Origin of the sequence: Escherichia sp. MOD1-EC6162 (assembly GCF_002965125.1) — a bacterium.
In the GTDB taxonomy this organism is placed as follows: domain Bacteria; phylum Pseudomonadota; class Gammaproteobacteria; order Enterobacterales; family Enterobacteriaceae; genus Escherichia; species Escherichia marmotae.
Map to the genome: position 1 here is coordinate 1 of NZ_PTSB01000031.1, position 51651 is coordinate 51651.

Consider the following 51651-nt stretch of genomic DNA (forward strand, 5'->3'; position numbering starts at 1 on the left):
CCCCAGAGAAGTCAGTGGGTTACGCAGAGAATCGTAACGGGATACCAGATCAAGGGCCTGTCCAATGTGCATAAAAAAATCCGGAAACGAGTGAGCGTTTCCGGATTCTTACACAGCCACTGGATCGGTCAACTGATCCTTAACTGATCGGCATTAATCCCGTTGCTGGTGTATTTTTTTAAAAGCGTCTTCACGAGTCATTTGCTTGCCATCTGCCCCTTTTCCCCAATAAGCATTCGCCGCTTTCTGTGCCGCAACCATTTGCTTATCAAGCTCTTTCACTTCCTTTTCCAGCCCCGAAATCGAATTCATCTGCACATTCAGCGCTGACTCAAGCTGACTAAAGCGATAATTGAAATCTTCGCTATTCACAATCAGGTACTTATTATTCGTTTTGATATCATCAACAAACCGCCCACTATCGCTGGCTGCTGCCTGAAAAGAGTAAAAATTCACCGTCCAGCCAGACGCGGGCGTTCCTTTACTGGTTAACATCGCTGAGAATTTTACGGGTTTATCTTTCACCCAGGTCTGTTCCAGCAGTTGATAATCTGCCAACTGACCGATCCAGGTATAGAGATCATCGTTAGAAGAGACATCACCTTCCGCAGACCAGGTGGCCTGATTCCCCTTCGCATCAAGGTTTTTTAAATTGATGGCATCCAGTTTGAGAATGCCGTGATATTGCTTTTTGAATTGATCTTTTAAGACATTTTCAGTTGGCGGTTCACCATCGGCCCAGCCATAACCTGACATCAACACAAACAACGCCGTACCTACAATCCATTGTTTTTTCACAGTGAAAGTCTCGTGTGGAATAATTTATTCATGTGATTATCATCATGATAATCATGATTGACAATGGACGTGAGTCTGAAGTGAGAAAGCCCCGGCACGATACCGGGGCGAGGCGATTAGTACTGATTGAAAATCTGCTGGATCTGCTGTGGATCTTTAGTTTGCGTCAGCGCCAGTTGCAGCAGAACGCGCGCTTTTTGCGGGTTCAGCGTACCAGAGGCGACGAAACCGTATTTCGCATCATCCACTTCGGCATCCTGAGTGGTTGCGCCCGTCGGTACGCGAGAAGAACGCACTACCGCAGTGCCGTTTTTCGCCGCGGTTGCCAGGGTGTCGAATACGGTTTTATACAGGTTACCGTTACCCACACCGGCGCTAACGATGCCGTCATAGCCCGCATCTACCAGTGCTTTTGCCGGAAGATCGGATGCGTTAGCATAGTTATAAACGATACCAACTTTCGGCAGTTCATTCAGCTTAGAGACATCAAACGGCGTATCGCTGGTGTGCTTACGCGCCGGAGTACGCTGATAGTCGATTTTACCGTTGTGAATGTAACCCAGTGGACCGAAGTTAACAGACTTGAAGGTTGCTACATCGGTAGTGTTGGTTTTGGTCACGTCACGACCATCCAGCACGGTGTCGTTCATCACTACCAGCACGCCACGGTTAGCGGAGGCTTTATCTGCTGCGGTCACTACCGCGTTATACAGGTTGAATGGACCGTCTGCGCTCATGGAGGTGGACGGACGCATTGCGCCGACCATCACTACTGGCTTATCACATTTTACGGTCAGATCGAGGAAGTAAGCGGTTTCTTCCATCGTGTCTGTACCGTGAGTAATGACGAAGCCGTCAGTTTTATCGCAGTCGGTATTAATTTTTTTCGCCAGTGTCAGCCAGACATTATCATTCATGTCCTGGGAGCCGATGTTAACGACCTGCTCGCCTTTAACGTTCGCAATGTCCTTCAATTGCGGCACCGCATTGACCAGGTTTTCTACGCCAACTTTACCCGCTGTGTAGTTAGATTTGGTTGCGGAGTCACCACCACCGGCAATCGTCCCGCCGGTCGCTAAAATGGTGATATTCGGTAATGCTAATGCTGCACCACTAAAACCCATAACCAGTGCGGCAAGTGCCGTCTTTCTGAAAAACTCCATTTCATTCCTCCAGTTACGTGAACGCTACGTATTATCCCTTAGCTTTGTATAGGAAATTTGACGTTAAACAATTTACAACGTGAATGGATTTTGGAGATCTATAAAGTTAGAGGCAGGTAACAAAACGAAGAATTAAACGGCATAAAAAAGTATTATGCCGTCTTAAAATAGAGGATTATTTCAAATTCCCAACCAGGGCTTTGCGGCTATCTTCCAGGGTCACCACACGGCTACAGACATCTTTGCCAAACTGCTGGAAATCTTTTTCCTGCTTTTTCCACTCGGTTTGGATGGAGGATTGCAAACCGCCCAGGCTTCCCAGCACATTCTGTAACGGATTACCGCCGCTTTTCAGTACCGCTTTCGCGCCCATTTCATTAATGCTGTCCTGCAAAATTCCACCCATCGCCTGATTCACTAGTTGCTGGCCTTCGGCGCGAACCTGATCAATGGCTTTATAGTGGAACGTCAGGCCATCGCTGCGCGTTTCAATAATGCGATTCATCTGTTCTTTCAACTGCGCATCGAGCTTGGTCAGACGGCTGCGCATTTTACTGCTTTCACCCATCTCCTGAACGATAATTTTATCCAGTGCGACGCGGGCTTTCTCAACGCGGCTCTTAGTCCCTTCATCAATCCACGGCAACGTGCTGCGCAGTTCTGCCTGATAATCCTTCGCCTGCTCGCGCTGGGCGGCACTCAGAGAATATTGCTTGCCGTTGTACATCACATTGCCGTCTGGCGTGATCACCAGATTGCCGTTTTCGCCCTTCACCTGTACGGTTTGCGGGCTGACAATCACATCGTCACGCGGTGTGACGCTGCACTGGTAGTCGGCGTGAGCAGTCATTGCCGTTACTGAAAGTGCTGCCGCCAGCAGCATTTTGCGCATCATAATCTTCCCTCAAGAACAAATCAGGCCAGCATTTGCTGGCCCGGATTGATAACAAAGTGCGCATTGTCCATGCCGGATGCGGCGTAAATGCCTTATCCGGCCTACTCAATCGTGCAACCTCAATATATTGCATACCCATTGTAGGCCTGATAAGCGTAGCGCATCAGGCAGTTTTGCGTTTGTCATCGCCCGTATGCTTTCTTAGTCCCACCAAACGTCGAAAAGTTCGCTGGTGCGTACCTCATCCAGTTTGCGCTCTTCCAGCCACTTACGCACAATCGCCTGATGTTCTTCGGTACATTTGCCAATTTCCTGCATGCAGATCAGACCTTCCCAGGCCAGATAACCGCTGCCGTCAAAAGCCAGCTTGTTCGGTTCGACAACCTCGTTAATAAAGTCATCAACGGTTTTATCAATCTGTTCTTCCGATGTACCTTCCGGGAATCGCCATGCCACCGAAAATCCTAATTCCTGGAATTCGTCGATGTGCATTTTTTTACGCAGACGATGGCTACGGTTCTTTGCCATTATTTCACCCTCTCGAACATTAAGTCCCATACTCCGTGACCAAGACGATGACCACGTTGTTCAAATTTCGTCACCGGACGTGATTCCGGGCGCGGTACGTAATCGTTACTTTCTGACAGGTTTTTATAACCGTCAATGGAAGACATCACTTCGAGCATATGTTCCGCATAAGGTTCCCAGTCGGTCGCCATATGGAATACGCCCCCCAGTTGCAGTTTGCTTTTTACCAGTTCAGCAAACGGCACCTGAACGATACGGCGTTTATTATGACGTGCTTTGTGCCACGGGTCAGGGAAAAAGAGCTGAACCATGCTCAATGAATTGTCAGGAATCATTTTATGCAGCACTTCGACCGCGTCATGACACATCACGCGCAGATTGCTCAGCCCCTCTTCATGCGCGGAAGCCAGGCAAGCGCCAACGCCCGGCGAATGCACTTCAATGCCGAGGAAATCCTGCTCCGGACGCTCTTTCGCCATTGCCACCAGCGAAGCACCCATGCCAAAACCAATCTCAAGCGTCACCGGCGCTTCACGGCCAAACAGCGTCGGGAAATCCAGCATATCTTCGCTGAACTCAACGCCCATCACCGGCCAGTAGTTTTCCAGCGCATGTTCCTGGCCTTTGGTCAGTCGCCCCTGGCGGCGTACAAAACTACGGATACGGCGCAGAGGACGGCCGTTTTCATCAAATTCCGGTGAGATGACGTCGTTTTTCATAAAGATTTAGTCGCTTGTGAAAGTGTTCTGAAAACGGGCATTATCCAAAGTTAGTTGCCGGATGCAAGCATGATAAGGCCGTGGCTGCGGAAAGTTCCGGTTTACACCCTGTCGTCGCTGTGCTGCAATCTTGCCCCCAACAACTGTGAATTTGGTGACCATGCAAGCGTCGCAATTTTCAGCCCAGGTTCTGGACTGGTACGATAAATACGGGCGGAAAACCCTGCCCTGGCAAATTGACAAGACGCCCTACAAAGTATGGCTCTCAGAAGTGATGTTGCAACAAACTCAGGTTGCGACTGTTATCCCCTATTTTGAACGCTTTATGGCGCGCTTCCCGACGGTGACCGATCTCGCCAATGCGCCGCTGGATGAAGTTCTCCACTTGTGGACCGGGCTTGGCTATTACGCCCGCGCGCGCAATCTACATAAAGCGGCACAGCAAGTTGCCACCTTACACGGCGGAAAATTCCCGGAAACCTTTGAGGAAATCGCCGCACTACCGGGCGTCGGGCGTTCCACCGCGGGCGCGATCCTCTCACTTTCTCTGGGTAAGCACTTTCCGATTCTCGACGGTAACGTCAAACGCGTGCTGGCGCGCTGCTATGCTGTAAGCGGCTGGCCAGGGAAAAAAGAGGTCGAGAATAAACTGTGGAGTTTGAGCGAACAGGTGACGCCCGCCGTCGGTGTGGAGCGGTTTAATCAGGCGATGATGGATTTAGGCGCGATGATCTGCACGCGCTCGAAGCCAAAGTGTTCGCTCTGCCCGCTACAAAACGGCTGCATTGCCGCGGCCAATGATAGCTGGTCACTTTATCCAGGCAAAAAACCGAAACAGACGCTGCCGGAGCGCACCGGCTACTTTCTGCTGTTACAGCACGAAAATGAAGTATTTCTGGCGCAGCGTCCGCCAAGTGGATTGTGGGGCGGTTTATACTGCTTCCCGCAGTTTGCTGATGAAGAAAGTATGCGGCAATGGCTGGCGCAACGGCAGATCAACGCCGGTCACCTGACGCAACTCACCGCGTTTCGTCATACCTTCAGCCATTTCCATTTAGATATTGTGCCTATGTGGCTTCCCGTGTCGTCATTCACCGGTTGCATGGATGAAGGCAATGCGCTCTGGTATAACTTAGCGCAACCGCCGTCAGTTGGCCTGGCGGCTCCCGTGGAGCGTTTGTTACAGCAGTTACGCACTGGCGCGCCGGTTTAGCGCGTGAGTCGATAAGAGGATAATTTATGAGCAGAACGATTTTTTGTACTTTCCTGCAGCGTGAAGCAGAAGGTCAGGATTTTCAGCTATACCCCGGCGAACTGGGAAAACGCATCTACAACGAGATTTCCAAAGAAGCCTGGGCGCAGTGGCAGCACAAGCAAACCATGTTGATCAACGAAAAGAAACTTAACATGATGAATGCTGAGCACCGCAAGCTGCTGGAGCAGGAGATGGTCAATTTCCTGTTCGAAGGTAAAGAGGTACATATCGAAGGCTATACGCCGGAAGATAAAAAATAAAAAGACATTGCCGGAGCACGCCTCCGGCAACTTGCATAAAAACAAACACAACACGCACCCGGAATGATGAAAAAATATCTCGCGCTGGCTTTGATTGCGCCGTTGCTCATCTCCTGTTCGACGACCAAAAAAGGCGATACCTATAATGAAGCCTGGGTCAAAGATACCAACGGTTTTGATATTCTGATGGGGCAATTTGCCCACAATATTGAAAACATCTGGGGATTCAAAGAGGTGGTGATCGCCGGTCCTAAGGACTACGTGAAATACACCGATCAATATCAAACCCGCAGCCACATCAACTTTGATGATGGTACGATCACTATCGAAACCATCGCCGGGACGGAACCTGTCGCACACCTGCGCCGGGCAATTATCAAAACGTTACTGATGGGTGACGATCCGGGGTCGGTCGATCTCTATTCCGATGTTGATGATATTACGATATCAAAAGAACCTTTCCTTTATGGTCAGGTAGTAGACAACACCGGGCAGCCAATTCGTTGGGAAGGTCGCGCGAGCAATTTCGCGGATTATCTGCTGAAAAACCGCCTCAAAAGCCGCAGCAACGGGCTGCGTATTATCTACAGCGTAACCATTAATATGGTGCCGAACCACCTTGATAAACGTGCGCATAAATATCTCGGTATGGTTCGCCAGGCGTCACGAAAATATGGTGTCGATGAGTCATTAATTCTGGCGATTATGCAAACCGAATCCTCATTTAACCCGTATGCGGTCAGCCGTTCCGATGCGCTGGGATTAATGCAGGTAGTACAGCACACCGCCGGGAAAGACGTGTTCCGCTCACAGGGGAAATCCGGCATACCAGGCCGCAGTTTCTTGTTCGATCCTGCCAGCAACATTGATACCGGCACCGCATATCTGGCGATGCTGAATAATGTTTATCTCGGCGGCATTGATAACCCAACGTCGCGCCGTTATGCCGTCATCACCGCCTATAACGGCGGCGCAGGCAGCGTGTTACGTGTTTTCTCGAATGATAAAATTCAGGCAGCTAATATTATTAACACCATGACGCCAGGTGATGTTTATCAGACTTTGACGACCCGCCATCCTTCTGCGGAATCTCGCCGCTATCTCTATAAAGTGAACATGGCGCAGAAATCTTACCGCCGTCGATAATTTCACCTTTGCCTCTGACATTACTTCGAGGCAAAGTGTTACACGCTTCACAATTTCGCCTTGCAAATTGATATTATTTGCAATTATTTGCTACGGATAACAAAAAAACAGTCAGCGAAGTTGATAGAATCGCATCATCTTGCACGGTCAAATGTGCTTTTTAAAACACTCATCCGCATCACGATGTGAGGAAATTAACATGAATCTTAAGCTGCAGCTGAAAATCCTCTCTTTTCTGCAGTTCTGCCTGTGGGGAAGTTGGCTAACGACCCTCGGCTCATATATGTTCGTTACCCTGAAGTTCGACGGTGCTTCTATTGGCGCAGTTTATAGTTCACTGGGTATCGCCGCGGTCTTTATGCCTGCTTTGCTGGGGATTGTGGCCGACAAATGGTTAAGTGCGAAATGGGTATATGCCATTTGTCACACCATCGGCGCAATTACTCTCTTCATGGCGGCGCAAGTTACCACGCCGGAGGCGATGTTCCTCGTTATCCTGATTAACTCGTTTGCCTATATGCCAACACTTGGGTTAATCAACACCATCTCTTACTATCGCCTGCAAAACGCGGGGCTGGATATCGTTACTGATTTCCCGCCAATCCGTATCTGGGGCACCATCGGTTTTATTATGGCGATGTGGGTGGTGAGCCTGTCAGGCTTCGAACTAAGCCACATGCAACTGTATATTGGCGCAGCCCTTTCCGCCGTTCTGGTGCTGTTTACCTTTACGCTGCCGTATATTCCGGTTGCTAAACAGCAAGCGAATCAGAGCTGGACGACTTTGCTGGGGCTTGATGCATTCGCGCTGTTTAAAAACAAGCGTATGGCGATTTTCTTCATCTTCTCGATGCTGCTGGGCGCGGAACTGCAGATTACCAACATGTTCGGTAATACCTTCCTGCACAGCTTCGACAAAGATCCGATGTTCGCCAGCAGCTTTATCGTGCAACATGCGTCAATCATCATGTCGATTTCGCAAATCTCTGAAACGCTGTTCATTCTGACTATCCCGTTCTTCTTAAGCCGCTACGGTATTAAGAACGTAATGATGATCAGTATTGTGGCGTGGATACTGCGTTTTGCGCTGTTTGCCTACGGCGACCCGACTCCGTTCGGTACTGTACTGCTGGTGCTGTCAATGATTGTCTACGGCTGCGCATTCGACTTCTTCAACATCTCTGGTTCGGTGTTTGTGGAAAAAGAAGTTAGCCCGGCAATTCGCGCCAGTGCGCAGGGGATGTTCCTGATGATGACCAACGGCTTCGGCTGTATCCTCGGCGGTATTGTGAGCGGTAAAGTGGTTGAGATGTATACCCAAAACGGCATTACCGACTGGCAGACCGTATGGCTGATTTTCGCAGGTTACTCCGTGGTTCTGGCCTTCGCGTTCATGGCGATGTTCAAATACAAACACGTTCGTGTCCCGGCGGGCACACAGACGGTTAACCACTAATTACGCCAAGAAAAACGGGCTACCAGATGGTAGCCCGTTTTTTTGTTCTCACTTCAACACATAACCGTATAAACGTTTCATGCCGTCGGCATCGGTTTCGCTATAGACACCTTGTAGCTCCGGCGAAAACCCCGGCAACAAATTCACGCCTTCTTCCAGTGCGAGAAAATAACGCTGTACCGCGCCTCCCCATACCTCCCCCGGCACCACGCAAAGCACGCCAGGTGGATACGGCAGCGCGCCTTCCGCCGCAATCCGCCCTTCGGCATCACGAATACGCACTAACTCCACTTCACCACGAATATAGGCGCTATGCGCATCCTGGGGATTCATCACTACAGGCGGGAAACTCTGTTGGCGGAACATCGCTTTTTGCAGGTCTTTGACGTCGAAACTGACATACAGATCGTGCATCTCCTGACACAACTGGCGCAGGGTATAGTCGCGATAGCGCACCGGATATTTGTTATAAACGCTCGGCAACACCTCAGCCAGTGGCGAGTCATCCTCAATATGCTGTTCAAACTGTGCCAACATTGCGACCAGTTGTGCCAGCTTCTCGTGGCTCTCCGCCGGGGTTAATAAGAACAGAATAGAGTTGAGATCGCACTTTTCCGGCACAATGCCATTCTCACGCAGATAGTGCGCCAGAATCGTCGCAGGAATACCAAAGTCGCTATATTCACCGGTTTCGGCATCGATACCGGGCGTGGTCAGTAGCAGCTTGCACGGATCAACAAAATACTGATCTGCGGCATATCCCTCAAAGCCGTGCCAATTCGCCCCCGGTTCAAAACTGAAGAAGCGACGGTCGCTGGCCAATACTGACGTCGGATAATCCTGCCACAATTTGCCACCAACAACGGGCGGGATAAACGGGCGAAACAGCTTACAGCGTGCAAGAATCGCCTTGCGCGCTTCAATGCCCAACTCAACACACTCCGCCCACAGTCGACGACCGCTCTCCCCTTCATGGATTTTGGCGTTAACGTCCAGCGCAGCAAACAGCGGATAGAACGGACTGGTGGAGGCGTGGAGCATAAAGGCATTATTCAACCGCTTATGCGGGCAAAAGCGCGCCTGCCCGCGAATATGGTTATCTTTTTTGTGGATCTGCGAAGTCTGCGAGAATCCCGCCTGCTGTTTGTGCACCGACTGGGTAACAAAGATCCCCGGATCGTTTTCGTTAAGTTCTAACAGTAACGGCGAGCTATCTGCCATCATCGGAATAAACTGCTCATAACCGACCCACGCGGAATCAAACAGAATGTAATCGCACAAATGCCCAATGGTCTCGATCACCTGGCGAGCGTTATAGATAGTACCGTCATAAGTTCCTAACTGAATAATTGCCAGGCGAAACGGGCGCGGTAGTTCGGCTTTTTCTGGTGCCACTTCACGAATTTGCTGGCGCAAATAGTCTTCATTAAAACAATGCGCATCAATACCGCCGATAAAACCGAACGGGTTACGCGCGGCTTCCAGATACACCGGCGTCGCCCCAGCCTGAATCAATGCACCGTGATGATTCGACTTATGATTGTTACGATCGAACAGTACCAGATCGCCACGCGTTAACAGCGCATTGGTAACCACTTTGTTTGCTGCCGAAGTGCCGTTAAGCACAAAATAGGTTTTATCAGCATGAAACACTTTGGCCGCAAACTTCTGCGCATCCTTCGCTGAGCCTTCATGAATAAGCAGATCGCCCAGTTTCACATCGGCGTTGCACATATCGGCACGAAAAACGTTCTCACCGAAGAAATTGTAAAAATGACGCCCCGCAGGATGCTTTTTAAAGAACGCGCCATGTTGATGACCCGGGCAAGCAAAAGTGCTGTTGCCCATCTCAACATATTGCGTCAGCGTGTCATAAAACGGCGGCAACACGTTCTCTTCGTACTGGCAGGCTGCAGATTCCAGCTCCAGCCACTGCTGCTCGTTGCCATTGATTACCGCCGCGACGCCCGCAGGCAATTCAACAATCTGTTCGGAATACAAAAACACCGGTAGATGAAAACCAGTGCGTTTAAGTAACGCAAGAATGCCACTGCGGCTATCCGCAGCGGTAATGACGACTGCCGCGACGTCCGTAAAATCAGTATCTTCCAGCGCCACCACGCGACGATGGGTAGAAATTCGGGAAACCAGTTCACTACTGGCGGCAATACTCATTGATTTCATAAATGTAAAACCCGTTTCGGGGAGGTAAAAATACCGGGCAAGGTGTAAAAACCTGCCGCATGAGATGTGGGTCAAACTGGTCACCAGCTCCGACCGCCAGACATCAGTAAAAGCAGAATGGCTCTGATTTTACTGTTGTCCTACAGTGAGCGTGCGTTAACTTCACCGCATGAGCAGTAATATGGAAAGGGAAGCGTTTCGCGCAAAACGGCGATAAACAAGAGAATGTAAGGAGGTGGCGTGCATCGGGCAAACTCCGTACAACAAGGAGAAAATTCGCGCAATCATGGCACCTTTCACCAGAGCGTGCAAGCCAGGACTTTGCGGTCAGACAAGCAATCGGCGGGACAAAAAGTTCATAATAAAAACATCAAACAACACAATTAACAGGAACTCTTGTGGTCATCGGCCCTTTTATCAACGCTAGTGCAGTATTACTGGGTGGCGTCCTCGGCGCACTACTTAGTCAACGCTTACCGGAACGGATCCGTGTCTCTATGACATCCATTTTTGGTCTGGCATCGTTGGGAATTGGTATTTTACTGGTGGTGAAATGCGCCAACCTTCCGGCGATGGTTTTAGCGACGCTACTCGGTGCATTAATTGGTGAAATTTGTTTGTTGGAAAAAGGTGTTAATACCGCAGTCGCTAAAGCGCAAAATTTGTTTCGTCACTCGCGTAAAAAGCCAGCGCATGAATCTTTTATTCAGAATTTTGTCGCGATTATTGTCCTGTTTTGTGCCAGCGGCACCGGGATCTTCGGCGCGATGAATGAAGGGATGACCGGCGATCCGAGCATTTTAATCGCCAAGTCATTTCTGGATTTCTTTACCGCGATGATCTTCGCCTGTTCACTTGGCATTGCGGTATCGGTGATTAGTATTCCATTGCTGATCATCCAGTTAACGCTGGCCTGGGCTGCTGCGCTGATATTACCGCTGACAACACCATCGATGATGGCGGACTTCAGCGCCGTAGGTGGTTTGCTGCTGCTAGCAACCGGCTTACGCATCTGCGGCATTAAACTATTTCCGGTGGTCAACATGCTTCCAGCACTACTTCTGGCAATGCCTCTTTCCGCCGCCTGGAGCACCAGGTTTGTCTGATGATGCGTGTAGTAACGGCAAAGTGATGATAGATTGTGCAGTCTGCTATAAATTGAAGAAATTTAATTGACGAGACGAGGCGAATCAGGTTTAATGCGCCCCGTTGCCCGGATAGCTCAGTCGGTAGAGCAGGGGATTGAAAATCCCCGTGTCCTTGGTTCGATTCCGAGTCCGGGCACCAAATTCATATCAACGGACCTCCACGGAGGTCCGTTTTTCGTTTCAGAACACCATGATTTAAGTGTTCTTCCTCCAAATCAATTCTACCGAACTCAACCAAATTCTCCCCACATCAACCTCATTGTGTGGGTATAATTGCGGGTATACCCCAGTTCGACAGAATTTGTACCCTCTTTAACGCATTCAGAAGGCTGAACTATGGCACTGACTGACGCAAAAATCCGGGCTGCAAAGCCCACTGACAAGGCTTATAAACTCACTGACGGGGCCGGCATGTTCCTGCTGGTTCATCCTAATGGTTCCCGTTACTGGCGTCTCCGTTATCGTATTCTGGGTAAGGAGAAGACTCTGGCACTTGGCGTGTATCCAGAAGTTTCTCTCTCCGAAGCTCGTACAAAACGGGATGAGGCCCGAAAACTGATTTCGGAGGGGGTTGACCCTTGCGAACAGAAAAGAGCTAAAAAAGTAGTCCCTGATTTACAACTCTCTTTTGAACATATTGCACGACGCTGGCATGCCAGTAATAAACAATGGGCACAATCACACAGCGATAAAGTACTCAAAAGCCTCGAGACACACGTTTTCCCCTTTATCGGCAACCGGGATATCACAACACTCAGTACCCCGGACCTGCTTATCCCTGTTCGTGCTGCAGAAGCTAAACAAATTTATGAAATCGCCAGTCGTCTGCAGCAAAGAATATCTGCTGTAATGCGTTATGCCGTACAGTCTGGCATCATCAGATATAACCCGGCTCTGGATATGGCTGGTGCATTGACCACGGTAAAACGCCAGCATCGCCCTGCTCTGGATCTTTCACGCCTGCCTGAACTTCTGTCGCGTATTGACGGTTATAAAGGCCAGCCTGTCACCCGACTGGCAGTTATGCTGAATTTACTGGTTTTTATTCGTTCCAGTGAACTCAGATATGCCCGCTGGTCTGAAATTGATATTGACAATGCCATGTGGACTATTCCAGCCGAACGCGAACCTCTGCCAGGCGTAAAATTTTCACACCGGGGCTCCAAGATGCGAACACCACATCTTGTGCCACTCAGCCAACAGGCTGTAGCCATACTGGCAGAACTTCAGACATGGGCAGGTGAAAATGGTCTGATCTTTACGGGAGCACATGACCCACGTAAACCAATCAGTGAAAATACTGTAAATAAAGCCCTGAGGGTGATGGGATATGACACAACCCGGGAAGTCTGTGGCCATGGATTCCGGGCGATGGCATGCAGTGCATTGATTGAATCAGGTTTGTGGTCCCGCGATGCAGTGGAACGTCAGATGAGTCATCAGGAGCGTAATGGTGTACGTGCTGCGTATATCCATAAAGCAGAACATCTGGAAGAACGTCGACTGATGCTACAGTGGTGGGCAGATTTTCTGGATGCGAACAGAGAACAATGTATCAGCCCGTTTGAATATGCAAAGATTAACAATCCATTAAAATAGTAATCATCCCGGGCTGCCAGCCCGGGAATTATTTTCTGAATATTTTTCTTTGTGAGTAACTGGAAAAAGGATAGCGAAGTAAATTACTTTAATGAATTATTCCAGAGGCTCATTAAAGTTCTTTCGTAATACTTTGTAGTCAAACACGTTATGGCTGGCATCAAAAACCACGGATTTTCCCTGCCAGCGGGTAATCACCTCCTCCGGTGTTTTCGGTTGATCCGGTCTGGTTACGCCCATCCATGCATTAATCAGATAATCATTATACGCAGTGGAAAAAACGCTGTTCACCGTCTGGCGATCGACATGCTCTCCCAGTGCCGGGCTGTACCAGATAAACATCGGAACATGATAAGCCTGCTGGCTGGGTTTTATTCCGCCATGAAAATAGGCATGCTCTTTTGTCGGGTCATACTCCAGGCCATGATCTGAAAAATACATGACGGATGCCCGACGCGTTTCCAGCATGGCGAAAACCTGTCCCAACAAACTGTCGGTATAATGAATGGAATTATCGTAACAGACTTCTTCTGTATCCAGCGGTTTAAACACGGCTTTATCTCTGGGCCAGTTACTGCAGACTGGCTCATGGCTGCCCGTCAGATGCAGAACAATCAGTTTCCTGCTCCCCGGATTACTGTTCAGTGCTTCAGCCAGGTGTGGGAGCAGTAACTCATCATAGCCTCTGACATAAATTCTGTTTCTGGCCCGCATGGCGATACTGGCCACAGCCGTTCCGTTCTGTCGGAAAGCTGACTGCGCACTGAGCCACCAGGTATCGAACCCCGCCTGATTCGCCATGTTGATAATATTATCGGGGTAACGGCGAACATCATGATGCAGCACGGTATCAGCAGATAATGCCAGCGGTACCGCAAGGGCGGTATAAGGTGCCCCGCTGATTGCCTGAGTGAACAGTTTCAGTCGTGATTTCTGTTTCTGAAGTTCTGGTGTGGTTGGGCGCGAATACCCGTAAATGGACATGTTATCAGTCCTTGCTGATTCACCGATGATCAGTACAAATTCATCAATATTATTGTCTGTAATCATCAGCTCGTAGTGAGGTATGGTATCAGCAATCGTCATTAATCTCTGATGCTCCTTTGCGGCCAGTGCAAAATAGTTCAGATTAAAGAAAGGGGTATATGTGGCAAATCGGGAAGCGACTATGTAAGGATCAACTTCACTTATTTGATACTGTTTCTTCAACGCAAACTGAAAGGAAGAATATAACGCTACTGTAATTAACAATAAAAACGTTATTACAGTGTTCTTTTTCGAAAACAATGAAGACGATTTCTTTATTGCTGAACAGAAGAACAATAAAAAGAGGATAATAAACGCAATAACATAAACAACATACATCCTGAACATTCTTATTGCTTCATCAGGATCTGTCTGTAGGATACTGATTGCAAAACCATCATTAAATGTTGTACCGAATGTACACCATGAATACAAACTGATACTGATATCTGCCGCTGTCAGTAATGTGAACGGAAAGGCCAGAATAAAACGCAGCGTAAGCGATTTCATCGCCTTAATAATAAGAAGCACCAAGGTAAAGAATAATATCCGGTAAATCAGATGCGCTCCTGAGGATACAAGGAGATTAGAAAGGGTAAAGACAACCACTGATAACACGAGGCGCTTATCATTGCAAATCCGCGGCCAGTGTATGAACGGAAGATTAATTTTCATAATAATTGAGTAAAAGCGATATTTCTGCCCGGCGCTGACCGTGAAACATACCGTGGCAGATGAATACATTTTTCTGAATAATCATAAAACGGGCATCATCCGCCGCCACAAATGTAGCGGCGTAAACAGGATCGTCATGATGTTTTCTTTCGTGACAGAAGAGAACGACACATACCACCCGCAATCATTATCAGCAGGAATAACATCCCCAGGACAACAATTACTCTTAATGCCGGATGAACCCGATCGGCGAGAAAAAATAACTCCATCCCGAAACCAATAACAAGCCAGGCCAGCGCCATTCCGACGAGCCCTTTTAACAGCAATCTCACGCTCCTCTCCTTCTGCATTCTTAACGAAAATGCCTTACAATAACAGCAGCCGGGGAAGGCAACGCTGGCTGCTGAACGGTATGACATTTTACTGCTTTATGTTCTCTCAGTTTCTGTACTGACGCCGCCATTAATGGTATTACAGTTTATTCAGAATAAGGCAGGCGGCCTGGTTTAATGCAATAAACTCCTGCCAGCTGTACTGAGACTGATAATTCAGTAAATACTGGTCTTCAACCCGGCAAATCTGTGGGCGTTTATCATAAATTGCACACAGATGAGAATCAGTCTGATAGTGACGGCAAATACCGTCACCACGATCCAGACATTGCGTTTCACCAGCCCTGTTGACATGACGACAACAGGCCCCACACTGGTTACAGGGAAATGGAGGGTGTAATTTCATCGCTTATTTAACCAGTCGCGAACAGAAGCCACATTTCCTGACTCAAACGGCAACTCAATCCCTCGTCGGCTGACTTCTTCTCTCAGCAGAAGTCCGCGCTCTATCTCACTGTTTACGCTATCCAGATGAAGCGAAAAGTGATTTAACGCGGCAGCATCAACAGAAAATTCCAGCGCAGTAAGTTCTACAAGATAGCGATCAAGTTCAGCATTGACTGCCTGAAAGTATTCCAGTGACCGCCGGAACTTATCCTTAAATTTGTCCAGAAATGCCCACACCCGCTGCATAACCTCGCTGTATTCGAGATAATAATTCATCACCAGCCCGAGAATACCTGTCGTCAGCGCACCACAAAAGGCAGCAAGCTCTGAACCAAATGGAAAAATAAGGATCTGCGCCATCGCCTCATTTATCATCACCCCTCCGGCAACAGCCACACCTGCTGCTATCAGTTTAGTAACCGCTTTGGCTAACTGTCCCGGCGATAATCCCTCCGGGTTAAATACCAGGACTTTAAAGGCCTGAACGAGATTGTTCCACATTTCCCTGATAAGCCGGACAATCATTCTTTCCGTTGTCAGGAATATATTTAACAGCGTTGTGGTAATACCTGACAGTATCCCTCCGATGACACCATCTTTAAAGGCAATTAAAAAAGAACTGAATTTTTCCTGTACTCGTTCCTGGCAGGCACGTAATGCTGACGTTATTTCGGACAGGCATTTGCCGGCGCTGAATGAGTTCCGTTGCTGCCTGATAATATGCGGAATTCGTTCCCTCAGTTCGAACCAGATCTCGGCAAGAATAAGTCCCAGCATCTGTCGCGTCCCCATACGAAAACCGGAATTAAGTGAAGCACTGGCGACAGCAGTAGCAAACTTACTACTCAGGTAATAGCTCTGATTAATCGTGGCCTCGTATTTTTCCTGGGCATATTTATCAGCCCTTTCCATACGCTCAGTATCTGCATCAGCTTTTTTTCTCAGACTTATCAGACGTTTCTTTTCTTTTTCTGTCAGTGTTACCTGAGATTCAAGCTCTGCTATCTGCCTTAACGTATCTTCTCTGTTTTTCTGCAGTGTGCAAATAAACGCATCCATTGAGTCTGCTTTCTTTGATTTATTGAGCGACTCATGTGTGAATGCCAGATTTGAAGCGTCATTTGCCAGTTCTGCACCATCCCGTTCAGCAAGAATTCTCCCCGGATCATCATGAATTTCTTTAGCGGAAATAATATGATCCAGATTTTTGTTATCGTCTGAAGCAAACACTTCGCCTGTATATGCATCAGTAAGAGTCCCTGCCTGATGTGCACGCTTTCCTTTCCGGTTCGTCGCGATGTAGTTCTCATGGCTGTGGTAATGATGAGAATCATAGTCACCACGACCTTCATACCGCTGTCGCTCAGCCTCCGTGGCATAAATGCCATTACGCACATTATGGATAGTGTCAACATCACCACCCTTACGATCATTTAACAACAGAAAATCCAGCCCGAATGATGTAACCAGGCTCTTCACCATGGTCTGATGTAACTCTTCTGTCCAGTCAAATTTTTCTACATTCATGTTATTTCACTTCTTGTAAAGCCGGGCTTTAACGCCCGGTAAATCATTAACTCCGGGATGAAAAATCATCAAATTTCACAACCGAACTGGCCAGTACATCATCCAGCTCATCCTTATTAATAACGTTCATTCCATTATCATCCGTTTCCATTTCAATAACGTTATCTTTTATCACTGCCTCACCATTTTCCTGTTTCCGCGGTTTAAACAGTGGCGTTGTAATAATATCCGTCATAATAGCGGCCAGTGAATATCCATGGTCAATAAGCACAATGACTTCATCTGATACACTGATATCCTGTTGTTCTGTAATAACAGAATGCATGGATTTAAGCGGCTCAAAATAGTGTTTAATAAATACAGCATGCATTCTGTTCAGTGCAGCGAGAATTTCATCAACGTATTGATTAACTTTTGCAAAATGCTCCCGGGCCAGATTCATTTTCTTAACTGCCCGTTCAACATCGCAGGCACACTGATGAGCATTTTCAAGAGCTTTCGTCGCATGTCTGTCGTAAGCCCAGCCCGCAATGGCAATCAACGGTGCAGCCACTGCAGTACCTAATACCATTGCGCCACCAGCCATTCCCATGCCCCCTGCAGCCAGTGAGCCCCCACCAATTGCCGCCATCGTCGCGTTATAAGCCGCGGCACCAGAAAGCGCTGCAATGGGTGTACCTGTGGAAGCCGCAGCAAATGCCATCACTCCGCTATACACAGCAAAACCCGCAGCAGCCCCGGAAACTCCGGCAGCAACGACCGTACTGAGATATTCTGTCGCTGAAATGGCCAGGTTCTGAATCTTATTGATGTTATGTTGCGGGACACTCAGTTTCAGGTCTTTATTGCCCTCTTTTTCCAGACGCGCCAGGAGCTCAGCAGCAATCCTGTCGAACTCACTGAAATCTTTACCAATCTCAAGCTCTTTATTTCCGAGCGTTGTTAATTTTGATGATGTCTGAGCTTCAGCCTGCTCAAATTTTTCTTTATGCTCCTCGTAACGCTCTTTTGCTTTTTCGAGGATATCCTCTGCTTCTGACTTTTTTTGATATCCATCGTAAGCTTTTTTTCCGCCGAATGCCGCAGCGCCGGCAGCCACACCCAAAATAATGAAAGGTAACGCCATTCTTTTCCTCCTGTACAGGTTGCTTTATCATCAGTCAACTGAAATATTTCAGGAAACATTCTCAGCGGTGAGGTATTTTCCTAACATTGTTAACACGGCTTCTTTCAGCCATACTGGTTCAATAATTTCAACATTCGGTAGCCAGTATAAAATCAATGGGATAATTTGATTTTTATGTGCAGCCTTGCATGACAGCGTAATGCCATTGTCATGTTTGTGTAGCAATTGCTGGTAAGGAAGTAAGTCCCGTCGCAAAAAATAATGGGCGATATTACTGTGAATGAACAACACAACATCAAATGTTTTGTCGCTCACCCACGGGTCACATGACTCACTTACTAGTGACTGTATTTCATCACTCTTTGCAAACTTTTCTTTTTTTATATCCAGCCATTTTATTTTAGCTAATGAAAACGACTTTAACTTGTTCTCTTCATTAGCCAGCAAATACCATATACTTCTCTGATTAGTTAATTTATAGGGATGAACGATTCTGGTCTTACCGGCATATGCAATCTGGCAAACATTACTGTTGCAGATCGCTTTTTCAAGAACATCAAGATATTTTCTTAAATCATCCCTGATGGTGTGCTCAGGGTTATGAAACTGAACACGAATATGCTTTTCGGTTGCCCTGTTTTCTAATTTCTGCCAGAAACCTTCATCCCGTTCAGGAAAAATCGCATCAGTATCCAGTAACCTGGCCAGAGATTTGTGCAGTGATTCTTTGCTCTGGTTTCCTGCTCTTGCTGAAATAAGCCGGTATTTTCCATCGCCACAGGCTTCAACAAAGGGAGAAAGCATATTCAGATCACGATATGCTGTTCGCTCAGTGATGTTGTATTTTTTCATCAAATTATGGCGACTGACCACGCCATAATTCTGTAATTCAACAAGGATATCAATCAAACGCTCCGCTGAGCGATTTCTCGTTGAGTCAGCCATAAATCACTGCACCTGTAGTATTACTCTTGTGTAAGTGAATTATATAAATACTCCTGACATCATTTGTCAGTTCCACAAAACTACGCCCTCCGGCAACAGATTTTTATTTGATTATAATCAAACTTTAAACCAGATGTCCGGGTGTTTCTTTCGTAATAAGGTTTATTGTTTCCGGAAGGGCTGATATAGAAAAAATAACATATCCCAACAACAGTCTTTTTTTATTTAACAGGCTGACAACCATACTGCGTATCACCTGCATCTCTGTAAAAAATCAACGCGGGTAATATTTTTGCTCTGTTTATATTTCATATGTCTGAAATTATTAGTTACCAGAGGGAGAATATCATCAGGATATCTGTTGTTGATTTGTCATACCTGCACTTTACTGTGCCCCAAAGCGCAGGCAGAAATGGCTGTCAGAAGTTATATGTTGCACCTAACATAAACTCGTTACTTCTGACATCAACAGAGGATTTATATTTAGCACCATCCTCATCTTTATAAGTCAGAGTGGAATCCCCTGCATCCAGATACCGGTAACTGAGGTCAAGGCTGAAATCCTGCGTCACATCGTATTTAACACCGACACCAAGGCTCCATGCCAGGTTGTTTTCGTATTTTGACGCTGAAGCTGAATATACTTCACTGCCTGCCGGGCTGTTATCGGTATATATGTACGAAGTTTTATGATGAACCCGTGCATAACCCAGACCAGCAGATATCCATGGCGTGAATGCACTGCTGTTTCTGAAATCATAATACGCATTCAGCATCAGTGTGTTTACACTGAGCTTGTTCTGTGCATCATCAAACTCTGTGCCGTCAGTACTTTCCCAATAACTCAGACGATATTTTGATTCAGCATTACCGCGGCCATAAAACTCCACTTCAGTACGTACCGGCACATTGTAGTGCTGATAAAAATCGTATCCCACCGCAAGGCCTGCGCCAAAAACCGTATCACTTTTGTCACCGCCTTTATATTTATCCGCCCATGCTCCTTCACCATCAACGAAACGCTGGTCTGAAAGTGACATAACAGAAGCACCGGCTTTACCGGTCACATAAAAGCCTGTTTTGCTCGCATCAGCCAGAGTCTGGGCCGAAAACATGCCTGCCATTGCAAGCGCTGAAACCGCAATAACCTTTTTCATTTCAATCATCTCCGCTATCACTTTCCCCGAACGATAAATGGGGTTGCTCATTCTAAAACCATGCAAAAGATAGGGTAAAAGGAATATTTTCGATCGAATCGATCGACAAAATCGATCGTGCCCGATAAAGTTTTCTTATCGTATCCATAAAAATGGTAAGGGCTGGTTTAAGAGGTAATCGCAGCGGCATGGAAGTATTAAGACCAAAACAGCACGAGATAAAACGGCTGAACGTCAGATGAGCCACATGGAACGTAATTCATTAAGGGCGGCGTATATCCATAAAACAGAACACCTGGAATAGCGTCGGTTGATGCTACAGTGGTGGGGGGATTTTCTGGATACAGATAACGACTTCAGCCCTCTGAAAGAGAAAAGCGGAAGCTCAGGAAGGTTGTGATTTGCTTTTAACCTTTTTAATTTAGAAGTATTATTTTGAGATTAATCCACTTCCCATCGTCATCCTTTTGGTGTGCGTGAAAAGCTATTTTTAAGGTTACTGCCTCATGGAGTTATGGATATTTATAGTAGCAATTTATTTGATTTATATTATTTTTTTCAAAAAGAAGAAACCTAAGTCCGCGGGTTCTTATACTTCCGCTCCAGTGAAAGCACCACCTAAAGAATGGCTTGCTAACAACAAAAATAAGGCTGTAATGCACAACGATGACAGCGAAGATGACAATCTGGCTACGTTTACACTAAGTGGCGAACGGAATGTCGAATACAGCATAACAGCCACTCAACGCCAGAATTTCTCAAAAACTACCGGTGCTTTGGCTCGTTGGATTTTTCCGGGAGAGATGATCACAGTCAGTGGGATAGAGGTTACCGGCGGTCACTTCTATCTTGGGCAGCGTATGAAACCTGCCGGGCATAACTCAGGCGGTTATTATGATGGCAGTAGCGAGGCATCGCTAGTTGACGACACGCTTAAAATATACCCCACACCTTACATTTACGAAGATAGTTCATTAGGGTATTGGCCCAGTTTTTCCTCACTTTCACCTGAAGCTCGTGGTGCGTACCTGAGTTGGCTTGCCAGCGACAGATGCGACACTTCTTGCCCAATTGGTTACGTTTTCATTTATCTGTATGGTCTGGAAAGAAGGGCGCTTGTTGACAGCAGGGACAACAATATATCCGACGATGAGTTCTATTCTCTTTTCAAAGAGATCTGCCGTCTCAGATCGGTTTTCAATGAAAACCGATCTTTCCGGAATTACTCGTCCCAGTTACTTGAAGCGATGTCCATTCTTCGTCCGAACGAAAATCTTGCAGCAGCTCTCAGCGATGATTCGGAGTTCAGCAATAGCATGCAGTTCAGGTTAATCCTGGCAAAGACTGTTGATACAGGAGCCCCGGTTCCAGCGGATCTGGCTCTGACGTGGGTGACAAACCATGCTGAATACTCATTACGAACCCCCGCCCGCCGCTGTGCGAAAGAATTTGCTGCACTATTTAAACGGCGTTACACCCTTAAATACGGTGAAGGGATGGTAGTGAAGCCGAATAAAGCGCGTCTGCGTTTAGATTACACGCCTGCAAGTCCCAGTTTGCGAGGTATTCGGCTTCCTGTTCCCGACTTGCCTGATCCAGGTGCATTGAAAGGCCCTGTTCAGAAGCTTATGGCCATTGCCGATATATGCACAGGTGAACTGGATGCTTACAGTCGTTACCTTGGTAGAAAAGGTACTTCAGCAAATGATACCGCTGCAATTTTGTTGCTGCCTTCAGAAATCGTTAACGAAAGCGCAGAAAAAATATTAAGTACATTCAAACACTGGGCTGATGACGCAATCCGCAGTAAGGGTGGGATAGTTTCAGTTGCTGACTACTGGTCACATATGAATGCCACCTGTCCGGCGAAGATCAATAAAAAAGAGGCCGACTTAATGCAAGCCTTTGCACAGAAAATGGGATACTGTCTGGCTCCTGACCCCTATCACCACCACGTAAAGGCAGATGTCGATGGTGTACTTGTTTTATTCCCTGCTGGTGAAAGAGGACGTTTCTCACCTTCTCCTGAATTTATCACAGCTGTATTGACGCTCCGATTAGGTTCGGTAGTCGCCTTGATTGACAATTCTCTCGATCAAGCCGAACAGAAAGTGCTTGAGAATGCCATCAACAACAATGCCAGCTTCAGCGATGATGAAAAGCGCTCTCTGCACGCATATTTAACGTGGCAGCTTCATACTCCGGCGAATATGACGGGAATGAAAAGCCGGATTGAATTACTCGGTGCAGCGGAAAAATCAGCTGTGGGTAAGGTTATCGTTAGTGTCGCTTGCTCTGACGGCAGAATTACGCCTGCCGAAATCAAACAGCTTGAGAAGATTTATACAAGCCTGGGACTGGATCCCTCATCCGTATCAAGCAATATCCATCAGCATTCCGCAACTGAAACTGCTCTCGTTTCATCTGTACCAGCTAATCAGTCGACGGCAGGGTTTACGCTGGATGCCAACGTACTTGCCCGCCACGAATCTGCCACTGATGATGTTCGTAAATTACTGAACTCAATTTTCACTGAAGAAGAACCAGAACAACCAGAAAGCGCTCCAGCCTCATTAACCGGGGAAGGGGGACTTGACTCCGCTCATAGCCAACTTTATCGCAGGTTGCTGGAGAAAGAACAATGGTCCAGAAAAGAGGCGACAGAGTTGTGTAGTAACTGGAACCTGATGCTCGGCGGTGCGCTTGAGGTGATTAACGATTGGTCCTATGCGGTGGTTGATGCACCAGTGCTGGAAGATGCTGATGATCACATTTGGATTGACCTGGAAATAGCCAAAGAATTAGAGGGTTAGTGAATGTCTGTAACACGTATAAGAGTGAAAGAGCGCGACGCTATCATTCAGTCACTTAAGTCGGGAGTAACGCCAAGAATAGGTATTCAGCATATCCAGGTTGGCCGCGTGAATGAGATAACCGCCCTCCATCAGGATATTGAACGGATTGCTGATGGCGGGGCAAGCTTCAGACTTATCATTGGTGAGTACGGTTCCGGGAAAACATTCTTTTTAAGTGTTGTACGGTCTATTGCGTTAGAGAAGAAGCTGGTCACGGTCAGTGCAGACCTTTCTCCCGACAGACGTATCCACTCATCGGGAGGTCAGGCTCGTAATCTCTACTCAGAGCTTATGAAAAATATGTCCACCAGAAACAAACCAGATGGCAATGCATTACTTAGCGTTGTGGAAAGGTTTGTTACTGAGGCAAGGAAGGAAGCTGATGCGAACGGCTCCCTGGTCTCATCCGTTATTCATAAACGCCTTGCTGCTTTGTCAGATATGGTGGGAGGATATGACTTTGCGAAGGTCATTGACGCATTCTGGCGCGGGCATGAGCAGGATAACGAAACCTTAAAATCCAATGCTATTCGCTGGTTGCGGGGCGAGTACACCACAAAAACTGATGCCCGTAATGATCTTGACGTCCGAACGATTATCTCAGACGCCTCGTTCTATGATTCTTTGAAGTTGATGAGCCTTTTTGTCCGTCAGGCAGGCTATGCCGGACTTTTAGTTAGCCTCGACGAGATGGTGAACCTCTTCAAGTTGAATAATACGCAAGCGAGAACGGCCAACTACGAACAAATTTTGCGGATCCTGAATGACTGCCTGCAAGGCTCCGCCGAAAATATTGGCTTTATCCTCGGGGGGACGCCAGAATTTCTTTTCGATCCACGTAAGGGGCTCTACAGCTATGAAGCGCTCCAGTCGCGTCTGGCAGAAAACCGATTCGCACAGAAAGCTGGCGTGATTGACTACTCGTCCCCCACGCTGCATCTTGCCAGCCTCACTCCTGAGGAACTGTATATTTTACTGAAAAACCTTCGTCATGTTTATGCTGGTGGAGATCCCGCAAATTATCTGGTGCCAGATGATGCTCTGACCGGGTTTCTGCATCACTGCAGCAAAACCATCGGAGATGCTTACTTTCGAACTCCCCGCAATACCATAAAAGGTTTTCTGGATATGCTGGCTGTGCTGGAACAAAACAGAACGATGAACTGGCAAACCCTCATTGAGGGGGTGGCGATTGAAGAAGACAAGCTCAGCGATATGGATGATGCCATTGTGGAGGAAAGTGATGACGATGATGGCCTGGCGAATTTCAGATTATGAGTAGTGCCTACAATAGTCTTGATCCCCGTGTCCGTAAGTGGGTTTATAAGCAGGGCTGGTCATCCTTAAGGCCCTTGCAGGAAAGCTCTATTCCGGCAATTTTAGCCCGTGATCGTGATGTACTAATTAGTGCAGGTACAGCTGCGGGTAAAACAGAGGCTTTCTTTCTTCCTGCCTGTTCAGCGATTGCAGATCTCACTGGTGGATTTGGCATTATCTATATCAGTCCATTGAAGGCATTAATTAACGATCAACACCGTCGTCTTGAGAGTCTTGGTGAAGCCCTGGAAATGCAAGTGACGCCCTGGCACGGGGATGTACCACAAAGCAAAAAGAAGAAAGCACGGACAACCCCTTCTGGCATCTTACTTATCACACCTGAATCACTTGAGTCTTTGCTCATAAACTCATTGGGTTGGCTCAAACAGGCGTTTTCTTCTGTGGCATACATTGTTATTGATGAGTTCCATGCTTTTATTGGCTCAGAGCGTGGTATACAGCTGCTTTCTCTGCTTAACAGAATTGACCATGTGCTGGGACGCCAGTTGAATCCAGTTCCCCGTGTCGCGTTGAGTGCCACGCTGGGAGAGCTGGAAAAAGTACCAGAACTATTGCGCCCGGATAAGAGATTACCTTGTGAAACGGTAACAGACAGTAATAGCAAAGCCACACTACAGGTTCAGGTTAAAGGTTATCTTGAGCGGGTGCCCGAAAAAGGAGAAGAGCTCCAGAGCTCTGCTGAACAGCTCGTCTGCGCGGATATTTTCAGGCTCTGCCGTGGCGATTCCCACCTGGTCTTTGCTAACAGTCGAAAGCGTACTGAAAGCATAGCGGCAACACTGAGCGACATGTGTGAAGCAAATGTCGTTCCTAATGAATTCTTTCCTCATCATGGTTCCCTTGCAAGGGAGTTGCGTGAGGCGCTTGAAGCCCGACTGCAGAAAGGGAATTTGCCCACAACCGCTGTTTGTACAATGACGCTGGAGCTGGGTATTGATATTGGTAAGGTGCAGTCTGTCATACAAGTGACACCTCCGCATTCTGTTTCCAGTCTGCGTCAACGCATGGGACGTTCAGGGCGGCGCGATTCCCCATCGGTGCTGAGAATGTTAATTACTGAACCTGAACTTACCGCAACCAGCAGCATTGTGGATCATTTACGGCTGCAGTTGGTTCAGGCGATGGCAATGATCAGGTTGATGATCTCTAAGCGCTGGTTCGAGCCTGCAGATATCCGGCAGAAACATTACTCCACACTACTACACCAGATCCTGGCTATTACTGCGCAATGGGGAGGTGTTCGTGCCGATCAGCTCTGGTCACAACTTTGCCAGACAGGTCCGTTCCGGAATGTGGATATAAATGACTTCAAAAGTCTGCTTAAACATATGGGGACATGTGGCCTGCTCACTCAACTAACCAGCGGTGAAATAGTTGTCGGGGCTGAGGGGGAGAAGCTGACTAATCACTACACGTTTTATGCCGTATTCAATACACCTGAGGAGTTTCGCATTGTAACGGGAAACCGAACTCTTGGCACAGTGCCTGTAGACTCCCCACTTTTGCCGGAGCAGCACATCATCTTCGGCGGACGGCGCTGGAAAGTGACAGAGATCGAGGTTGAAAAAAAGGTTATCTATGTTGAGACGACTAAAGGCGGTCAGCCGCCACTATTCAGTGGTACCGGGATGTCTGTTCATGATGTTGTTCGCCAGGAAATGCTCACTATCTACAGGGAAAATGATTACCGTATCGCGGTAGGCAACAAGAGAGTCGATTATGCTGATGCCGCAGCCAGAAGCCTCTTCGCGGAAGGAAGTGACAACTTCCAACGCTACAATCTACAAAATGACTGTTTTATTGCCAGTGGTCAGAACTGCTACGTGATCCCGTGGATGGGGGATAAAATTGTCAATACAATTACGTCCCTGATTATACGTTGTGGCTTTAAAGCCAGTTCATTTGCAGGTGTGATAGAGGTAGAGGACTCAGGCGTTGCCTCTGTCCAGCGTGCACTTAAGAAAATGCTATTGTCGGGGCTACCTTCAGAGTTTGAGCTTGCTGCAGTTGTTCCCGACAAGTATCTGGATAAATATGACGAGTATTTACCAGAGACTTTGCTTGCTAAAGGGTATGGGGCACAGGCGTATGATATAGAAGGAACGTGCATCTGGCTGCAGAAACACCTTCAGTAGACTGGATATGTAGTCAGGGTATAAATAAGTATTTATACCCTTATTTTTTACTTACCTGTGGACTTACTTGGCTTTAATCCCGGAGTATTGCCAGGAGTATCTTTATTATCGCGTCGGCGTTGATCCGGTTTTCCTGTTGACTTAGCAATTGGTTTTGGACCTGGTTTTAGACCCATGATAGTTATCCTTCGAGATGTAAGAGGAATGCCCTCAACATTGGTATATTCTATACTGAGAAATTTTTCAATGGGAATGTTCAACGGCCGAATGATTAACTCGATATTGTGAGCAATGTCTTTTTTTGGCACAGAGCGAACCGTTAGATTGCGCGTATTTTTATGGAAGGAGATCATCCAATAACGGTTACTCACCGATCTCCTTTATGGTAATACGAACCTGTTTTTTTAATATATAGAAAAATTACTCCGACATGTTTTATCTTTTTGAAATCAGGACATTTACCAACTCACTTAAAACTCTCTTTTGTTCTTCATCCTGAAGATATTGAATCCGGAATTTAATCTCTTCTGCAACCCGCCTTGTATCGGACTCATTAAGTATTTTTGTTATTCGCTGTCTCTGATGTTCAGGCTGGTCTTCCATATTTCGTAAAACCAGATGAAATAATATATCATAAAGTGCGCAATGCCATGAATAACCATCATTGGTTAGAATAAGCTCCCAAACCCGCTCCTGTTCGGCAATAAGCTGCAGAACAAAGGATTCAACCTGTTCTGATTGTCCGGGGACAACCCGGTATAGCGGCGCAATCACAGCAAAAAACAGTTCATTTAGCCAGGATTCCGCCTCTTTCTCGCTCCTGAAAGATGGACAGTTCTGTATTCTTCGTTCGTATTCACGGGTAACCTGCTCCGGAATATCCTCTGGCGGTGTCAGCCACTTATTCCTGAGCAATATACTGGTTGACGGATGGCAGCAGGCTATTTCAGCAATAATTTCACGTAATGCCTCCGGGCTGAATTTCTTCAGCTGATTGTAGTGCTCCCGGGTAAAACCATGATCATCGCATAAAAGTTGCCATGTCATTGATATACTGTTTGCCATTCCTTTCTTCATCATTAATACCTGTTACCTGAATATCAACAGACCGGTGTACCTTTTCTGAATACCTCCCCGGACGGACTGGCAATCCCCATTCGCCTCAGCGTGGCATCTGCAGCTTTCGCCACTTCGCTGATATCCAGCTTTTCAGGTAGCGGCGGGGACGATATCTGCGCCAGGCAATAATTCCTGCGCAACAACAACCACTCCCGTTGTGCTTCTGTACATTCAACATTTCCCATAACAAAAAGCCAGCGGGCGGAAGCTCTGCGCCAGCAACCCGCAGCCTCCAGCTTCTGTGCAACCATGTCTTCCACGACTTCCGGGGTACTCTTTTTCCTGCTCAAAACATTAACTCACTGAAATAATATACATATATGACGGTCTCAGCGAACCGTCCATGCCGGACTGAAATCCTCTTCCAGAAACAGCTCCGTCAGCCCGCTAATCTGTTTCAACCTGAGAACTTCATCCTGGTCCATACCCAGCTCCGTACCAATACGTTCATCCGTCCAGCCCAGCCGCGACAGGTCCCTGACAATATCAGACATTGAAGTTATCTGGTGCTTCCCCCTGGCCCGGTTATGTCGAATTGTCGCAGCAATACGTGAGGCCTGTCCCTTTCTTTCCGGATTAATACAGGTCACTGGCAACCAGCCCTTCAGACGTTTTCCCGTACCTGCTTCCCTGCCCAGTAATTGACGATGAAAACCATCCACGACCAGATAATGCTCCTTCTCTTCCGAGACAACCACTGGCTGCGTGAACCCATCCTGCTCCAGTGAATGTTTCAGCAGTTTCTTCTCACCCGGCGCCATGACATTGGGATTGTAATCGTTGGCCACCACCTCATCCGCCTTCACCCACAGCACACAGTCCACAGGCTCCTGTGCAAAAGGGCTGACCTCATGCAGCACCCTGCGCAGATGATTCAGAGCCTGTATGGTCTCTTCTTCAGTTCGTACCTGACTGAAATACTGACGAATCATGTTGCCCAGTATCTCCGCTGTTACAGAATCCCCCATTCCTTCCTCCTTTCCTTCATACGCTGCAGGTAACGTTCATAGTGCCGGGGTTTGTTCGGACTGAAGGAGAGAGTACGGCACCAGAAATCATTCTTTATGAGTGTTTTACAGATACGTCGCCAGGACGGGATATCCCGGCTCCCCAGGTCATTTTTCTGTTCATCCGGGATGTCATCCGGGAAGCCCCGCGTCTGATACCAGCGCAGGTAGACAGCAATTTTATTACGGTAATGTTCTGCTGTTCTTTCCGGCATCACATCCAGCAGAAACATCGCATAGCTACGCCAGGTATGATGAGGAGGCTTCGTGATACGCTTACGCAGGGCAAAATAGGCACCGCTCTCATTGGCATAAAGCGCCCCGCTGGCAGCACCTGACACCCGTTCACACATCCTGGCCCAGGTTTCCGGCTCCAGAACATGGTAAAGCCACAGTCCCTTACGTTGTTCAGGGCCAAAAGGTTCACAGACACGCATGTTGCGTAACGGCACGCCGGCACGGTACATCAGGTCATACAGGGGATTGTAGATAGCTCGGGTTCTGGCGTTATATATCCAGATATCACGGGCTTTCCAGTCATATAACGGATACATGGTGTAGTAAAACCCTTCAGGTGACGCTGTGGTCCAGGGTTTATCATCTGCATATCTCAGTTTGCACTGAGACACCAGTCCCATAAAGCGATTGAGCGATTCATCAGCACGAACACCAGTCAGTACTGCCACTCCACACCGGTTACCGGCAAACCAGGAAGAAAACGCCGGAACAAATTCTTCAAACGTCATGGCATGCCGACGGAAATGTTTCAAAAATCCACTCAATGCGAACTGTTGCCGCATGCAGAACATTTTCGCCGGTAAATATTTTTTCAGTTAAATGCATATCTCTCATTTTTCTGATTTTATACAGAATAATTCAAATAAATTTCATTAATGGCATCACTAACCTAAAAATCAGTATCACGGACATCATTTCCTTAAGGAATATAGGTTGTCTGGAGATTCTGGGGAGCCAGTCTACTGATTATTGATAATACGAATGATTAACCGATTTGTTGGGAAACCGATGAAACGGAAAAAACCATCTAAACCTGTATATTTTAAGGAATCATAGGGGAGTGAACAATTAAGTTCATCTATTCTATCTCATGATGCAACTCCTTATAAGACTTAATAGAAATTACCATTGAACTCCCACAATTTGCACTCTAACATTGCAAATGACAGACGCTTTGCATCTATTTGTTAATTTTTTGAAACCCAATTTCTTTTGAAATTGTATCATATCTTATATTTACAGCTGCACAGATTTGTTGAACTTGCTTATCTGGGCGTTCAAACATATATAAATAATTAACAACCAAGGCTTTTACTAATAATTTTGAAAGGTTATTTTTACTTAAACTTCCATTTAATCTCTTAAGTTCATCTATAGATATAACTTGCCCTACTTCTAAAATACTTGCAAGTTTTATAAGCTTCCCGGCATCACTATTTTTAGTATCGCAAACTCTATTAATAACAGGTTGTAAATGAGTACTTCCAATAGAAGATGCAATTTTAGAAACAATTGAATAAGTGATAGTAAACAACATATTAAACAGGATTTTACGAGCTAACGCACGAACTTCTGTTGAAGTAGAGTTCTTTTTTCCTTCCAATAGTTGATTTATTTTTTGTTCAAGCATATCTATTGTCTTCTCTGGTTCATCACGGACCGAACTCAGTAAGAAATTTAATGACCTTAGTGGCGCATTTATGGCCTCATCTAAGAGTAGTTCTTTTTGAGTGATTTTTAAAGAACCATAATAATTTCGTGATAATTGCCCTAATAGCTCTAACGACTTAACTGTTAAATTTAACTCAAGATTTAAATCAATTTCATCGTTTGAACGATTGTTTTCTATATTTTTCTCTTCTACATCTGCCTCATTATTATTCTCATCTGAGTTGATTTGTTCGGTTTGAATATCTTTTAAATCTTCAATCCCCCGCCTAAATTCAAGTCTGTCTTTTTTAATAAATGACACTTCCGGAAGATTATCTACGATACTGTTGATAAAATCCGAATCTAAATCAATACTCGCAGGTTCAAACTTGTTAAATAATAATTTCGCCTGATTAGTTATTAGATCTAATATAAATTGCTCCTTTGAATGGTGTGTAAGAAACATAAAAATATTCATGCTTTGTTTTAAATGTAAGGTTGAAGCTAATCTTTTTATATCATCCACTACTTCTTCATCTCTTAGATGATCAGAAAAATATTTTGCAACAAAAAAATAATACACATAGTTATATTTAAATCTATAATTATCTGATTCAACTACTTCCATTATTTTAGCTTTTACTAATAATTTGAATCGTTCCCCAAAATCAAGTTGCACACCATATTCACAGCAAAACTGATGATTAAAATCCCATAGATTATCTTTGCTATCTTCTTTTGTCTTTTTTTTATAAAAATAATATGCAAGTTCGGTAATGTAATTAAATATCTCATCTAATTGCTCTTTGCGAACAGAAGCATTGTTTAAACTACTTGTAATAAGAAATTGATAATAATATCCATATGAACTGGTTTTAAGATCTGACGATTGTTCGTTATCAATCGACTGAAGCATTGTTAGTAAAAAGAAGGGCGTTGAAGGTATATAATTTTTTCCTATAATAGTGTTAATCATCTTTGTAGAAGAATCATTCTCATGGATTAATGCACTCCTCTCCTCGACACATGTCTCTTTGAGCATATTCCAACGATTAGCTAACTCATATCTCAATCTAAAACCAAATTTTAGTATTTTGTATTGCTTATAATCAGATGAAAATGGGCTTGATTCAAGGATATCAACGCCTGCAAACTTACTGCTATCACTAAGAGTAATTATTATTTTATCGAATATTTTTTCAAAAGGAGATAAAAAATCACGCAAAGAATTCACATCGCCTTTTATATCATGAAAGTTATCTATTAGTAACGTTTTTTCAGTTTTATAGCCCATGAATTCTGCTAAAGTCTTGTTCACATATTGTAATGTAATTGCATCATTGAGTAGCTTAGTAACCTTTTTATTTGATTTCTTGATGATGCTACCATCTAAATATAATACAAGCTTTTCTTTTTCAATTGTATCCAGATAATATTTCTTTAACATTGTGGTTTTTCCACAAAACTCATCGCCAATTAAGACTATTCTATCCCCTCCTCTATTATTAATAAGTTTACTGGATGACATCTTTCTTGCTTGTTCTTTATCATCAGAAAGATCACGGATATTGGGGTACACAAAAACATCATCTAATGTTAACTTTCTTGATGATGGGTGTATATACTCAACCCCAAGCTCCTGTAAAAAATCATAAAATTTCTTATTCACTTCAAAAGTATTTGATGTGATTGATTTTTTAGATTCAATCACATCACTTTTCAAAATAACTTTCCCTTCATTATAAGTAGAACCATTCCATATATGTGTACTCACAAGAATATCACCACCTTCAATTTCGAAGGTTATAAATCCATTTTCGGACACATGACTATCATCAATCGGCAAGGACTCAATCATGAGTGTTGTTGAAGATTCAGCATCTATTTTAAAAGAGTCAGTAATATGCTCATGTCCGGTAATAACTATTGAATAATTTGTTCTTATTATATCCCTAATGGCTTTACTATTATTTGGTTCAAACCATGAAAGTGGGTGATGGAATATAATTATATTGTTTGGTGTCCCAATACTTCTTATGATCTTATTTTCAGGGCAACTAATATCACCACCACGTTCATGTATTTTAGAACACCAAGCAGTATTTAAGGTGACTATAGAAAATGTCTCTGATGAAAGATCTATCTCATATCTTTTACTAAGTTCATTTTCTTCAATGGGATTAAAACTACTAAATTCTTTTTCAAATGCTTTATAAGCTTCCATCCCAGAACTTGCAAACGCAATAGCTGCATCATCTATCTTATCGATAGGGATATTTAACATTGCATTTCTCGCCACCTCTGAGTAATCACTGAAGTTATGATCATGATTTCCTGGACACATAATTAAAAAGTATCTATCTTTCATGATGCCAAATAATTTTGAAAGTGCTTCGTACTCTTCTTTCTTTCCACTAAAGGCTATATCACCCGATATTAGAATAAAAACATGCTCTTTTCGTTTTAAGATTTTTTGCGTTTCTATTACATCAATAATGGCAGAAATTTTTTGTTCTATCCTAGATTTATTTTTTAAAGAAAGGTGGATATCGCCAAAATTTACAAAAAGGATATTATCCATATTTCCTCCAAACAACAAACATTCCACAAAAATACTTGAATGCGCCTTATTAAATAAAATTCAGCGCACACACCATGGTCAAGTTCCAGTAATCAGATCATCATTATCACGCAGCGTCATTGCCCCCCGAATAACTGTTTTACTTTGTACATCGCCGTTTCCGCTATTGAACGACTGTTGTAATCTGCTCTTCCATTTCCAGAGCACATTGCCGCTGATTAGCAACTACATGGTTGCGGTCTGCATATCCACCTACCCAATAACCCACTTGTTTTCGAGGAAGAATAAGGACGCTGATTTTCTCACGACACAGTTCGTCGTGGTTTCTCTGTGTATCGCCCCCCACAGCTAACCGAACTTTTCCTGTGGGTTATCGGATAAATCCCGAGAATGTTTCCGCATCAGTAACATTATTCAGCGACAGATCAGTACAGATAATCCTGTGCTTGTTTGCATCAACAGCAATATTTAGTTTTCACCAGATACGACCGCGCTCTTTGCCGTATTTTTTGACTTTCCACTCATACCGCTATTTCGCGGGTTTTCCTCACCCCATAATGCGTTTCAAAGTAGTGGATATCTTTGATTGTCCACAGTGCGCACATTCTTCCGGGTTTATTTTCCATTACCATGTTTTATCAGCCATTATGGCTGCCTCTCCGGTTTGCCAGCGTGTTCCACCTGATAACGATTAATCAACTGATTCAGTGCCATTTCAGCCTGTTTTTGCTGCTGCTCGCTGCCATTCTGGTTGCGGACTTCACCGTAGCGACGTAACTGCTCTTCCGCCGGGATATGCCGGTTAAAAGCCTGTATGATGCCAAACACCTCCGTTTTCAGTTCACTGACTGTCATGTATCTTCCCCGCTGTTCATCCAGACGGTTCAGGCGCTCAGCCAGCTGCTGTAAGCGGGTCATGCCTTCGTTCCAGCCCGTCATCGCCTCTTCCGGAAGCGCTCGGCTCCTTACGCTCTTCTGCCAGTTATCCACCAGTTCCTGAACACGGGGATTGTCGGGGAAAAGCACACTCAGTTGCTGCAGCAGCTGCGCACTGCGTTGCAGGTTGTATGCTGGCGGTAATTCTGTCAGTCGCATTATCTGCTGACCGGAAAGGGTTATCCACTCTGACGCATGATTTAACAGTGAGGGTGTTCTGCTGAGCTGTGCCAACTGGTCTGCTGAAAGCATATCCGGTGGTGGTGCCAGCAGCGCCCTGAGTTGCTGCTCCGCCGGTGATGGCTGTGTCAGAAACTGCCATCCCGGAATGGCCACACTGACAATCAGCAATGCCGCACAGACACCAGTCACAAACGGTTTCAGAAACGTGGGCGGGGATTTTTGAAGGGAGGGTGTGGGCTCTGCTTTTGTTTCAGAAACAACATACACCAGACGGGAGTGCGGCTGGGGCAGATGTTCCTGTACGTCCCGAGCATCAGACCGGAGTGCCTGAGCCGGAAGGGTTACCGGAGACGACGCTTCGCCCTGCACCGGCTGATTTTCCAGACGGGTGATATATCCCTTCACCATGGCTTCCGGTAAAGCCACTTTACTGCTCTGTTTAAGTTCGTGCCGGGCCAGCGTGTCACTCAGTGCCTTCAGGAATGTTTCGGTCTGATACAGCAGAGGCAGGTTGTCACGGTTATCCGGAGGCATACCCCGGAGCGTTTTTTGCAGACGGTTGAACAGACCGGTAATAATTTCCAGCCGGGCGTGGGTATTCAGCGGCCACATCACTGACCAGTGATGCCGGGTCAGCGCCACAATCAGAGCCAGCCCTTCATTCAGGCCACTTAACCCTGTTGTATGCATCCGGGCAATGGTGTACCAGGATGCCGTCTGCAATTCCACGCCATTGTGTTCATACAGACGCAGGCAAAGCGTTTCCACGTAACGCCAGTCCACATCCGGACGTGCAGGGTGGGTCAGTTTGCTGATTTCATCACGCAGGGCAGCATAATCCGGTAATGACCGGGGGTCACCACCGGTTTTCAGTTTCACTTCAGAAGTCATCGGCAGATTCAGTGTTGCTGTATTAAATCATGATTAACAGTTACGGAAAGAACGTCAGTGTGATACCTGGCCCCGGGAAAGATATTCCACTGCGCGGATGATTGCCGGTGTCACATCCCACCGCCGTTTCAGAACAGGTAACAGCTCATTAAGGTTTCTGATATAACGCTCAGTGAACAGCCGTTGTCCGTCCCTGGTTAAATGAAAACCTGACTGATTACAGGTAATGGTGATATGACAGGTATCGTTGCCAATATATACGGCTTCCTGAGGTCTGAATCTGACATTCCAGTGCCAGGAGTACGGAGAGTGGTTCAGATAAAAAAGACGCATCTGAATATCGTTAAATAACGGGTTCATAATCAAAATCACAAAAAATATTTTTTTCATCCGGACCACCCACACAGGGGCAGCCCGGATAAAAAAATCAGACATGATAATAAGATGAATTGTCCACAAACTGCTGTTGCTTAAGATGGCGCAGCAACACCCTGCCCTCCGGCATAAATGTTGTTCCGTAACGAACCAGTCCTGCGTCTTTAAGTTCTGCATCAATGACATAATGCAACTCACCAGGCTGAGTCTGTTCCTGCATCGTCACGTCGACGCGCTTAATACGTGGCTCATACTTCAGCAGAACGTCTGAAAGCACGCGCATCAGTTGATGCGCCGTCCCCGGCATTCCCTGCAGAACGGTTGTCATATCCGGCAGCCCATAGTCCGGAAGATGTTTAAGGCTCCCGGCCCGGGTATTCAGAATACGCTCCATGTTATCGAGCACAGAAAGAATAACCTGCTCTTCCTCACCGACCTGATTTAACTCCAGTCCGCCAGTGAAATTGCCATAGAGAATTTCATAAAGAGAAGGTGACTTGTATTCCATATTTTAGGGATTCCAAAACCTCACGACAATTATTATTAGATTTGGGTTATTCTCAGCATTTTTTGCATTTTATCCCCAATAAAATTAGTAATGCGCAACCATAAACAGTCGAACAAGAAAGATGCATTCACATCCCCTAAGAGGATTCGTTTCAAATCATAAATAAAGCATAAATATAACAACCACACCAAATATTACTGAAGAGTATTTTAGTTTTATAAGCGCAGACAAAAATACAATAAAAACAACATCACATTTCATATAGAACATTACAAACCCGGGATTTCACTTCCTGATGTACAATATGTCATGTGCCATTTATCACCCGAATGATGCACCGCCAGAACAATTATACACCCAGGAAAGACTATCATTCAGACGCAATAAAATCAGAAAGCTGATATTCCCGAAAATGCCAAGCTGATATTTTATCTTCTCCCCAGTTTTATAATGACCGAAAAATGATTGATTTAAAAAACGTAATACTGCCCACTTCACCAAAAGGCTTGTCGTCAGGACTGTAAGCAACGTCATAGCAAGTGTTGTTCTCATTCCACATTTATCACCGGGCATGGCTTTCATATAAATCAGTATCTTTACAGGAAATAATGAAAGGCAGTAATATAAAATACCAGCATATCATTTTCAGGAACGATTTAAATTCTCTACACACGTTTATTCATCCTGAATACACACTCTTCATTACTAAAACCATTAAGATAAGACCATGGGTTAATGAAACAAAGAAATGACCAGACTCCACCACTTTTTATATTTCGAGGAGATCGAGTACCCATCAACATAATCACTCACACCATTAATCGAAAAGGAATCATCTCCGGTTAATTCACCGGGAAAGAAAACAGCATCACCAAAAACGCCCTCCACCCCGGAGAAATGAAATGGTGAGCTTTGACCTAAATATTTACCGTCCTTATCATACAGCACAACAAAAATATCTTTATTTATAAAGCACTGATATACGGCATAAGGCGTTGTTGGAAGCACATAATATGCAACGGCCTTATACTGACCGTCATGACTTCTGGATTCATAGGCATAATTAAACTTCCCGAAAAATGAAACGGGTGATAAAATAAGCCAAAAAAAAAGCAAAAAAAACAGTAATAACAGTTTGATTATACGCTTACTTTTCATAATTTAATAACCCTGTCCTTTTCGAGAGGCGAAATCCATAACACATCTGAAAATACAATAAAATCTCCACCAGAGTTATGCTTTTCTCGCCATTTTCTAAAGTCACTGTTAAACACCGGAACAAAACCACTAAATTCTCTTGCAAGCAGACCGAAAACACCCTGTGTATAACTTGACATATAGACCAAAGTTTCAGCTTTGTTTAAAATTCTTGACTTACTCCATACACCAAGTAACTCTGGAATATGTAATCCCAGAAAATCATCATCCAAGAAATCGTAAGTGTCTTTTAAATAAAACCCTAAAGCATCTACATTGACTATAAAATTTCCACCATCGTGGTTCACGCAACCTCTGAGGCAGACCTTCAGATTTGCATTACCTATTGCACCATACCAATCATTAACAGTATCAGCCTTGCTTCCTATTCGCATAAAGTTGACCTGAGCCGTAGCATCCAGGAATGTCACGTCTTCTGACATACCAATGGTTTCGATTTTTTTTAAATCATAGCCCAATCGTATTAAACGACTCTTTAATACACTTCTGGATTTAATAGTATTCCATGAGTTTTTTAATTTCTGAATACCTGAAGCAACTTGCTCATATTTAATGGCCCAATCCATTTTGACAATATCTACGTTCACTCTTTCTGGTGGGAGAGTTCTGGCATCTCTGTTAAGTGAATCATATTTTGATTCACCATCAAACGAATAAGCCGGTGAAATTTTAAACCAATGTTCCATTAGCTCAGGAGCTATTTCCCAGCCCATTTTTCTCATTGCATTGGGAATCATATCAATGTGGAAGAAATCAACACTGACCTTTTTTTCCTGCTGCTCCTGCACTTTTGAGGTGGTTGTTGATGAAACAGCCATTACTTTATCCCCGCTCTTATCTGGAAAACATAATCCAGATTTACGTTTTCTTCGGTATCTGAATTTACTGCATGCGTCAGGGCTGAATCAGTTATTCCTACCACTGTGCCACTAGATGTCTGTAACTGATATGCAAACTCTATATCTTCAGAACCTGTTAAAGAATCCATGATCCTGAAACATACTGTATTTGGACCGCATGATAAACTTGGTAATGGCGCTGGCATTTCAACAGCGCCCTGATCCAGAGTACAGCTTCCCGCCGCCATTGTCCGCTTCACTTTGCGCAGATACGACGCCGTCGTACCGTACTCGACCTTCCCGGCTTCAAGTCGCAGATAACTTCCCCCGCCAATCAGCGTGATGCGTTTTTTCCCGGCAAAGGAGATATCACTTGCCGAACTCAGCGTCAGCTTCTTCTCAGCAAACAACCGCATACTGCCGTTTTGTGCCTGAACATCCACTGCCCCTTCCCCGGATTTCAGGCTAAGTTGACCGGTCCGGGCAAAAAGCCCCAGCCTCTCTCCGGCCAGCGCGGTCAGGTTGCCCATTGTTCCGGTGCAGATATCACCTCCGGCGTTAACCGCCAGATTCTGACCAGCAGCCAGCTGCATATCTTCACCGCTGGTCAGGGCAATACCTTCCGGAGCGGAGAAGACCAGCGCTTCATTGAGCGGTTTCAGCCGTTGCCCAAACATCTGTATCTGACTGTCAATATCAGCCCTCAGCGCCTGTGCCCGTTCTGCGGCATTTTCCAGTTGCTGCAGTTGCTGATTAAGCCTGTCGATTTCCTTCAGCGCGGCATCCATGTCCAGTGCTTCGCCCTGTGCTTTCGCCTGCGCATCCGCAGCAACAAAAAGTCCCTTCCCTGCTCTCAGGGTTCCCCACTCATCGGTACGCAGCTCTGTGCCTTTACCCCGCAGTTGCCCCTGGCTGTCCACCAGATGTCCGCTGTTAAACTGTGTCTTACCGTACTCCGTGGCGAGTTTGATATGCTCCTCACCGCGCCTGTCCTCCATCCGCAGTTTTGAGTTAGCGGGGGTTCTGAGGATGTTCCGGGTGTGATTGTCCCGGTTCACGGGGTCAGGATGCTCAGCGTCGTGCAGTGCATACGCGATGTAGGGCAGGTCAATATCGCCATTGCTGTATGCAATCGCTACTTCGGTGCCATCACTGAGCGGCGTATGCCAGCCCAGCGTTTCACCGGCACAGGGTTTTGCCATCCGCAGCCACAGGTAGCCGAATCCGGGTTCCGTCCCCTCCCGGTCAAAGTCCATCTTCACCCGGTAACGCCCCTGCCCGTCCAGATGGGCATAGATATCATTCTTCTCGCGACTCTCAATCCGTGCCGGAAGCGTGCCCGGGATGACCGGACGCGGGATTTCTGCCGGACGGAAACAGTAACGTTCGGTGTAAGGCATTCCCCATGCTGACACATGCAGCCGGGAATCCCGGGCTCCCCGGTAAGTCACCAGTGTGAGGACAGTCCCTTCCTTCAGGTCCGTGATGACATCCCCCTGCGGCTCCAGCACCTGCCCGGGGGAGAGGTGTGCAGCGTTGCTGAACAGGTGAATGCGGGCCGACCTGTTGAGTTCCCGCTCGTGGTGAAGCCGGGCGTAAAACGCACCAGATTCGGTTTCCGGCTCCGGGCTGGCATCGTCTCCCGCTTCACGATAAGGTGCTGCGTAACGGTAATGCTCCCCGGTGGTGACCGCATCATTACGCACGCTGACCGTCGCATTCATCGGCGTGGTGGCTGTCCGGTAGTTGTAATCACGCGTGGTGACAGTGCCGGTGGCGACGTTGTGCCAGGTCCGCACATCCCAGACCGATTCTGCTGCGCCGTCGAACAACCCCGAGGGCTCGCTGTAAGGCAGCTGCACATCAAACTGGTAGTGAAGCTGGCTGTCGGCAAAAATGTACGTATCCAGTCCGCGCACATCATCCATCTCCGTGCGCCAGTAAATCCCCACCTCAGACAGAATGCGCTGAATGAACTGCAAATCCGTTTCCTGCCACTGGGTGATAATTTCACGCGACGGGTAAGCGCGTTCCAGTCTGAATTCAAAATCAGCGCCCTCCAGCCCGTGTTTGCGCAGCACCTGCTCCACCACCTCAGGAACGGACTGATTCTGAAATACGGCACACTGCCGGGTATGCTCCAGCAGTGCCAGACGGGAGCTGAGTGTAAGCCGGTAGTGGGACTGGTCTTTCGATGTGGACAGCCATTCCAGACGGGTCACAATGCCATGGACATTTTTGCCGTTACGCATCCGCAACGACGCATATTTCATCAGCACCTCTTCCGGAGGTATGTTCGCATTCCGGGAGGTGAACCCGATGTCCCATCGGAACGGCTCACTCAGTGCTTCCCTGCCACGAAAACGTAAAACATCAGGCTTTACTGCACTGCCATTAATTTCCAGAAAGTAACGGGTCTGCCCGTCAAAAAACGCTGACCGGTTATCCATCATGTCACTCCTTTACCGGCACAAGACTGAGCCAGCCATCACCCAGTTCAATGGTGCGGGGCTTATCCGGATTGAGGTCATCACGCGTCAGTACCAGGCGCCAGCGATTGTCCTTCTGATCCGGGCGGTTAAACAGTCCCACCACAGCCACGAACTGCGCATCTTCATCCATGGGCATATTGAGCGTCACGCTACCATCGGGCATCACCAGCAGTTCTTTTGAGGCCAGCACGTCGTCCTTAAGTACGGTATCGGCCCGGCGCAGCAGCATCTGGTAATCGGCGGCATCAACCGCTTTACGATCCCTGAGCTGGTAAACCCGCACCATCGTCGCCAGTGGTGTCTGTGCACCATCAGCGTTAATGGCCGTACGCGGGGTAAAATCCAGATGCAGCGTTTTGATTTTTTTATAGAAGATGGATTTCGTGATGCTGATCGTGCCGTCCGTGACGGTCTGCGTCAGACCGCAGCCTGCGAGCAGGCCACAGGCAATAAACATCGGCGCCCACCAGCGGATTACTGTTACCATTCAGGCGTTCCTTTATTGAGAGAGAACAGGTGATTATTCGAAGTGATAATGTCCGTCTTCAGCAGGCGGTAACGCAGCACATTTCAGCCCTTCGTAGCAACCCAGACTGACCGTAAGACTCTCCCGGCCATTGCTGAGTTTCCCCGCTTTCAGCCCCAGTAAACCGGTACGACCCAGCTGAACAGGCCTGCTTTTGCCCAGGCGGGGCTCAGGCAACAACTGCACGGGTACAGTAAGACGCAGCCGGACGTCACTGCGGTAGCCAAGATAAACGCGCAGCAGGACCAGCAAATCGGTATGGAGGACACCACCGGGCAACCAGCCTTCCGCCTCGTTCGGATCCGCTGTTTCCAGTGTCATCAGGAGCCGGCTGCATGCTTCCCCTGCCGTTTTACCCAGCGTGGCCCGCTGCGAAAGGCGGATGCGATTTCCGGCACCCAGTCCACTGCGGTTACCGATATGGACCTTAACCGGATCGGGTTCGGTGATAAGTGCGCGGGTATCCGGTGCCAGCAGACTCACCAGAGCCCGTATGCCTTCAGCATTGCGGGTGGGTAATCGCATGGCACCCAGTAAGGCCAGAAAACGGGAAACCGGCGTTGCCACCTGTTCAGCGGTGCCGGGTATACCGAGCCCGACCAGTCCCAGCAGACACTGCGATATGGCATCGCGCCCCCCCTCCTCGAAAGTGGCCGGATACGCATATTTTCGCCAGATCCGGTAGTACTGGGTGGTGATGCGATGGCTGAAAATATCCAGAAATGAGGTGAGCGCCTCATGACCTTCACGGCGCTGCACAATATCATCCAGCCAGGATGTCGGCAGAGGTGAGTCCACCCCATACATTCCGAGAAATGTCGTGCGGATCGTTGGGGGTAATGTCGGACGGTCTTCGTCGATCTCCACCGCTTTCAGGGTGCTGACCGGGAATCCCATCCCGGGCCAGGGCCTGAATCGCACCGGATCATCGCCCGGATGGCTGGTCGTGCCCAGTTTTGGCCCGTCCGGATTTTCCAGCTCCAGCAGCTGGCAGAAACGATAAAAACTGGCCCGCCAGATATCGTTGTTAAGAGCCAGGGCCTGCGTCAGCCCGGTACGTGCAGGTTGTGATTCTCTTTCCATCTCAGTCGTTTCCCTGTGGGTTGCAGTACCAGTGTGAGCTGGTTGAAAAGGTGGACATCAGCGTAGAGCGCAAAGAAACGGTGCAACATCTCCCCGAAAAGATTCACATCGCCCTCGCCGGCAAAATTATCCATATTCAGCGTGACCTCAATGTCCACACCACGGAGCATAAAGCCCTTTTCAAAACGGCGGATCAGGGTGTGCTTCACGGCAACGATGGCTTCAAGCCGGCGGCGGTTCATTTCATCGTCGGTCCAGTCATAGAGCGCCAGCGTCCCCCGCAGCACCTCCGGATTGTCCATCATGCTGAGAAAGTTTGATCCGAGGTGACTCATCACCCGCCAGTGAAACCGGTCATTTGCCGGGGGATACAGTGGCATCGTCGGTGCGGTGAGGTTCATGACTCTGACGGGGACTTTGCCGGTTTTGACCACCCTGTCCAGGAGCGTACTTTCCAGCGCCCTGCGCGGAAGCTGCCCGTTGGTGGCGGTGATTCGCATCGAGAGGGACTCCGGTTTATCAGACAACTGCTCCAGTTCGAACGAACGCCCCCCGAGAACTAACCATGTGTCATACAGGCCGGAGGGTCCCCGTTTCACGCGGGTGTGGTAATAACGCTCAGGAGCATCGTGGCGCATCATACCGCCCCGGTGCCGGAAGCTGGTGAACGGGACATAAGGGTGTCTGCCATTCTTCACCGAACCGTGAATGTTATCGACGCTGTAAATTTCGGTGTGACCATCCTGAAGACGCAGCGGCCTGAGCAGGTACTCGTTATCCAGCGGGTTAAGGATCAGCGGGTCGGCTTCCAGGGTAAAGAGATTGATAACCGGCGCACAGTGCAGGCGAAAGTTTTCTGTCTCAAAAGGCAAACCGGATGACCAGGCTTCACTGAGCACAATGTCGATTTCAAACCAGGTACTGGCCGCAGTGAGCCCGATGGTGTCGAGGCCGCGCAGTTCAACAAACATAAACTTCGGACGGAAGCTGAAATACTCCAGCAGCAACTGGTAACCACTGAAGGCAGTATCGGCTTTCTTCCACAGGCAGTCATTGTCGTCAAAGCCCATGGGTCTGCACCAGCCATCAAACTGATGACGTCCGGTATATGTCCCGGCATGACGCGCATACATGGCATGTACACGCCGGGTCATTGCCAGATGCAGAGCAGCGCTTACCGGCGCCTCTGCGTTAAGAAAAATGGCAACTTTATCGATCCCGGCTTTATTCCAGTCCACTTTTTCAGGGCATTCGAAGCGCAGGCGGATAGCAGAGCGGCCATCGGATTCAGTATGGAGGCGGGCATCCGCAAGGTGCAGCGGTTGTAGCAACACATCACGGGTCGTCCGGTACTGACAGGCGGTTTTATGCGGCCCGACAGGACGGGACAGAACGGAGAATCCTTCAGCCAGTATTTCGGCCTGACGCAGACTACGCCAGTCAGGCGAGAACTCAACGATGGCCAGCGACGGAATAGTCCGCATATAGTGCGGCCACAGCAGGCTCACCAGACCTTCGGTGAGCTCCGGCAGGTCATCATCCAGCTTTTCACGCAAACGTCCCATCAGGAAGGCAAAGCCTTCAAACAGACGTTCCACACTGGGATCGCAGGCGCCAGGCTTATCCAGATTCAGCATTGCTGCCCGATCAGGATGGGCACGGGCAAATTCTTTACCGGCTTCCCGCAGATAGCGCATCTCTGCTTCGTAATAGCGCAGGGTTAAATCATCCATGCACGGCATTCCTGAAAATGATTAAAGAGAACATCAGCCACAGAGCACCATGGCACGGGCCGGGTCAATGGCGATCAGCCCCGCCAGCAGCGTATCCATCTCAGGCATCAGGCGGGCTTTATCAGATTCGCTGCGACCAGCTTTCATTCGTAGCAGCTTCAGACGCCGGGCCCGGACTTCAAACAACAAAGCAGGCTCCCAGTCTTCCAGCGTCAGCTGTGGCGCACGGGTAATGAGTTCACCAAGCAGATGAAGCGCCATATCGTTCCGGCCATACTGCTCTGCCACCCGGGCCATGAGCAGACGTATCAGCCAGCGATGACGTGGTGTATCCATCCCCGGCCGGGACTGGAGCCAGGTAAGCGCCGCTTCAGGCCCTTCCGTGTCTCCCTTTTCCATGGCTTCAGACTCAAGGATCAGCACATCGTCAGTCTGGTCATTAACAACGGCAGGAATGGCAGCTTCATCGCCGTACATCATGTCTTCTTCATTCACTTTTTCAGCGATCCAGGCGAGGGTGACCTCGTCAGCAAAGGGAGTACCGTCATTCCATGCCAGTCCTTCAAGGCCCGGGAGACGTTTAAGCAACAGCCGCAGATCTGACAGGACAGCGTCAGACCAGGAATCCCAGGGCTGACCAGCATGACTGAGCCCCTGCCAGAGATACCACTGAAGATCGAGCCAGAAATGATTCACCCCTTCGCAATACATCTGACTGGCCAGTTCAATCAGCTCAACCCAGTTTTTCTGAAGCCAGAGTCGCTTAAGCTGAGCGCGATACCCGGTTTTCGGGGGGACCAGGCGGGTACGCCCGCTACTGTCCAGCGAAGGGAGCTGATCGACCGTATCCCACCGCACCGTCTTCATCAGCCGGTGAGAAGCCAGCCAGCCCTGCGGCTGCCCGCTCAGCCAGCGGGAAAGTAATCTGGCCTGGTCAAGTAAGTCGCGGCCTGATGTCACCGCTGCCAGTTGTGGTGAGTCCGGGGGACCTGATTCACGCCCGGTCTCCCGGGAGCTGCTGTTCAGGGGGACCAGCGCCTCCACGCCCCCTGAACGTGCCAGGCGGTTTTCAAGCGCGGAACAAAGCCCCGCAAAAGACGGCCTCTCAGCTTCCGGCCAGTCTGCCACGGCGGATCCCAGCAGGCTTATGGCGCCTGCCGTCAGACCGGCCTCATTGCTGTCCACCCCGGGCCATAACAGCAGTGCATCAGTCACTTTTGCACTGTTCAGCCACTCCAGCGCAGCTTTCCGGGCGGCAGGACGCCGGGGATGACATGCCTGTCCGTAGCGGGTCAGCATCGCAACAAGAAGTAATAAGCCTTCGGACAACCCTTTTTCACCGTCGCGGGTGAGACGGGCCAGCACGTACCAGGTCACGACTCGAATATCTCTGGCGCATTCGCAAAGGCACTTCTGAGCCAGTTCGCACAACAGCGCTGAATCGGTACCTGAAATCTTATTGATCTCTTCACGCATCAGCTGAAAATTATCATCGTATGCAGGATCGTCCCCGGTTTCAGATCCGGAGGTAAATGGATGCAGCCAGCTATCCCAGAGCGACAGGGCCTCATTTGCGCGGGAAATGAGGCTCAGCCTTTCTTCCTGGCTGGCGGCGCAGGCCGTTAACAGGGATTCAGGTGAACTCATTCTTTTTCCTGTTTGTCAGTCTCTTTCATAAACCTTACGACCGCTTCCGGAGAAGCGTCGTCCTTACTGTTGACGATTTGTGGTGGCGTCCATTTCAGCAGCATACGTTCTCCTGCTGAGTGGGGTAGCCCTTCCGGTAGCTTACCGGTTGTTTTTTCTGACATGGGGGCGAAAACGCCGACGGGCGTGAAGGAACCGTTCTCTGAAAGGGTGAAAAATGTGCCCATCAGCCCCCGGACCGGCGCCGGATGAATGCCCCTGTTCATCTTTACTCAACACCTTCCGTGCCGGCGGCAATGTTAAAAATGGCGGTGGGCAGCGTAAACCCCTGTAGCTTCAGTAAGGCAAGCGGACCGTCGCCCAGCTCGCTGCGCATGACGAATTTCAGAGGATTACCATCGGCAGTGATCCACACCAGTTGTGTGCGGCTGGCATCAAGTGGCGTGATCAGGGCTTCGTCCAGCAGGCGAATAAACCCCCAGTTCCCCTGGTGACTGGCATAGAGTTGCATACCACTGCTTACACTCCGCCAGCTGAGCGACACACCAGGATAGTAAGTATTCCCCGGCCAGGTGAAGCTCTGCCAGCTTTCCATCTGATTGAAATAATCCAGATTCTGTTCATCGAGGGTAAGCTGCACTCTGGCAATATCCCGTGAAGGACGCGCCATCAGTTCGAAGTGAACCCCCGCATCGCCCTGAGAGAACACGATATCTGACAGCTCTGCCAGCTGATTAATCGCCCGGAGGAAATCCGGACTGACAACCATCCCCTGGCTTGCGGAAGGATCAACAACCCAGCGACTCCCCTCCTGGTGGAGGAGCCCGCCAAGATGAGTTTTCAGGAACGTCGTGATCCGACCCGAGTCGCTACGCAGGAACTGTGCCAGTAACGGCAGGGAGGCATCGCTGCCGGTGGCTTTAAACGGGTACCGCCCCGCAAAAGCCTTATTCCACTGATCGACTATGGTTGTCTGCCAGCGGGCATTGAGGCTGCCCGCAGCCGGGACAAGCACCTGCCGCCAGGCCAGATCCAGCGGTTGCACAAACAACGACTGACCAAATCCACTCCATTCCTGCCCCAGACTTGCTGCAACCAGGCTGCCGTAATCGCGGGTGTCCGTCAGATCGATGGCTTTGCCCTGAAACACGGCCCGGGCCAGCATCTGCGACATCGCCTGCGGATCCGGGGCGCTGGTAACCTGCTGAAGCTTCAGCCGCATCTGGGTTACACGGGCGAGCCAGGACCGGAAGCTCAGATTACCGTTGCTACCCGCCCCCTCTTTCCCCTCCATCAGCCCCGTCAGCGGTCCAAATACCCCATCGAGCGGGCCTTCAGGGCCCTGTGCCTGTTCAATAAACTGCCTGCCATTTTTATTCTTATCGAGCAGCTTTTTCGCTGAATCCACGATTGAATCAGCCAGTGCCTCACCTTTCTGCCCCGTTTTCCCCTGGTAGTTCAGCGTGTTCATCAGTGCAACTAACGGAGACTGACGGACATCACCGATCAGACTCAACTGGGCAATGGCTTCGGAAAGTGACGTGGGTTCATGCCACTGTATGCTGTTGAGCATGTTCAGCCAGGCATTACCAAAATCGGTAAAATAGCGTTCAGTCAGGCGGGTCTTCAGCGCCTCCGGAGAGATATCGCTCCCTGTCTGATGCGTCTTGTCCGTCAGTACCCAGTCAATTTCATCGCGGCGTGTTCTGACGACTTCGTTAATCGCATCCTGTACCTGCTCTTCCCAGGCCTGGCGCGTAAACATTCCCGGAACGACTTCATCAGTGCTGAATACCGTCGAAGCATCGGTGTCACCGGTCATATCCGTAAGTGTTAAATCAGGCCAGTTACTGGCCACGCGCTTAAGCATCTCCTGATATAACCCGGACTCAGCATTCCGCTGGCCAATTTGCTTAAGCAGAATCTGACGGACCGTACTGATTAATTCATCGTCAGGCTTAATTTTCCATTCCGGATGCGCCGGAAGGTTTTGCGCATAAAACCCCAGCAGTTTCGGTGCGACGTTCTGCCATATGCCATCCGGCACATTCCGGCGTTTCGGTAAGGCTTTCAGCGCATTTTTTGCCAGCCAGCCGGCGTCCGCTTTGTCCGGACGCGCCAGCATCAGATAACTTTTGAGTATGTCGTAAGTATGCTGTGTGCCCTGCGTACGGGCATCACTGGCAGGAGGGAGTTGCACAAAGGCATTCAGCTGCTGCCTGAGGCTGTCTGCTGTGGCATCCCTCATCAGCTGTGCGTTATTTTTCGCATACAGCGGCCAGAGCGCGGCCAGTGTGTCGCTGTCCTGATTAAGACCAAATCGTGTGTACCATGGCGCACCGGTTGCCTCACGATGTTGCAGACGGGCAATGGCCTGCTGGAGTACAAGCTGGCTGCGCAGGCGTTCAGCCAGTGGTTTTGTTGTATCCGCTGCCTGTCTCGCCGTTTCCTGCGCCTGATAAATCTGAGTACGGTTAACGAGCAGAGACAGCAATGTACCGGTCCCCCACAGGACAATCAGGGAAAGCAGAATCAATCGCAGCATCTTCAGCCAGTTAAAGCCCAGTGTTCTGCCGCTGACGACATCACAGTCATCAATGACGGCTTTCCAGGCCGGTGTGTCGGGGCATGTGTTTGGTACCGCTCCGGCAACGGTCAGTTCAGGACTGAACATGACACCGCGTAAACGCCAGGCCGCAGTCCCCTGCATCAGTCCACTGAGCAAAGCAGCCAGGCTGGCTTTCAGCTCCTGCCGCAGTCTGAGTGACAACTGAAGGGGACCGAAATCAGCAGGATCATTCAGTATCTTTGCCATTCCTGCTTTTTGCAGGTGTAACGCCAGTGCGGAAAACGCTTCGTCCGCACCTTTCACGGTACCTTCCGGTCCGAAGATGACCCCCGTTGCGGCCGCTTTCGCGTCCTGCCGGGCACCGGTAGCGTTGTCAGTCAGCCACAGCCAGACCGGCGCCTGCCAGCCCAGCTGATGGTCGGCTTTCTGACGGTAACGCAGGAGGGCATCCCGTTCGCCATCCGTCGGGAGGGCTGAAATACTCATCACCTGAATGATGCCATCAACCGGTTGACCGGATCGCAGACGCTTCAGTTTTGAAAGGAAGATCTCGTCCGGGAGTGACTGCGCGTCTCCGCCATAAATCAGCACGTAGCCGTCGCCTTCCTGCCAGAGGTCATGGCAAAGGCCCGGGGCCGCTTTCCGGACCACATCCGGATCCCCCATCACCAGCAGAAGTCGTACCTTACGCTGCCAGCGACGCCCATAGCGAAAGCGCAAATGTTCTGAAACGGCATCTTCACTGAAAACCGGTTCATCATCGTCTTCTTCACCGGGACTGGTGTTCGTCACCGGAGTGATACTCTCAGCCTTTTTCTGCCCCCACTGGAAATACAGCCCGGATTTACCGGCGAAGTCGAAAGCCTTCTCCGTCAGCCAGCCGAGTAAAAACAACGTGGCAACCAGTATGGCGCAGAATGTGAGTATGCGCTGCCCGTCATACGGACCGAAGCCGGTGGCCGAAGCGACGTTTTCCGGAAAAGCATAAAAAAGAAATGCCACAATGACCGTCAGAAAAAAGGCGACAGTTACAACAGAGCCGATGAGTGTTTTTACTTTTACCTTAGCCATTCCCGGGTGATTCCTTGCGAGCTTCTTCTTTGGTGATGACGGCGATCCAGACGTCGTCTTTGTCAGTGGTGGGCTGGGCGGCGATAACCTGCGGGCCATTATCTCTGCATGCCACTGAGGCAAGAATTACAGCGAGCCAGGGAGCGGCACGTCTGGCATATCCCAGAGCAGAATCAATTCCATGATTGTCTTTTGACAGACTGAATGTCACCCCGTTATCTTCACAGGCCATATTCCATCCACTTCCACCTGAAAGAACCGGACCTGTATACCAGGCCGTTTTTAGTGCTTCAGGGGCTGTTGCGGCCCATAACAGTGCCCTGTTCAGCGTTTTCACAAGCCGGGCTTCCTTGCCCTTTTCAGGGCGATGAAGGCATACTGCATCCGGATAGCCAGCAACCTTACGGTTGCTGAGCACCACGAGAGTAATGGCATCGGCGTCACCTTCATCTGGCTGCGCAGGCAATGAAAACGTCACGCCTGCAAGAATGCCCGGCGTATCCCAGCGCTGATCCAGCCAGGCATCAAACCCCGCCAGACCTTTGCCCGCAAGTAGTCTGAAGACTCTCCCGGTTCTGGCCGTGAGTTCATTTCTGAAGTGTTCCTCCAGCCCGGGACGGATATCGTCGTCACAGTCCAGCATCAGACAGCAAGAAATATCTTTCGACAGGGTGTCAGTAATTTTTTGTACATGGGTGACGAGTGTTGACGTGACAGAGATAAGTTCTGTATCAAGAGCAGTCTGAAAACCGGGTAAGGCTGCATACCTGACAGCAGATCTGGAACCACGTGGCGTTGAGGTCTCTGAAGCTGGAACAGTATGATTAACTGCGTTAACCAGTGCACCGGGACTATTTCCTGAAAAGTGTTGAACGTATGTATCGAGTATCCAGCCACAGCGCTGCCCCCGACAGGTTTCGCGCTCAATAAGCGCTTCGCGCTCCACATTCCTGGACTCAGCCCCCACCTGCTCTGCTTTGTATGCAAACCGGCGCAGGGAGAAAAGCAGTCCCCAGAGACAGAAAGGCAATCCCAGTGCAGTAAACCAGAAAATAAAGCCTGTGCGTTCTGTCGTCCAGTTCCAGAGCGTTAACGCAAATCCTCCTGACATGACAAACGCCAGAAACAGCAGCCACCGACGGGTATCAGGCCGTGGAACCTTCGCCGCCTTTTCAGGGATGGTATCCAGCAGGACTGGCATACTCAGGCAACCTTTGCAGGTGCAAAAGAACTGATCAATGTACAGCCACAACCACATTTATGACCATGAAAGGCAACCGGGATCCCGTTATCAAGATAATCAGGATTGCCTTCGATGATGGTTGTCGGGCCATGTCCAGGTATCGGACAGGAAACCATATCACCTTTACGTGCCACGCCAATCCCACCAAATATCATGGTGTCTGAACAGGTCATAACAGAACCGCCGTGAGTGGTTTTGTCGCCTTTTCTAATGATTTGCAACATTTGTATCTCCGTTAATTTATTGTTTACAGGACAGAATAAATTAATATTTATTGCTCAAGTATCTCAGCTTTGATCCAGGATCATAAGAGGCAAAACCTTTTGCATTGATATAACCAATATTTACTCACTCATTATCTTGTAACATCCGCACAACACTTACCTAACCTCTGGAAATAAGATAAGCACTAACATTATTAGCGTTCGGTAAAGAAAATAAAATTTATTTATTTTTTACATTGATTTTTATGGATGTTTTGCTCAGATACTTCAGTTCATCTTTCAGGGGTTCTCGAATGGATATAATGTTTTTTTATCGACGCTCTTTTTTATTCTGGCTTTATCTACAAATGAAGGCCAGTTGTATGATTTCGTGATAAACTCCCATAGATAGAATTCAGCTCCATTATCAATAATTGATATATTCAAAACACTCCAACTTTCATCATAACAATGTGATTTTTTATTGTAATCAGAATCAGAAAAACATGCTCTTACCTGCTCCTTGCTATAAAATGGGATGTCAGAAAATGCCGTTTTATATGTCCCATCTTCATTCAGCATTATAAAATCAGCAAATTCCACTTCCTTACCTCCTCCTGAATAAGACGTAGACCATCTCCGAACCAGAGCAATTGCATTTTTAGATCTACTCAAGGGATATAAGGCCGGAAAAATAGTAATACCACTATCTGATAATTCCTCTCCTTCATCGTTAGAATTATCTTTCATAACATAATTACTAAAGTTCCATACTTGAGAAATTGAATACCTTTCACCACCATTAATTTTCACAAAAACCCGAGATGATGTAATCAAAAAAATATCATTCGGATTACTTTTATTTTTCAATATTTTTGTTTGGCTGTTTTTACCACAGTATTTTTTGACAGAACTACAAATAGCAGAATACTCTGCACTCTCACTTTTAACTCCAACAAGAGGAATTGGTTTTATATCAGATGCCAATACACAAGAAGTAAAAAAAACAGATATCGCAAAAATTAGTTTCTTCATCCCTCCTCCC

At 47.8% G+C, this 51651-nt stretch carries 43 protein-coding genes, 1 tRNA gene and 6 pseudogenes; 11 read left to right on the plus strand and 39 right to left on the minus strand.

Annotated elements, in window-relative coordinates; all coding sequences use genetic code 11:
- The 6 genes and pseudogenes from A9587_RS25175 to trmB all read right to left on the minus strand — a co-directional run.
- On the minus strand, positions 1-72 hold a 72-nt coding region (locus tag A9587_RS25175), incomplete at its 3' end, for a hypothetical protein (protein ID WP_001675268.1).
- 84 nt (positions 73-156) lie between these two features.
- Positions 157-798 (minus strand): annotated as a pseudogene (locus A9587_RS19925) (DUF1202 family protein); the annotation flags it as partial.
- A gap of 116 nt (positions 799-914) precedes the next feature.
- On the minus strand, positions 915-1961 hold the full coding sequence (gene ansB / locus A9587_RS19930) for an L-asparaginase 2 (RefSeq protein WP_000394192.1): 1047 nt from the start codon (positions 1959-1961) through the stop codon (positions 915-917).
- 175 nt (positions 1962-2136) lie between these two features.
- Positions 2137-2856, minus strand: a complete 720-nt coding sequence (locus A9587_RS19935) for a DUF2884 domain-containing protein (RefSeq protein ID WP_000984801.1) — start codon at positions 2854-2856, stop codon at positions 2137-2139.
- Positions 2857-3057: 201 nt separating this feature from the next.
- Positions 3058-3384 (minus strand): YggL family protein, encoded by a 327-nt coding sequence (locus tag A9587_RS19940; RefSeq protein WP_105263776.1) that lies wholly within the window; start codon positions 3382-3384, stop codon positions 3058-3060.
- Complete coding sequence (gene trmB, locus A9587_RS19945) at positions 3384-4103, minus strand: tRNA (guanosine(46)-N7)-methyltransferase TrmB (RefSeq protein ID WP_000786922.1); 720 nt, start codon at positions 4101-4103, stop codon at positions 3384-3386. The genes A9587_RS19940 and trmB overlap by 1 nt, the downstream gene beginning before the upstream one ends.
- Positions 4104-4263: 160 nt before the next feature.
- Here trmB and mutY point away from each other — a divergent pair, with 160 nt between their 5' ends.
- The 4 genes from mutY to nupG all read left to right on the plus strand — a co-directional run bounded on the left by mutY (position 4264) and on the right by nupG (position 8220).
- Positions 4264-5316 carry an A/G-specific adenine glycosylase gene (mutY, locus tag A9587_RS19955; RefSeq protein ID WP_001517060.1) on the plus strand — a complete coding sequence of 351 codons (1053 nt, stop codon included), beginning with the start codon at positions 4264-4266 and terminating at the stop codon, positions 5314-5316.
- A 26-nt stretch (positions 5317-5342) separates the two neighbouring features.
- Positions 5343-5618 carry an oxidative damage protection protein gene (locus A9587_RS19960; RefSeq protein ID WP_000091700.1) on the plus strand — a complete coding sequence of 92 codons (276 nt, stop codon included), beginning with the start codon at positions 5343-5345 and terminating at the stop codon, positions 5616-5618.
- Positions 5619-5684: 66 nt separating this feature from the next.
- The gene (gene mltC / locus A9587_RS19965) at positions 5685-6764 is read left to right on the plus strand and encodes a membrane-bound lytic murein transglycosylase MltC (RefSeq protein WP_001517061.1); all 1080 of its coding nucleotides are present in this window, start codon (positions 5685-5687) and stop codon (positions 6762-6764) included.
- A gap of 199 nt (positions 6765-6963) precedes the next feature.
- Complete coding sequence (nupG, locus tag A9587_RS19970; protein WP_001517062.1) at positions 6964-8220, plus strand: nucleoside permease NupG; 1257 nt, start codon at positions 6964-6966, stop codon at positions 8218-8220.
- A 48-nt stretch (positions 8221-8268) separates the two neighbouring features.
- Here nupG and speC read toward each other — a convergent pair whose 3' ends face one another.
- Together speC and A9587_RS25180 are read right to left on the minus strand one after the other, a co-directional pair.
- Positions 8269-10404, minus strand: a complete 2136-nt coding sequence (speC, locus tag A9587_RS19975; RefSeq protein WP_000839918.1) for an ornithine decarboxylase — start codon at positions 10402-10404, stop codon at positions 8269-8271.
- A gap of 162 nt (positions 10405-10566) precedes the next feature.
- Entirely contained in the window at positions 10567-10650 is an 84-nt protein-coding gene (locus tag A9587_RS25180; RefSeq protein WP_212976457.1) for a hypothetical protein, read from the minus strand.
- A 152-nt stretch (positions 10651-10802) separates the two neighbouring features.
- Here A9587_RS25180 and A9587_RS19980 point away from each other — a divergent pair, with 152 nt between their 5' ends.
- From A9587_RS19980 to A9587_RS19990, 3 genes are all read left to right on the plus strand, one after another.
- Complete coding sequence (locus tag A9587_RS19980) at positions 10803-11510, plus strand: DUF554 domain-containing protein (protein ID WP_105281944.1); 708 nt, start codon at positions 10803-10805, stop codon at positions 11508-11510.
- Between the two features lie 105 nt (positions 11511-11615).
- A tRNA-Phe gene (locus A9587_RS19985) sits at positions 11616-11691 on the plus strand.
- Between the two features lie 197 nt (positions 11692-11888).
- Entirely contained in the window at positions 11889-13151 is a 1263-nt protein-coding gene (locus tag A9587_RS19990) for a tyrosine-type recombinase/integrase (RefSeq protein ID WP_089558109.1), read from the plus strand.
- Positions 13152-13247: 96 nt separating this feature from the next.
- Here the strand turns inward: A9587_RS19990 and A9587_RS19995 are convergent, their stop codons facing one another.
- The 6 genes from A9587_RS19995 to A9587_RS20030 form a co-directional block, all read right to left on the minus strand.
- Positions 13248-14921 carry a phosphoethanolamine transferase gene (locus A9587_RS19995; RefSeq protein ID WP_105263775.1) on the minus strand — a complete coding sequence of 558 codons (1674 nt, stop codon included), beginning with the start codon at positions 14919-14921 and terminating at the stop codon, positions 13248-13250.
- Between the two features lie 65 nt (positions 14922-14986).
- Positions 14987-15184, minus strand: coding sequence for a hypothetical protein (locus tag A9587_RS20005; RefSeq protein WP_001543225.1), 198 nt, complete (start codon positions 15182-15184; stop codon positions 14987-14989).
- Positions 15185-15586: 402 nt separating this feature from the next.
- A complete protein-coding gene (locus tag A9587_RS20015) occupies positions 15587-17158 on the minus strand; it encodes a cobalamin adenosyltransferase (protein WP_105263773.1) in 1572 nt (523 codons plus the stop codon).
- 46 nt (positions 17159-17204) lie between these two features.
- Entirely contained in the window at positions 17205-18284 is a 1080-nt protein-coding gene (locus A9587_RS20020; protein WP_105263772.1) for a chemotaxis protein, read from the minus strand.
- 48 nt (positions 18285-18332) lie between these two features.
- Entirely contained in the window at positions 18333-19229 is an 897-nt protein-coding gene (locus tag A9587_RS20025) for a helix-turn-helix transcriptional regulator (protein ID WP_105263771.1), read from the minus strand.
- 419 nt (positions 19230-19648) lie between these two features.
- The gene (locus tag A9587_RS20030; RefSeq protein ID WP_105263780.1) at positions 19649-20386 is read right to left on the minus strand and encodes an outer membrane protein; all 738 of its coding nucleotides are present in this window, start codon (positions 20384-20386) and stop codon (positions 19649-19651) included.
- 229 nt (positions 20387-20615) lie between these two features.
- Here A9587_RS20030 and A9587_RS25185 point away from each other — a divergent pair.
- The 4 genes and pseudogenes from A9587_RS25185 to A9587_RS20045 all read left to right on the plus strand — a co-directional run.
- Positions 20616-20690: pseudogene (locus A9587_RS25185) on the plus strand (tyrosine-type recombinase/integrase); the annotation flags it as partial.
- A 202-nt stretch (positions 20691-20892) separates the two neighbouring features.
- Positions 20893-23199 carry a tellurite resistance TerB family protein gene (locus A9587_RS20035; RefSeq protein WP_105263770.1) on the plus strand — a complete coding sequence of 769 codons (2307 nt, stop codon included), beginning with the start codon at positions 20893-20895 and terminating at the stop codon, positions 23197-23199.
- A 3-nt stretch (positions 23200-23202) separates the two neighbouring features.
- Positions 23203-24519, plus strand: a complete 1317-nt coding sequence (locus tag A9587_RS20040; RefSeq protein WP_000117526.1) for an ATP-binding protein — start codon at positions 23203-23205, stop codon at positions 24517-24519.
- Positions 24516-26714, plus strand: a complete 2199-nt coding sequence (locus A9587_RS20045; RefSeq protein WP_000093094.1) for a DEAD/DEAH box helicase — start codon at positions 24516-24518, stop codon at positions 26712-26714. Before A9587_RS20040 ends, A9587_RS20045 begins: the two co-directional genes overlap by 4 nt.
- A gap of 47 nt (positions 26715-26761) precedes the next feature.
- Here the strand turns inward: A9587_RS20045 and A9587_RS20050 are convergent, their stop codons facing one another.
- From A9587_RS20050 to A9587_RS20150, 25 genes and pseudogenes are all read right to left on the minus strand, one after another.
- Positions 26762-27085 (minus strand): hypothetical protein, encoded by a 324-nt coding sequence (locus A9587_RS20050; protein WP_001305840.1) that lies wholly within the window; start codon positions 27083-27085, stop codon positions 26762-26764.
- A 64-nt stretch (positions 27086-27149) separates the two neighbouring features.
- Complete coding sequence (locus tag A9587_RS20055; RefSeq protein ID WP_001364388.1) at positions 27150-27794, minus strand: hypothetical protein; 645 nt, start codon at positions 27792-27794, stop codon at positions 27150-27152.
- Between the two features lie 20 nt (positions 27795-27814).
- On the minus strand, positions 27815-28084 hold the full coding sequence (locus A9587_RS20060) for a PerC family transcriptional regulator (protein ID WP_000226517.1): 270 nt from the start codon (positions 28082-28084) through the stop codon (positions 27815-27817).
- Positions 28085-28162: 78 nt separating this feature from the next.
- The gene (locus tag A9587_RS20065) at positions 28163-28801 is read right to left on the minus strand and encodes an IbrB-like domain-containing protein (protein ID WP_105263769.1); all 639 of its coding nucleotides are present in this window, start codon (positions 28799-28801) and stop codon (positions 28163-28165) included.
- A pseudogene (locus tag A9587_RS20070) lies at positions 28786-29601 on the minus strand (DUF3440 domain-containing protein); the annotation flags it as partial. The pseudogene A9587_RS20070 and the gene A9587_RS20065, both read right to left, overlap by 16 nt.
- A gap of 437 nt (positions 29602-30038) precedes the next feature.
- Complete coding sequence (locus A9587_RS20075) at positions 30039-33089, minus strand: STAND family AAA ATPase (RefSeq protein WP_105263768.1); 3051 nt, start codon at positions 33087-33089, stop codon at positions 30039-30041.
- A gap of 78 nt (positions 33090-33167) precedes the next feature.
- Positions 33168-33612 (minus strand): annotated as a pseudogene (locus A9587_RS25190) (transposase); the annotation flags it as partial.
- A gap of 122 nt (positions 33613-33734) precedes the next feature.
- Complete coding sequence (locus A9587_RS25195) at positions 33735-34277, minus strand: VasL domain-containing protein (RefSeq protein WP_311765736.1); 543 nt, start codon at positions 34275-34277, stop codon at positions 33735-33737.
- 33 nt (positions 34278-34310) lie between these two features.
- Positions 34311-34451: pseudogene (locus A9587_RS25200) on the minus strand (hypothetical protein); the annotation flags it as partial.
- A 333-nt stretch (positions 34452-34784) separates the two neighbouring features.
- A pseudogene (locus tag A9587_RS25205) lies at positions 34785-35099 on the minus strand (type VI secretion system ImpA family N-terminal domain-containing protein); the annotation flags it as partial.
- Positions 35100-35153: 54 nt separating this feature from the next.
- The gene (locus A9587_RS20085; RefSeq protein WP_105263779.1) at positions 35154-35459 is read right to left on the minus strand and encodes a hypothetical protein; all 306 of its coding nucleotides are present in this window, start codon (positions 35457-35459) and stop codon (positions 35154-35156) included.
- Between the two features lie 67 nt (positions 35460-35526).
- Complete coding sequence (gene tssE / locus A9587_RS20090; protein ID WP_105233801.1) at positions 35527-35982, minus strand: type VI secretion system baseplate subunit TssE; 456 nt, start codon at positions 35980-35982, stop codon at positions 35527-35529.
- A 321-nt stretch (positions 35983-36303) separates the two neighbouring features.
- Positions 36304-36564 (minus strand): hypothetical protein, encoded by a 261-nt coding sequence (locus A9587_RS24685; RefSeq protein ID WP_157942546.1) that lies wholly within the window; start codon positions 36562-36564, stop codon positions 36304-36306.
- A gap of 150 nt (positions 36565-36714) precedes the next feature.
- Positions 36715-37140 (minus strand): DUF6201 family protein, encoded by a 426-nt coding sequence (locus A9587_RS20095; protein WP_105263766.1) that lies wholly within the window; start codon positions 37138-37140, stop codon positions 36715-36717.
- The gene (locus A9587_RS20100) at positions 37137-38018 is read right to left on the minus strand and encodes a DUF6402 family protein (RefSeq protein ID WP_105263765.1); all 882 of its coding nucleotides are present in this window, start codon (positions 38016-38018) and stop codon (positions 37137-37139) included. Before A9587_RS20100 ends, A9587_RS20095 begins: the two co-directional genes overlap by 4 nt.
- Positions 38018-40489: a type VI secretion system Vgr family protein gene (locus A9587_RS20105; protein ID WP_105263778.1), complete on the minus strand. Its 2472-nt coding sequence runs from the start codon at positions 40487-40489 to the stop codon at positions 38018-38020. The genes A9587_RS20100 and A9587_RS20105 overlap by 1 nt, the downstream gene beginning before the upstream one ends.
- Before the next feature lie 4 nt (positions 40490-40493).
- Positions 40494-41018, minus strand: a complete 525-nt coding sequence (gene tssJ, locus A9587_RS20110) for a type VI secretion system lipoprotein TssJ (protein WP_001601258.1) — start codon at positions 41016-41018, stop codon at positions 40494-40496.
- 33 nt (positions 41019-41051) lie between these two features.
- On the minus strand, positions 41052-42140 hold the full coding sequence (gene tssG, locus A9587_RS20115) for a type VI secretion system baseplate subunit TssG (RefSeq protein ID WP_105263764.1): 1089 nt from the start codon (positions 42138-42140) through the stop codon (positions 41052-41054).
- Positions 42104-43873, minus strand: a complete 1770-nt coding sequence (gene tssF, locus A9587_RS20120; RefSeq protein ID WP_105263763.1) for a type VI secretion system baseplate subunit TssF — start codon at positions 43871-43873, stop codon at positions 42104-42106. Before tssF ends, tssG begins: the two co-directional genes overlap by 37 nt.
- Positions 43874-43906: 33 nt before the next feature.
- Positions 43907-45520: a type VI secretion system protein TssA gene (gene tssA / locus A9587_RS20125; RefSeq protein WP_105263762.1), complete on the minus strand. Its 1614-nt coding sequence runs from the start codon at positions 45518-45520 to the stop codon at positions 43907-43909.
- A complete protein-coding gene (locus A9587_RS20130) occupies positions 45517-45786 on the minus strand; it encodes a hypothetical protein (protein WP_105263761.1) in 270 nt (89 codons plus the stop codon). Before A9587_RS20130 ends, tssA begins: the two co-directional genes overlap by 4 nt.
- 2 nt (positions 45787-45788) lie before the next feature.
- Positions 45789-49160 (minus strand): ImcF-related family protein, encoded by a 3372-nt coding sequence (locus tag A9587_RS20135; RefSeq protein ID WP_105263760.1) that lies wholly within the window; start codon positions 49158-49160, stop codon positions 45789-45791.
- On the minus strand, positions 49153-50361 hold the full coding sequence (locus A9587_RS20140) for a hypothetical protein (protein WP_105263759.1): 1209 nt from the start codon (positions 50359-50361) through the stop codon (positions 49153-49155). Before A9587_RS20140 ends, A9587_RS20135 begins: the two co-directional genes overlap by 8 nt.
- A 2-nt stretch (positions 50362-50363) precedes the next feature.
- On the minus strand, positions 50364-50627 hold the full coding sequence (locus A9587_RS20145; protein WP_000939273.1) for a PAAR domain-containing protein: 264 nt from the start codon (positions 50625-50627) through the stop codon (positions 50364-50366).
- 279 nt (positions 50628-50906) lie between these two features.
- Positions 50907-51651 (minus strand): hypothetical protein (locus A9587_RS20150; RefSeq protein ID WP_236942428.1); only part of this gene is annotated, 745 nt, incomplete at its 5' end.

Coding starts and splice junctions, on each gene's coding strand:
- ansB (WP_000394192.1), bottom strand. CDS start 1,961: ATGGAGTTTTTCAGAAAGACGGCACTTGCCGCACTGGTTATGGGTTTT.
- A9587_RS19935 (WP_000984801.1), bottom strand. CDS start 2,856: ATGATGCGCAAAATGCTGCTGGCGGCAGCACTTTCAGTAACGGCAATG.
- A9587_RS19940 (WP_105263776.1), bottom strand. CDS start 3,384: ATGGCAAAGAACCGTAGCCATCGTCTGCGTAAAAAAATGCACATCGAC.
- trmB (WP_000786922.1), bottom strand. CDS start 4,103: ATGAAAAACGACGTCATCTCACCGGAATTTGATGAAAACGGCCGTCCT.
- mutY (WP_001517060.1), top strand. CDS start 4,264: ATGCAAGCGTCGCAATTTTCAGCCCAGGTTCTGGACTGGTACGATAAA.
- A9587_RS19960 (WP_000091700.1), top strand. CDS start 5,343: ATGAGCAGAACGATTTTTTGTACTTTCCTGCAGCGTGAAGCAGAAGGT.
- mltC (WP_001517061.1), top strand. CDS start 5,685: ATGAAAAAATATCTCGCGCTGGCTTTGATTGCGCCGTTGCTCATCTCC.
- nupG (WP_001517062.1), top strand. CDS start 6,964: ATGAATCTTAAGCTGCAGCTGAAAATCCTCTCTTTTCTGCAGTTCTGC.
- speC (WP_000839918.1), bottom strand. CDS start 10,404: ATGAAATCAATGAGTATTGCCGCCAGTAGTGAACTGGTTTCCCGAATT.
- A9587_RS25180 (WP_212976457.1), bottom strand. CDS start 10,650: ATGCACGCCACCTCCTTACATTCTCTTGTTTATCGCCGTTTTGCGCGA.
- A9587_RS19990 (WP_089558109.1), top strand. CDS start 11,889: ATGGCACTGACTGACGCAAAAATCCGGGCTGCAAAGCCCACTGACAAG.
- A9587_RS19995 (WP_105263775.1), bottom strand. CDS start 14,921: ATGTATTCATCTGCCACGGTATGTTTCACGGTCAGCGCCGGGCAGAAA.
- A9587_RS20015 (WP_105263773.1), bottom strand. CDS start 17,158: ATGAATGTAGAAAAATTTGACTGGACAGAAGAGTTACATCAGACCATG.
- A9587_RS20020 (WP_105263772.1), bottom strand. CDS start 18,284: ATGGCGTTACCTTTCATTATTTTGGGTGTGGCTGCCGGCGCTGCGGCA.
- A9587_RS20025 (WP_105263771.1), bottom strand. CDS start 19,229: ATGGCTGACTCAACGAGAAATCGCTCAGCGGAGCGTTTGATTGATATC.
- A9587_RS20030 (WP_105263780.1), bottom strand. CDS start 20,386: ATGAAAAAGGTTATTGCGGTTTCAGCGCTTGCAATGGCAGGCATGTTT.
- A9587_RS20035 (WP_105263770.1), top strand. CDS start 20,893: ATGGAGTTATGGATATTTATAGTAGCAATTTATTTGATTTATATTATT.
- A9587_RS20040 (WP_000117526.1), top strand. CDS start 23,203: ATGTCTGTAACACGTATAAGAGTGAAAGAGCGCGACGCTATCATTCAG.
- A9587_RS20045 (WP_000093094.1), top strand. CDS start 24,516: ATGAGTAGTGCCTACAATAGTCTTGATCCCCGTGTCCGTAAGTGGGTT.
- A9587_RS20055 (WP_001364388.1), bottom strand. CDS start 27,794: ATGATGAAGAAAGGAATGGCAAACAGTATATCAATGACATGGCAACTT.
- A9587_RS20060 (WP_000226517.1), bottom strand. CDS start 28,084: ATGGTTGCACAGAAGCTGGAGGCTGCGGGTTGCTGGCGCAGAGCTTCC.
- A9587_RS20065 (WP_105263769.1), bottom strand. CDS start 28,801: ATGGGGGATTCTGTAACAGCGGAGATACTGGGCAACATGATTCGTCAG.
- A9587_RS20075 (WP_105263768.1), bottom strand. CDS start 33,089: ATGGATAATATCCTTTTTGTAAATTTTGGCGATATCCACCTTTCTTTA.
- A9587_RS25195 (WP_311765736.1), bottom strand. CDS start 34,277: ATGCTTTCAGCAGACCAGTTGGCACAGCTCAGCAGAACACCCTCACTG.
- A9587_RS20085 (WP_105263779.1), bottom strand. CDS start 35,459: ATGAACCCGTTATTTAACGATATTCAGATGCGTCTTTTTTATCTGAAC.
- tssE (WP_105233801.1), bottom strand. CDS start 35,982: ATGGAATACAAGTCACCTTCTCTTTATGAAATTCTCTATGGCAATTTC.
- A9587_RS24685 (WP_157942546.1), bottom strand. CDS start 36,564: ATGAAAGCCATGCCCGGTGATAAATGTGGAATGAGAACAACACTTGCT.
- A9587_RS20095 (WP_105263766.1), bottom strand. CDS start 37,140: ATGAAAAGTAAGCGTATAATCAAACTGTTATTACTGTTTTTTTTGCTT.
- A9587_RS20100 (WP_105263765.1), bottom strand. CDS start 38,018: ATGGCTGTTTCATCAACAACCACCTCAAAAGTGCAGGAGCAGCAGGAA.
- A9587_RS20105 (WP_105263778.1), bottom strand. CDS start 40,489: ATGGATAACCGGTCAGCGTTTTTTGACGGGCAGACCCGTTACTTTCTG.
- tssJ (WP_001601258.1), bottom strand. CDS start 41,018: ATGGTAACAGTAATCCGCTGGTGGGCGCCGATGTTTATTGCCTGTGGC.
- tssG (WP_105263764.1), bottom strand. CDS start 42,140: ATGGAAAGAGAATCACAACCTGCACGTACCGGGCTGACGCAGGCCCTG.
- tssF (WP_105263763.1), bottom strand. CDS start 43,873: ATGGATGATTTAACCCTGCGCTATTACGAAGCAGAGATGCGCTATCTG.
- tssA (WP_105263762.1), bottom strand. CDS start 45,520: ATGAGTTCACCTGAATCCCTGTTAACGGCCTGCGCCGCCAGCCAGGAA.
- A9587_RS20130 (WP_105263761.1), bottom strand. CDS start 45,786: ATGAACAGGGGCATTCATCCGGCGCCGGTCCGGGGGCTGATGGGCACA.
- A9587_RS20135 (WP_105263760.1), bottom strand. CDS start 49,160: ATGGCTAAGGTAAAAGTAAAAACACTCATCGGCTCTGTTGTAACTGTC.
- A9587_RS20140 (WP_105263759.1), bottom strand. CDS start 50,361: ATGCCAGTCCTGCTGGATACCATCCCTGAAAAGGCGGCGAAGGTTCCA.
- A9587_RS20145 (WP_000939273.1), bottom strand. CDS start 50,627: ATGTTGCAAATCATTAGAAAAGGCGACAAAACCACTCACGGCGGTTCT.